General features: G+C 64.9%; 56 protein-coding genes and 3 tRNA genes (2 of these 59 running past the window's edge). 24 read left to right on the forward strand and 35 right to left on the reverse strand.

The window, feature by feature from the left end:
• From ACZ7GB_RS03310 to ACZ7GB_RS03340, 7 genes are all read left to right on the forward strand, one after another.
• On the forward strand, nt 1–170 hold the 3' end of the coding sequence (locus ACZ7GB_RS03310) for a thioredoxin domain-containing protein (RefSeq protein WP_472157639.1). The gene continues 283 nt to the left of window position 1, outside the view; 170 of the gene's 453 nt are visible here — the last part of the coding sequence; its start codon lies beyond the left edge, outside the window; the stop codon is at nt 168–170.
• A gap of 87 nt (nt 171–257) precedes the next feature.
• Nucleotides 258–333: transfer RNA gene (locus tag ACZ7GB_RS03315), tRNA-Ala, on the forward strand.
• A 284-nt stretch (nt 334–617) separates the two neighbouring features.
• A complete protein-coding gene (locus tag ACZ7GB_RS03320; protein ID WP_078519694.1) occupies nt 618–1,121 on the forward strand; it encodes a type III secretion system chaperone family protein in 504 nt (167 codons plus the stop codon).
• Between the two features lie 27 nt (nt 1,122–1,148).
• Nucleotides 1,149–1,961 carry a pyrroline-5-carboxylate reductase gene (gene proC, locus ACZ7GB_RS03325; RefSeq protein ID WP_347430650.1) on the forward strand — a complete coding sequence of 271 codons (813 nt, stop codon included), beginning with the start codon at nt 1,149–1,151 and terminating at the stop codon, nt 1,959–1,961.
• The gene (locus ACZ7GB_RS03330; protein WP_078546182.1) at nt 1,958–2,293 is read left to right on the forward strand and encodes a tRNA-binding protein; all 336 of its coding nucleotides are present in this window, start codon (nt 1,958–1,960) and stop codon (nt 2,291–2,293) included. The genes proC and ACZ7GB_RS03330 overlap by 4 nt, the downstream gene beginning before the upstream one ends.
• The gene (locus tag ACZ7GB_RS03335) at nt 2,293–3,240 is read left to right on the forward strand and encodes a 2-hydroxyacid dehydrogenase (RefSeq protein ID WP_472157640.1); all 948 of its coding nucleotides are present in this window, start codon (nt 2,293–2,295) and stop codon (nt 3,238–3,240) included. Before ACZ7GB_RS03330 ends, ACZ7GB_RS03335 begins: the two co-directional genes overlap by 1 nt.
• 42 nt (nt 3,241–3,282) lie before the next feature.
• Nucleotides 3,283–4,401, forward strand: a complete 1,119-nt coding sequence (locus ACZ7GB_RS03340) for a beta-ketoacyl-ACP synthase III (RefSeq protein ID WP_078519698.1) — start codon at nt 3,283–3,285, stop codon at nt 4,399–4,401.
• Between the two features lie 3 nt (nt 4,402–4,404).
• Here the strand turns inward: ACZ7GB_RS03340 and ACZ7GB_RS03345 are convergent, their stop codons facing one another.
• The 7 genes from ACZ7GB_RS03345 to ACZ7GB_RS03375 all read right to left on the reverse strand — a co-directional run bounded on the left by ACZ7GB_RS03345 (nt 4,405) and on the right by ACZ7GB_RS03375 (nt 13,300).
• The gene (locus ACZ7GB_RS03345; RefSeq protein ID WP_078539757.1) at nt 4,405–4,986 is read right to left on the reverse strand and encodes a thymidine kinase; all 582 of its coding nucleotides are present in this window, start codon (nt 4,984–4,986) and stop codon (nt 4,405–4,407) included.
• Between the two features lie 51 nt (nt 4,987–5,037).
• Entirely contained in the window at nt 5,038–5,487 is a 450-nt protein-coding gene (gene dtd, locus ACZ7GB_RS03350) for a D-aminoacyl-tRNA deacylase (RefSeq protein WP_472157641.1), read from the reverse strand.
• The gene (locus tag ACZ7GB_RS03355) at nt 5,484–6,407 is read right to left on the reverse strand and encodes a carbohydrate kinase family protein (protein WP_472157642.1); all 924 of its coding nucleotides are present in this window, start codon (nt 6,405–6,407) and stop codon (nt 5,484–5,486) included. The genes dtd and ACZ7GB_RS03355 overlap by 4 nt, the downstream gene beginning before the upstream one ends.
• A gap of 83 nt (nt 6,408–6,490) precedes the next feature.
• Nucleotides 6,491–8,629 carry a hypothetical protein gene (locus ACZ7GB_RS03360; protein WP_472157643.1) on the reverse strand — a complete coding sequence of 713 codons (2,139 nt, stop codon included), beginning with the start codon at nt 8,627–8,629 and terminating at the stop codon, nt 6,491–6,493.
• Complete coding sequence (locus ACZ7GB_RS03365; RefSeq protein WP_472157644.1) at nt 8,626–11,367, reverse strand: DUF4159 domain-containing protein; 2,742 nt, start codon at nt 11,365–11,367, stop codon at nt 8,626–8,628. The genes ACZ7GB_RS03360 and ACZ7GB_RS03365 overlap by 4 nt, the downstream gene beginning before the upstream one ends.
• A complete protein-coding gene (locus ACZ7GB_RS03370) occupies nt 11,367–12,287 on the reverse strand; it encodes a DUF58 domain-containing protein (RefSeq protein WP_472157645.1) in 921 nt (306 codons plus the stop codon). The genes ACZ7GB_RS03365 and ACZ7GB_RS03370 overlap by 1 nt, the downstream gene beginning before the upstream one ends.
• Entirely contained in the window at nt 12,284–13,300 is a 1,017-nt protein-coding gene (locus tag ACZ7GB_RS03375) for an AAA family ATPase (RefSeq protein ID WP_472157646.1), read from the reverse strand. The genes ACZ7GB_RS03370 and ACZ7GB_RS03375 overlap by 4 nt, the downstream gene beginning before the upstream one ends.
• A gap of 73 nt (nt 13,301–13,373) precedes the next feature.
• Between ACZ7GB_RS03375 and ACZ7GB_RS03380 the strand changes: the two genes are divergently transcribed.
• Both ACZ7GB_RS03380 and ACZ7GB_RS03385 read left to right on the forward strand, forming a co-directional pair.
• A complete protein-coding gene (locus ACZ7GB_RS03380) occupies nt 13,374–13,967 on the forward strand; it encodes a DUF1285 domain-containing protein (protein WP_472157647.1) in 594 nt (197 codons plus the stop codon).
• A gap of 1 nt (nt 13,968) precedes the next feature.
• On the forward strand, nt 13,969–14,721 hold the full coding sequence (locus ACZ7GB_RS03385; RefSeq protein ID WP_472157648.1) for a hydroxypyruvate isomerase family protein: 753 nt from the start codon (nt 13,969–13,971) through the stop codon (nt 14,719–14,721).
• A 1-nt stretch (nt 14,722) separates the two neighbouring features.
• Here the strand turns inward: ACZ7GB_RS03385 and ACZ7GB_RS03390 are convergent, their stop codons facing one another.
• A complete protein-coding gene (locus ACZ7GB_RS03390; protein ID WP_078599499.1) occupies nt 14,723–15,694 on the reverse strand; it encodes a cation diffusion facilitator family transporter in 972 nt (323 codons plus the stop codon).
• Nucleotides 15,695–15,959: 265 nt separating this feature from the next.
• Between ACZ7GB_RS03390 and ACZ7GB_RS03395 the strand changes: the two genes are divergently transcribed.
• Entirely contained in the window at nt 15,960–16,196 is a 237-nt protein-coding gene (locus ACZ7GB_RS03395; protein ID WP_078519707.1) for a DUF2798 domain-containing protein, read from the forward strand.
• On the opposite strand, the gene polA is transcribed toward ACZ7GB_RS03395, so the two are convergent.
• The gene (gene polA / locus ACZ7GB_RS03400; RefSeq protein ID WP_472157649.1) at nt 16,190–19,015 is read right to left on the reverse strand and encodes a DNA polymerase I; all 2,826 of its coding nucleotides are present in this window, start codon (nt 19,013–19,015) and stop codon (nt 16,190–16,192) included. The genes ACZ7GB_RS03395 and polA overlap by 7 nt on opposite strands.
• 396 nt (nt 19,016–19,411) lie before the next feature.
• On the opposite strand from polA, the gene ACZ7GB_RS03405 reads away from it, so the two are divergent.
• Entirely contained in the window at nt 19,412–19,570 is a 159-nt protein-coding gene (locus tag ACZ7GB_RS03405) for a hypothetical protein (RefSeq protein ID WP_165757027.1), read from the forward strand.
• A 22-nt stretch (nt 19,571–19,592) separates the two neighbouring features.
• On the opposite strand, the gene ACZ7GB_RS03410 is transcribed toward ACZ7GB_RS03405, so the two are convergent.
• Together ACZ7GB_RS03410 and ACZ7GB_RS03415 are read right to left on the reverse strand one after the other, a co-directional pair.
• Complete coding sequence (locus ACZ7GB_RS03410) at nt 19,593–20,036, reverse strand: globin domain-containing protein (protein WP_472157650.1); 444 nt, start codon at nt 20,034–20,036, stop codon at nt 19,593–19,595.
• Nucleotides 20,023–20,229 carry a zinc-finger domain-containing protein gene (locus ACZ7GB_RS03415; protein ID WP_078519710.1) on the reverse strand — a complete coding sequence of 69 codons (207 nt, stop codon included), beginning with the start codon at nt 20,227–20,229 and terminating at the stop codon, nt 20,023–20,025. Before ACZ7GB_RS03415 ends, ACZ7GB_RS03410 begins: the two co-directional genes overlap by 14 nt.
• Nucleotides 20,230–20,309: 80 nt before the next feature.
• On the opposite strand from ACZ7GB_RS03415, the gene ACZ7GB_RS03420 reads away from it, so the two are divergent.
• Nucleotides 20,310–21,242 carry an ABC transporter ATP-binding protein gene (locus ACZ7GB_RS03420; protein ID WP_472157651.1) on the forward strand — a complete coding sequence of 311 codons (933 nt, stop codon included), beginning with the start codon at nt 20,310–20,312 and terminating at the stop codon, nt 21,240–21,242.
• Here the strand turns inward: ACZ7GB_RS03420 and ACZ7GB_RS03425 are convergent.
• The 11 genes from ACZ7GB_RS03425 to ACZ7GB_RS03475 form a co-directional block, all read right to left on the reverse strand.
• Nucleotides 21,239–22,096 carry an urea carboxylase-associated family protein gene (locus tag ACZ7GB_RS03425; protein WP_472157652.1) on the reverse strand — a complete coding sequence of 286 codons (858 nt, stop codon included), beginning with the start codon at nt 22,094–22,096 and terminating at the stop codon, nt 21,239–21,241. The two genes, ACZ7GB_RS03420 and ACZ7GB_RS03425, sit on opposite strands and share 4 nt — an antisense overlap.
• Before the next feature lie 118 nt (nt 22,097–22,214).
• On the reverse strand, nt 22,215–22,391 hold the full coding sequence (locus tag ACZ7GB_RS03430; RefSeq protein ID WP_158522076.1) for a hypothetical protein: 177 nt from the start codon (nt 22,389–22,391) through the stop codon (nt 22,215–22,217).
• 190 nt (nt 22,392–22,581) lie between these two features.
• Nucleotides 22,582–23,358: a succinate dehydrogenase iron-sulfur subunit gene (locus tag ACZ7GB_RS03435; RefSeq protein ID WP_472157653.1), complete on the reverse strand. Its 777-nt coding sequence runs from the start codon at nt 23,356–23,358 to the stop codon at nt 22,582–22,584.
• Nucleotides 23,359–23,375: 17 nt separating this feature from the next.
• Nucleotides 23,376–23,663 carry a hypothetical protein gene (locus ACZ7GB_RS03440; protein WP_078599504.1) on the reverse strand — a complete coding sequence of 96 codons (288 nt, stop codon included), beginning with the start codon at nt 23,661–23,663 and terminating at the stop codon, nt 23,376–23,378.
• Nucleotides 23,663–25,468 (reverse strand): succinate dehydrogenase flavoprotein subunit, encoded by a 1,806-nt coding sequence (gene sdhA, locus ACZ7GB_RS03445; RefSeq protein ID WP_472157654.1) that lies wholly within the window; start codon nt 25,466–25,468, stop codon nt 23,663–23,665. Before sdhA ends, ACZ7GB_RS03440 begins: the two co-directional genes overlap by 1 nt.
• Before the next feature lie 13 nt (nt 25,469–25,481).
• Nucleotides 25,482–25,874, reverse strand: coding sequence for a succinate dehydrogenase, hydrophobic membrane anchor protein (locus ACZ7GB_RS03450; protein WP_075776184.1), 393 nt, complete (start codon nt 25,872–25,874; stop codon nt 25,482–25,484).
• An 11-nt stretch (nt 25,875–25,885) separates the two neighbouring features.
• Nucleotides 25,886–26,275 carry a succinate dehydrogenase, cytochrome b556 subunit gene (gene sdhC / locus ACZ7GB_RS03455; RefSeq protein WP_472157655.1) on the reverse strand — a complete coding sequence of 130 codons (390 nt, stop codon included), beginning with the start codon at nt 26,273–26,275 and terminating at the stop codon, nt 25,886–25,888.
• Between the two features lie 255 nt (nt 26,276–26,530).
• Nucleotides 26,531–27,565, reverse strand: coding sequence for a MaoC family dehydratase (locus ACZ7GB_RS03460; protein WP_472157656.1), 1,035 nt, complete (start codon nt 27,563–27,565; stop codon nt 26,531–26,533).
• Nucleotides 27,565–27,768 (reverse strand): DUF1737 domain-containing protein, encoded by a 204-nt coding sequence (locus tag ACZ7GB_RS03465; protein WP_078546137.1) that lies wholly within the window; start codon nt 27,766–27,768, stop codon nt 27,565–27,567. The genes ACZ7GB_RS03460 and ACZ7GB_RS03465 overlap by 1 nt, the downstream gene beginning before the upstream one ends.
• A 1-nt stretch (nt 27,769) precedes the next feature.
• Nucleotides 27,770–28,321, reverse strand: a complete 552-nt coding sequence (locus ACZ7GB_RS03470; protein WP_078546135.1) for an NnrU family protein — start codon at nt 28,319–28,321, stop codon at nt 27,770–27,772.
• Nucleotides 28,322–28,333: 12 nt separating this feature from the next.
• Nucleotides 28,334–29,194 (reverse strand): HpcH/HpaI aldolase/citrate lyase family protein, encoded by an 861-nt coding sequence (locus ACZ7GB_RS03475; protein ID WP_472157657.1) that lies wholly within the window; start codon nt 29,192–29,194, stop codon nt 28,334–28,336.
• Nucleotides 29,195–29,370: 176 nt separating this feature from the next.
• Between ACZ7GB_RS03475 and ACZ7GB_RS03480 the strand changes: the two genes are divergently transcribed.
• A complete protein-coding gene (locus ACZ7GB_RS03480) occupies nt 29,371–29,703 on the forward strand; it encodes a hypothetical protein (protein ID WP_216644087.1) in 333 nt (110 codons plus the stop codon).
• Between the two features lie 9 nt (nt 29,704–29,712).
• On the opposite strand, the gene ACZ7GB_RS03485 is transcribed toward ACZ7GB_RS03480, so the two are convergent.
• Nucleotides 29,713–30,456 carry a sulfite exporter TauE/SafE family protein gene (locus tag ACZ7GB_RS03485; RefSeq protein ID WP_472157658.1) on the reverse strand — a complete coding sequence of 248 codons (744 nt, stop codon included), beginning with the start codon at nt 30,454–30,456 and terminating at the stop codon, nt 29,713–29,715.
• A gap of 225 nt (nt 30,457–30,681) precedes the next feature.
• On the opposite strand from ACZ7GB_RS03485, the gene mdh reads away from it, so the two are divergent.
• Both mdh and ACZ7GB_RS03495 read left to right on the forward strand, forming a co-directional pair.
• Nucleotides 30,682–31,644 carry a malate dehydrogenase gene (gene mdh, locus ACZ7GB_RS03490; protein ID WP_078539780.1) on the forward strand — a complete coding sequence of 321 codons (963 nt, stop codon included), beginning with the start codon at nt 30,682–30,684 and terminating at the stop codon, nt 31,642–31,644.
• A 69-nt stretch (nt 31,645–31,713) separates the two neighbouring features.
• Complete coding sequence (locus ACZ7GB_RS03495) at nt 31,714–32,973, forward strand: hypothetical protein (protein ID WP_472157659.1); 1,260 nt, start codon at nt 31,714–31,716, stop codon at nt 32,971–32,973.
• On the opposite strand, the gene ACZ7GB_RS03500 is transcribed toward ACZ7GB_RS03495, so the two are convergent.
• Entirely contained in the window at nt 32,960–34,024 is a 1,065-nt protein-coding gene (locus ACZ7GB_RS03500; RefSeq protein ID WP_078546117.1) for a glycosyltransferase family 2 protein, read from the reverse strand. The two genes, ACZ7GB_RS03495 and ACZ7GB_RS03500, sit on opposite strands and share 14 nt — an antisense overlap.
• Before the next feature lie 235 nt (nt 34,025–34,259).
• Here ACZ7GB_RS03500 and sucC point away from each other — a divergent pair, with 235 nt between their 5' ends.
• From sucC to lpdA, 6 genes are all read left to right on the forward strand, one after another.
• A complete protein-coding gene (sucC, locus tag ACZ7GB_RS03505) occupies nt 34,260–35,453 on the forward strand; it encodes an ADP-forming succinate--CoA ligase subunit beta (protein WP_078519722.1) in 1,194 nt (397 codons plus the stop codon).
• A 5-nt stretch (nt 35,454–35,458) separates the two neighbouring features.
• Nucleotides 35,459–36,346: a succinate--CoA ligase subunit alpha gene (sucD, locus tag ACZ7GB_RS03510; protein ID WP_075776193.1), complete on the forward strand. Its 888-nt coding sequence runs from the start codon at nt 35,459–35,461 to the stop codon at nt 36,344–36,346.
• 552 nt (nt 36,347–36,898) lie between these two features.
• Nucleotides 36,899–39,856 (forward strand): 2-oxoglutarate dehydrogenase E1 component, encoded by a 2,958-nt coding sequence (locus ACZ7GB_RS03515; RefSeq protein WP_078539784.1) that lies wholly within the window; start codon nt 36,899–36,901, stop codon nt 39,854–39,856.
• A 4-nt stretch (nt 39,857–39,860) separates the two neighbouring features.
• Entirely contained in the window at nt 39,861–41,396 is a 1,536-nt protein-coding gene (gene odhB, locus ACZ7GB_RS03520; protein WP_472157660.1) for a 2-oxoglutarate dehydrogenase complex dihydrolipoyllysine-residue succinyltransferase, read from the forward strand.
• Between the two features lie 110 nt (nt 41,397–41,506).
• Nucleotides 41,507–41,899 carry an MAPEG family protein gene (locus ACZ7GB_RS03525; RefSeq protein WP_078599511.1) on the forward strand — a complete coding sequence of 131 codons (393 nt, stop codon included), beginning with the start codon at nt 41,507–41,509 and terminating at the stop codon, nt 41,897–41,899.
• Between the two features lie 48 nt (nt 41,900–41,947).
• Nucleotides 41,948–43,336 (forward strand): dihydrolipoyl dehydrogenase, encoded by a 1,389-nt coding sequence (gene lpdA, locus ACZ7GB_RS03530; protein ID WP_472157661.1) that lies wholly within the window; start codon nt 41,948–41,950, stop codon nt 43,334–43,336.
• Between the two features lie 69 nt (nt 43,337–43,405).
• Here the strand turns inward: lpdA and ACZ7GB_RS03535 are convergent, their stop codons facing one another.
• The 4 genes from ACZ7GB_RS03535 to ACZ7GB_RS03550 all read right to left on the reverse strand — a co-directional run bounded on the left by ACZ7GB_RS03535 (nt 43,406) and on the right by ACZ7GB_RS03550 (nt 48,133).
• Nucleotides 43,406–44,278 carry an intradiol ring-cleavage dioxygenase gene (locus ACZ7GB_RS03535; protein ID WP_472157662.1) on the reverse strand — a complete coding sequence of 291 codons (873 nt, stop codon included), beginning with the start codon at nt 44,276–44,278 and terminating at the stop codon, nt 43,406–43,408.
• A 68-nt stretch (nt 44,279–44,346) separates the two neighbouring features.
• Nucleotides 44,347–44,850: an acyl-CoA thioesterase gene (locus ACZ7GB_RS03540; protein ID WP_078519729.1), complete on the reverse strand. Its 504-nt coding sequence runs from the start codon at nt 44,848–44,850 to the stop codon at nt 44,347–44,349.
• A gap of 72 nt (nt 44,851–44,922) precedes the next feature.
• On the reverse strand, nt 44,923–47,373 hold the full coding sequence (gene hrpB, locus ACZ7GB_RS03545) for an ATP-dependent helicase HrpB (protein WP_472157663.1): 2,451 nt from the start codon (nt 47,371–47,373) through the stop codon (nt 44,923–44,925).
• Nucleotides 47,374–47,380: 7 nt separating this feature from the next.
• A complete protein-coding gene (locus ACZ7GB_RS03550) occupies nt 47,381–48,133 on the reverse strand; it encodes a DUF3108 domain-containing protein (RefSeq protein WP_472157664.1) in 753 nt (250 codons plus the stop codon).
• A gap of 130 nt (nt 48,134–48,263) precedes the next feature.
• On the opposite strand from ACZ7GB_RS03550, the gene meaB reads away from it, so the two are divergent.
• Nucleotides 48,264–49,250 carry a methylmalonyl Co-A mutase-associated GTPase MeaB gene (gene meaB / locus ACZ7GB_RS03555; protein WP_078539792.1) on the forward strand — a complete coding sequence of 329 codons (987 nt, stop codon included), beginning with the start codon at nt 48,264–48,266 and terminating at the stop codon, nt 49,248–49,250.
• 22 nt (nt 49,251–49,272) lie between these two features.
• Here the strand turns inward: meaB and ACZ7GB_RS03560 are convergent, their stop codons facing one another.
• The 5 genes from ACZ7GB_RS03560 to ACZ7GB_RS03580 all read right to left on the reverse strand — a co-directional run bounded on the left by ACZ7GB_RS03560 (nt 49,273) and on the right by ACZ7GB_RS03580 (nt 52,192).
• A complete protein-coding gene (locus ACZ7GB_RS03560; RefSeq protein ID WP_078546104.1) occupies nt 49,273–49,833 on the reverse strand; it encodes a copper chaperone PCu(A)C in 561 nt (186 codons plus the stop codon).
• A gap of 39 nt (nt 49,834–49,872) precedes the next feature.
• Nucleotides 49,873–50,226 (reverse strand): hypothetical protein, encoded by a 354-nt coding sequence (locus ACZ7GB_RS03565; protein WP_083079208.1) that lies wholly within the window; start codon nt 50,224–50,226, stop codon nt 49,873–49,875.
• Between the two features lie 112 nt (nt 50,227–50,338).
• Complete coding sequence (gene rpmB, locus ACZ7GB_RS03570; RefSeq protein ID WP_078519735.1) at nt 50,339–50,626, reverse strand: 50S ribosomal protein L28; 288 nt, start codon at nt 50,624–50,626, stop codon at nt 50,339–50,341.
• Between the two features lie 182 nt (nt 50,627–50,808).
• On the reverse strand, nt 50,809–51,465 hold the full coding sequence (locus tag ACZ7GB_RS03575) for a GntR family transcriptional regulator (RefSeq protein ID WP_078519736.1): 657 nt from the start codon (nt 51,463–51,465) through the stop codon (nt 50,809–50,811).
• 31 nt (nt 51,466–51,496) lie between these two features.
• Nucleotides 51,497–52,192 carry a M48 family metallopeptidase gene (locus tag ACZ7GB_RS03580; RefSeq protein WP_274962761.1) on the reverse strand — a complete coding sequence of 232 codons (696 nt, stop codon included), beginning with the start codon at nt 52,190–52,192 and terminating at the stop codon, nt 51,497–51,499.
• A 143-nt stretch (nt 52,193–52,335) separates the two neighbouring features.
• On the opposite strand from ACZ7GB_RS03580, the gene ACZ7GB_RS03585 reads away from it, so the two are divergent.
• Nucleotides 52,336–52,662, forward strand: coding sequence for a TIGR02300 family protein (locus ACZ7GB_RS03585; protein WP_078519738.1), 327 nt, complete (start codon nt 52,336–52,338; stop codon nt 52,660–52,662).
• Between the two features lie 248 nt (nt 52,663–52,910).
• Nucleotides 52,911–52,986, forward strand: a tRNA-Ala gene (locus ACZ7GB_RS03590).
• A gap of 399 nt (nt 52,987–53,385) precedes the next feature.
• Here ACZ7GB_RS03590 and ACZ7GB_RS03595 read toward each other — a convergent pair.
• Nucleotides 53,386–53,462, reverse strand: a tRNA-Arg gene (locus tag ACZ7GB_RS03595).
• A gap of 146 nt (nt 53,463–53,608) precedes the next feature.
• Nucleotides 53,609–54,217, reverse strand: the final stretch of a protein-coding gene (locus ACZ7GB_RS03600; protein WP_078539797.1) for a sensor histidine kinase. Its footprint extends 816 nt past the window's final position; 609 of the gene's 1,425 nt are visible here — the last part of the coding sequence; its start codon lies off the right edge, out of view — the gene reads right to left on this strand; its stop codon occupies nt 53,609–53,611.

Here is a 54,217-nt window from a genome sequence, read left to right on the forward strand (position 1 = left end):
CGAAGATCAACACGCAGGTGAACCCCACCGCGACCCAACGCTACCGGATTCAGGGCATTCCCGCCTTCATCCTGTTCGCCAAGGGCCGCGAGGTCGCCCGCGCCGCAGGGGCCCGCCCGGCAGGCGATCTGGTCAATTTCGTGAAGTCGAAAATCTCGGTGCCCGCATAACACGGATCATGCGGAAATTTTCGTGCGCGGCGCGGGCGGGTCGCTTGACAAAGCCCGCGCCTTGCGCGAAATACCACGCCACGGTTCGGGGCCTTAGCTCAGCTGGGAGAGCGCGTCGTTCGCAATGACGAGGTCAGGGGTTCGATCCCCCTAGGCTCCACCAAACCGCTTCAAAAAGCGCCCGATCTTCGGGCGCTTTTTGCGTTTCCAAACAATCTCAAATGCTTAGCGTGTAGCAATCCGCAATCCGCCCCGCGTTGTGGATGAACTATCCCCAGATTTCGTGGGGGCCACCCGGCTTATCCACCAGAAATTGCTTTACACAATAGCAACCTGCCTACACGATATCTTGTAGGGACAGGCGGCTGCTACCGCCGTTCCTTGTAAAGCCGACAAGCCCTAGGGGAGCTGCACCCCGGGCATCTAAAAAGGCAGGGGGATACGAGCATGGCACTGAGCGAAGACTATCTGTACGCCGAAGAACTCCACCCGATCGACATCGTCGAGACGCTGGCCGAAGCCCATGAATGGGAATTCGACCGGGTCACCGATGACCAGATCGCAATGGCGGTCGAGGGTCAGTGGCGGACCTACTCGATCACCCTCGCCTGGTCGCCGATGGACGAAACCCTGCGGCTGATCTGCACCTTCGAGATGGACCCGCCGCCGGCCCGCGAAGGCGCGCTTTACGAGCTTCTCAACCGCATCAACGACCGGGTCTGGACCGGCGCCTTCACCTTCTGGCCCGATCAGCGGTTGATGGTCTGGCGGCACGGGCTGGTGCTCTCGGGCGGGCAGCTGCCCGGGCCGGAGCAGATCGACCGTCTGATCGGCGCGGCTGTCGTGTCCTCCGAGCGGTTCTACCCGGCCTTCCAGCTGGCGACCTGGGGCGAGCGCGATCCCGAAGACGCGATGCAGGTGGCCATTGCGGAGGCCTACGGGCGCGCCTAATCTCCCCCCGAACCAAAAGGGGGAAGCATGAGCTTTGACAAGATTTCCGACCGCGGCCTCGTCATTCTGGGCTGCGGACGCATGGGCGGCGCGATCCTTCAGGGGCTGTTGAAGGGCGGTCTGCCCGCAGCCTCGGTCTGGGTGGTCGATCCGAATCCGTCCGACTGGCTGAAAGAGTCCGGCGTGAATCTCAACGCCGATCTGCCCGCGAATCCGGCTGTCGTTCTGGTCGCGGTGAAGCCGCAGATGATGGCCGACGCGCTGCCGCAACTCTCGGCCATGGCCGAGGGCGATACGCTGTTTGTCACCGTCGCCGCCGGGATCACCATCGAGGGCTACGAGAAGATGCTGGGCACGCAGGCCCGGCTGGTGCGCGCGATGCCCAACACGCCTGCCGCGATCGGCCGTGGCGTGACCGCGATCGTCGGCAATCCGAACGCGACTGGGGACGATCTGGACACAGCGGATGCGCTGATGACCGGCGTCGGTCAGGTCGTGCGGCTCGACGATGAGGAACAGATGAACGCCGTGATCGGCGTCTCCGGCTCAGGCCCGGCTTACGTCTTCCACCTGATCGAGGTGATGGCGGCGGCGGGCGAGGCCGAGGGGCTCGACCCCGATCTGGCGCTACGGCTTGCCAAGGCGACCGTCGGCGGCGCGGGGCAACTGGCCGAGGATAGCGACGAGAGCCCTTCGAAACTGCGCGAGAACGTGACCTCTCCCGGCGGGACGACGGCGGCGGCGCTGGAGGTTCTGATGGACCCCGAGACCGGCATGCCACCCCTGATGCGCAAAGCGGTCGCCGCGAATATCGCGCGCAACCGGGAGCTGGGGAAATGACCATCTCCTTCGACGACTTCATGAAGGTCGACATTCGCTGTGGGCGGATCACGCAGGCCGAGCCCTTCCCCGAGGCGCGCAAGCCCGCGATCAAGCTCTGGGTCGATTACGGCCCGGAGATCGGCGTGAAGAAAAGTTCCGCCCAGATCACGGTGCATTACGCTCCCGAGGAGCTGGTCGGCAAGCTGGTCTTCGGCGTGGTCAACTTCCCGCCGCGCCAGATCGGGCCATTCATGTCCGAGGCGCTCGTGCTGGGCGTGCCGGACGCGGCTGGCGAGGTCGTGCTGCTGACGCCCGACAAGGACGTGCCGATCGGCGGGAGGATGTTCTGATGAAGCTCCTCGTGACCCGCAAGCTGACCGACGAAGTCGAGGCCCGTGTGGCGAAGGAATTCGACGTGACCTTCCGCAACGGGGCCGCGCCGATGACCGAAGATGAGACGCGCGCGGCGCTGGCCGAATACGATGCGCTTCTTGTGACCTTGGGCGACAAGGTGACGGCAGCGGCCTTCGAGGGCAGCCCGCGCGCGAAGATCGTGGCCAACTTCGGGGTCGGCTATAACCATATCGACGTGGGTGCCGCCGAGGCGAAGGGCATCACGGTGACGAACACGCCGGGCGCCGTGACCGATGCCACCGCCGATATCGCGACGATGCTGATCCTGATGAGCGCGCGACGTGCCTCGGCGGGCGAGCGCTTCGTGCGGCGCGGCGAGTGGACCGGCTGGACGCCGACGCAATTCCTTGGTCAGCATGTCTCGGGCAAGAAGGTCGGCATCATCGGTCTGGGCCGCATCGGCACCGCGATCGCGAAACGCTGCCATTTCGGCTTCGGTATGGAGGTGGCTTACACCAAGCGCACCCCCGTCGATCCGGGCTTCCCCGCGACGCATCTAAGCCAGGACGAGCTGCTCGCGACTTCGGATTTCGTCGTGATCGCGGTGCCCGCAAGCCCGGCCACGCATCACCTGATCGGCGCGGCGGAGATCGCGAAGATGCAGCCGCACGCGCATCTGATCAACATCGCGCGCGGCGATATCGTCGACGAGGCGGCACTGGTGGCCGCAATGCAGGGCAATGCGATCGCGGGCGCGGGTCTCGACGTCTATGAGCGCGAGCCTTATGTGCCGGAAGCCCTGCGCGAGATGGATAACGTTACGTTGCTTCCGCATCTCGGCACCGCCGCTCTTGAGGTGCGTGACGACATGGGCCACATGGCGGTCGACAATCTCATCGCCTTTCGTGACGGCAACACGCCGCCCAATCGCGTGTCGTCTTGACCTTTCACCTCCTTGGCGGGAGGCTCTGCCAAGGAGGATCCGATGCATCAAGCCGTCATTACCGGGACCGGGGTCTATACGCCGGAACACGTCATCACGAATGCCGAACTGGTCGAGGCATTCAACGCCTATGCCGATCTGTTCAACGCCGAGAACGCAGAGGCCATCGCCGCGGGCGAGATCGAGGCCAAGCCGCATAGCTCGGTCGAGTTCATACTTAAAGCCTCCGGGATCGAGCAGCGCTACGTGATGGACAAGGAAGGCGTGCTGGATCCGACGCGCATGTATCCGCGCCTGCGCCAGCGCTCGGATGACGAGCCGGGCATCATGGCGGAAATCGCGCTCGATGCCTGCAACAAGGCGCTGGCGCAGGCCGGGCGTAAAGGCGAGGACATAGACCTCGTGATCTGCGCGGCCTCGAATATGGAGCGCGCCTACCCGGCCGTCGCGATCGAAATCCAGAAGCTTCTCGGCGCGGGCGGGTTCGCTTTCGATATGAACGTCGCCTGTTCCTCGGCCACTTTCGGCATTCAGGCCGCCGCCGACATGATCCGCACGGGCTCCGTGCGGCGCGCGCTGGTCGTGAACCCCGAGATCACCTCGGGCCACCTCGAATGGCGCGACCGCGACTGCCATTTCATCTTCGGCGATGTGGCCACCGCGACGCTGATCGAACGGCGCGAGGATGCGCCGCATGGCTTCCTGATCCGCTCCACCCGTTGCGCGACGGAGTTTTCCAATAACATCCGCAATAACAATGGCTTCCTGCGCCGCACCCGCCCCGATGGCGTGGCCGATCGCCGCGACATGCAGTTCATGCAAGAGGGTCGGAAGGTCTTCAAGGAAGTGATGCCGATGGTCGCGCAGCACATCCTCGGCCATCTCGCCGACGCGGAGGTGAAGCCCGAGGATCTGCACCGCCTCTGGCTGCATCAGGCCAACAAGACGATGAACGACTTCGTGGGGAAAAAGGTCTTGGGCCGCGATCCCGAGCCGGGCGAGCAGCCCAATATCCTGCAGGATTACGCCAACACGTCCTCCGCCGGGTCGATCATCGCGTTTTCGAAATATTCGGACGATTTCAAACCGGGCGAGATCGGGCTGATCTGTTCCTTCGGGGCGGGCTATTCGGTGGGCTCGGTCGTTCTCGAGAAGATCTGAGGCTTACGCCTCGCCCATCGCTTTGCGCCAGTGGCGGCGGCAGAGGCTGACATAGGTCTCGTTGCCGCCGATCTGCACCTGATCGCCATCACGCAGCGCCTGTCCGTCCGGGCCCATCCGCACCACCATCGTGGCCTTCTTGCCGCAATGGCAGATCGTGCGGACTTCGCGCATCTCGTCGGCCAGCGCCAGCAGCGCCGCCGAGCCGGGGAACAGCTTGCCCTGAAAATCCACCCGCAGCCCGTAGCACATCACCGGCACGCGCAGGTCATCGACCGCGCGGGCGATCTGCCAGACCTGAGTCTCGGTCAGGAACTGCGCCTCGTCCACGAAGATGCAGGCGCAGGGACCCTCGGCCAGCCGCGCCTCGATCAGCGCGAACATGTCGGTCTCTTCGGAGAAACAGGCCGCCTCCGCACCGATTCCGATCCGGCTCGCGATGCGCCCGTCGCCCGCACGATTGTCGAGCCGCGCGGTCACGAGGAAGGTCTCCATGCCGCGTTCGATATAGTTGTGGGAGGCTTGCAAGAGGATCGTGCTCTTGCCCGCGTTCATCGTGGAATAATGGAAGTAGAGCTTGGCCATGGCCTGCAATAGCCCGCGATTTTCAGGGGAGCAAGACTGCCCACGCGACGCTCAGGGACGGTCGGCGCTGTCCATCCAGATCGTGACCGGCCCGTCATTCAGAAGCGCCACTTTCATATCCGCGCCGAACACGCCGGTCTGGACCGGCAGGCCCAGAGATTCGAGGTGACGGGCGAAATGCTGATACAGCCGATCGCCCTCTTGGGGCGGGGCGGCTGCAGAGAAACCGGGGCGGTTGCCGCGCGAGGTGTCAGCCGCCAGCGTGAACTGGCTGACCACAAGACAGGCGCCGCCGATGTCACCCACCGCGCGGTTCATCTTGCCCGCCTCGTCCTTGAAGATGCGCAGCTTCGAGACCCGCTCGGCCAGTTTCTCGGCCACTTTCTCGTCATCGCCCTGCATCGCGCAGCACAGGATCAGGAGGCCTGGCCCGATCTCGGAGATGCGCTTGCCGTCGACGGTGACCGAGGCCTCGGAGACCCGCTGGATCAGCGCCCTCATGCCAGTTCGTCCGCCCAGGGCGGGTTGGCCCCTGCCCGGCTGACGACCACCGCAGCGGCGGCCACGCCCAGTTTCAGGCAGTCGGAGATCAGCTCTTCCTCCGCCCCTGCGAGCCTGCGCTTGTCGAGAGCATCCGCGCGGTCCAGCGCGGCCAGAACGCCCGAGTTGAACGTGTCGCCCGCGCCGACCGTGTCAATGACCTCGACCTTGCGCGCCGGAACGAAGACCTCGCAGTGGCTCGAGAAGCCATGGGCGCCGGTCGCGCCTTCGGTGACAAAGACCAGCTTAGGCCCTTTCGCCAGCAGCCCACGCGCCAGATCTGCGATGGTGCCCGGCCCTTCGATCCAGCGCAGATCCTCGTCCGAGACCTTGACGATATCGGCGACAGTGAACATCCGTTCCAGCCGCGCGCGATAGGCCGCCTCGTCGCCGATGAAACCGGGGCGGATATTCGGGTCGATCATGGTCACGCGGTTCTCTGCCTCGCGTAGCATCAGCGCCTCATAGGCCGCACCGCAAGGCTCGACCGGCAGGGAGATGCCGCCGAAGAACATCGCCTTCACCTCTGCCGGGATCTCGGGCATGTCCTCGATCTTCAGCATCCGGCCAGCCGTATTCTCGTCGTAGAAAGCGTAGCTCGCATGGCCGTCGGTTAGCGTCACGAAGGCGAGCGTCGTCGGCCGGTCCGAGCGCACCGCAAGCCCCGCATCGACGCCGCTATCGGACAGCGAGTGGATCAGCATCTTGCCGAACAGGTCTTCGGACAGCCCCGACAGAAACCCCGAGCGCGCACCGAGCCGCCCCAGCGCGATCGCAGTGTTGAACACCGCACCCCCCGGATAGGGCGCAAAGGCCGCCTCGCCTTGCGCGCTCTCGCGCGGGAGCATGTCGATCAGTGCTTCACCACAGCTCAGGATCATCGGGTTTTCTCCTCCGTCATCGCGTTCCGATACCGCTAACACCTGCTACACGCGAAGCGGTGTCCGGGCAATCCCCGCAGGGATCACGCTGCGGTCGGCCCGCCCTTATCGCCGCCACTGCCGCGCCGGTTGCGCCCTTCGATTAGCCACGCGCCCACGGTCAGCAGGGCCGCCAGGATCAGCCAGGCCCAGGCAGGCAGCAGCGGCTGCACCCGGATATCGGTGGTGGCCGTGGCACCACGCGGCGTGATGCCGATCCAGCCGCGCCCCGATGTCGGGCGACCCGCGCGCACTTCGCGGATGGAGGGCACCCCGTCCTCAAGCCGCGTCACGCCGCCATTCGACGCCTCGACCACGGCGGAGAGGGGATCGCCGCTGGCGATCGTCTGCTCGAACTCGCGCGGGCTTGCAGGCCCCATCGCCACGACCCGCTCCAGATCGCCGTCCTTGAGGCGGTAGAGCCCCGCCTCGGGCGCGGTCCAACGCGCGGTGAAGCGGCCGGGTGCTGTCTCGGTCAGCGGCACCTCTTGCGTCGAGCCATCGGGTAGCGTCACGGTCACCGGCGGCGCGGTGTCTTCCATCGTGCGGCGGATGATCCGCATCGAGAGCGCGCCGGGATCGATCTCGGCATAGAGCGCCTCTTCCTCCAGCTCCGGCTCTTTCATCTCCCAATGCGCGATCCGGCGCAGCAATTCGAGCTGCGGCCCGCCGCCGTCATAGCCGCGATCCCAGAGCCACGCCTGATCCGAGGCCAGCAGCGCCACGCGCCCCTCGCCTTCGCGCGACAGCACCAGAAGCGGCTTACCCTCGGCGCCGGACATCACGACCTCGCCGGTGGGGTTCGTCAGCTCGATCTGGCGCAACCAGTGGCCCCAATGCGGGCCGTCTTTTTCGGCGGCCGTATCCTCGCCCTCGGGCGCGGGCGCCCCTTCCAGTCCGGCGGTCACCGGATGGCGCAGACCCAGATCGGTCGGGCGCGGCAGGAAGCTTTCCGACATCACCCGGCCCGTCGGACGCGCGGGCATGATATCGCCGAGGCTGGTCTGATAGAGGCTTTCGACGGTCGCGAATTCCGGACCGGCGGCTACGAGGATCGCGCCCCCGCGCTCGACGTAATCCTTGATATTGTCGAAATACGCGGACGGCAGAATGCCCCGCGCGCCGTAGCGGTCGAAAATGATCAGGTCGAACTCGTCGATCTTGTCGACGAACAGCTCCTGCGTCGGGAAGGCGATGAGCGACAGCTCCGTCACCGGCACACCGTCCTGTTTCTCGGGCGGGCGCAGGATGGTGAAATGCACGAGGTCCACGCCAGCGTCCGATTTCAGCAAGTTGCGCCATGTCCGCTCGCCCGCATGGGGCTGGCCGGAGACCAGCAGCACCCGCAGCCGGTCGCGCACGCCATTGATCTGGACGGTGGCGACGTTGTTGCGGTCGGTCAGCTCGCCCTCGGTCGGCGACAGCGTGAACTGCACCACGTTCTGCCCCCCATGGGTCAGCGTCAGCGGCAGTTCCAGATCGCGGTCGGTGCGCACCGTGTAGCTTTTCGGATCCTTGCCGTCGATCGAGATGGTCAGATCGGCGGTGCCGCCCGCGCTTACGGGCACGTTGCCCATATCCTCGACCTTGAGACGGATATCGGTCTCCTCGCCGATGATGCCGAAGGACGGCGCGGTCTCGATCAGGATACGCCGATCCCAGTCGCTGCGCTTGCCGGTCAGCAGCACCTGCAGCGGCGCGGGCAGATCGGGGGCGAGCTGCGCATCATGGGCCTGCCCGTCGGTGACCATCAGCGCGCCCGCAACCCGCGCGCGCGGCTCTGCGGCGAGCGCCTCGGCCAAGGTCGAGCCCAGTTCGGTGCCCGCATTGTCGGCTCCGTCCGGAACGGTGATCCGGCGCGTCTCGACATTGGGCATCGCGTCGAGCTGTACTTGCAGACGCGTCAGGGCGGTATCGGTCTGCGCGACACGATCCGAGAGCTTCTGCGAGGAGGACCGATCGTCGATCAGCAGCACGATATTCGACAGCGGCGCGGTCTGCTCGCGCTGCAAGGAGGGCTGCGCGATGGCGGCCAGCAGCACCAGCGCGGCCAAGGCCCGCAGCGCCCAGCCCTTCAGCCCGCGCCACAGCGCCAGCGCCAGCAGCACGACAGCCACCACGCCTGCCCCCGCGATCACAGGCCACGGCAGAAGCGGCGCGAAGATGATCGACATCCCGTTCATTGCCCCAGCCTTTCGAGAAGCGCAGGCACATGGACCTGATCGGATTTATAGTTGCCGGTCAGCACATGCATGATCAGGTTCACCCCGAAGCGATCCGCGATTTCGCGCTGACGCTCGCCGGTGCGGCCACGGCCCACCGGGAACATCGGCATCCCGCGATCGTCGACAGCCCAGGCCGAGGCCCAGTCATTGCCGCCGATCACCACCGGCGTCACCCCGTCATTGAGGTTGCGAAACGGCATCCCCTCGGCGCGTTCGGCATCGGCGGGCGGGGCCTCGACCCAGATCGTGCCATCATAGCGGCCGGGGAAATCCTGCAGTAGGTAAAAGGTGCGGGTCAGCACATGATCGTCCGGGATCGGCGCGAGCGGCGGGATGTCCAAGGGGGCTGCCAGCGCCTGCAGGCGTTTGCCCGCCGGGGTCGCCTCGCCGAAGCCCGCGATATCGGCGTCGCGGGTGTCGAACAGGATCATGCCGCCGCCGCGCAGGTAGCGGTTCAGCTTGGCATATTCCATCGGGCTCGGCGCAGGCTGATCGGCGGTGATCGGCCAGTAGATGAAGGTGAAGACGGCCAGATCGTCGTTCTTGAGATCGACCATCATCGGCGCGGAAGGCTCGACCGTGGTGCGGCGATTGAGAACCTGCGACAGCCCCTTCAGCCCCGCCATGGACACCCGGTCCACCTCGGCATCGCCGGTGGGCATCGCGGCCAGAACCACATTGGACGCAGCCTCGATCGCGCGCGCCGGATCCATATCCTCGGCATGGGCTTGCGGGGGCGCGAAGCTCGCGAGGATCAGGGCGGCCCCGAAGGCGGCGGCCTTCATCGCGCGCGGCCCCAAAAGCTTGCCCGAGAGCGCCAGCGTCGCGAGGATATCGATCAGCAGTGCCGCCAGCGCCGCGCCCAGAAGCCAGCCTTTCAGCGGCATTTCGCGTTGCTCGAAGGCCCCTTCTACGGGGACATTGGCAGGCCAGCTGGCCGGGGACAGCGTCGCGCCGCGTGGAAGGGCGTTCAGCGCGACCGAGCGATCCTCGGCAGTGTAGATGCCCGGGCGCAGCTTCGGCCCCGGCTCGGCCTTGGCCAGCTCCTCGCCCGGAACGCCGGCGGCAGCGCCTGCGTCCTGCAGCCGCCCGAACCCGTCGAGCAGCTTCTGCGGCACCCAGGTCTGGCCTGCGAGATCAGCCTCTTCCGGCGCGGCGGGCCGGGCCGAGACCGCGAGCCGCTCCAGCATCTGCGGGAACAGAAGCGACAGCGGCAGCGTCGACCATTCGGCATTCGCGGTGACATGGAACAGCACGACCGCCCCCTGCCCCATCTTGGCGCGGGTCACGAGCGGCGTGCCATCGGTCAGCGCGGCGATCGTGTGCTCGGAGAGGTCCGGCGTCGGCTCGGCCATGACCTGCGCCTTCACGGTCACATCGTCGGGCACTTGCAGCCCGGCGAAGGGCGAGTTCTCCGGGAAGGGCGCCAGCGCGCGCGGATCGCCCCAGCTCATCGTGCCGCCCAGCGAGCGGCCGCCCGCGCGCAGCTGCACCGGCAAAAGCGTATCGGCATCGAGATCGGCATTGGCCATGCGGGGCCCCGCGAAACGGATCAGCAGCCCGCCCTTCTCGACCCACTCCTGCAACTTCGACTGCTCGGGCAGATCGGCCATATCGGCGAGGATGATCACGTCCGGATCGGCGGTCAGCACATCGGCCAGCGTGCCCTCTATCAGGTCCGCCGTGGGGGCGAGCGCCTGATGCAGGTAATGGGTGGGCGAGAGCAGCTCGAGCCCCTCGCGGTCGCGCGCACCCGACAGGATCGCGACCTTGCGGCGCTTCACCGCGTCATCGGTCAGGCTGACGGCGCCTGCCGAGCGCATGCCCGTGATCTCGATCCGGGTGATGCGGTTGCGCAGCTCGGGCGGCAGATCGAAGCGCAGCTCGGTCTCGCGGCTGTCGGTGAACTGCAGCGGCTGGCTGGCCAGTTCGCGCTCGATCCCCGCCGGGTCGCGCCCCACGGCCGCGACATCGCGCGGGCTGGGCGGGATGGTTGAGGCGAGCGCAGGCACGACGAGCGCGCCGTCCTCGATCCGCGCCGCCCCTAGCGCCAAGACCGGCAGTTGCGGTTGCCAGACCTTGACCGGACCGCGCGCCTCCAGCGCATTCAGAACGCCCGCGCGGCTGTCGCGGGCCAAGCCGTCCGACAGCCAGAGCGTCTCGAAATTCCCCTCGGGCAAGTTTGCGGCATCGAAGCTCTGCGGGGCCCAGGGCTGCGGCTGGATGCCGGGCAGCGACTGGATCAGCGCGCCCGCATCCGTGAAACTCACCTGTGCGGGCGGCGGATCGGTCAGCGAGATCACTGCTGCGGGACGTCCCGCCTGTTGCGCATCCTTCAGCGCCGACGTCATCCGCTCCACCCGGCGCGGCCAGTCGCGCGCGGAGGCCCAGCTACCGTCGGCCACGATCAGGAGCGGTCCGGTGCCGGGAACGGCCCGCTGCGGGTTCAGGACCGGTCCGGCAAAACCGATGATCGCCGCAGCCAGCGCGAGCAGACGCAGCGCCAGCAGCCACCACGGCGTGCGCGCGGCCTGCACTTCCTCGTCCTTGAGACCCAAGAGCAGCGCGACGCCCGGAAAACGCCTGCGGATCGGCGCGGGCGGCACCGCGCGCAGGATCAGCCAGATGATCGGCAACGAGGCCAGCCCCAGCAGAAGCCAGGGCGCGGTGAAACCGATGGGGCCGAGCATCCACATCAGCGCCCCCTCTCGAGCGCGGAATAAAGCCACAGCAGCGCAGCCTGCGCCGGATCGCCCGTGTGATGGGTCGAGAATTGCCAGCCCGCGCTGCGCGCGAGCCGGGCGAGCTGATCGCGCCGCGCGGCCAGCCGGTCGAGATAGCGCGCGCGCAGATCGCCCGCCTTGCGGGTCTCATGGATCAGCCCGCCCGCCATCGACTGGAAGATCGTGCGCCCATCATAGGGGAAAGCCTCTTCGTCGGGGTCGAGCACCTGCATCATCACGCCCGACACACCACGATCGGCCAGACGCCCCAGCGCCGCCTCGATCGGGCCGAGATCGCCGAAGAAATCCGACAGCAGCACAACCCGCGACTGCGGCGTGACGCCTGCGATTTCGGGTGCGCCATAATCCTGCACGCCCGTCTCGCGCGACAGAAGGCCTGCAAGCTCCATCAGCTGCGCGCGGCCCGGACGTGGCGGCGCGAGCGGGCCGGTCAGCCCGACGCGTTCGCCGCCGCGCACCATCAGCACCGCAAGCGCGAGGCCCAACACCCGGGCGCGCTCTGATTTGGTGACGCGCGCCTTTCGCCCGCTCTCGGCCCCGGTGAAGCGCATCGAGGCCGCGTCATCGACCCAGAGATGGACCGATTGCGCCAGCTGCCATTCCCGCTGGCGAACATATTGGCTATCCGAGCGCGCCGAGCGCCGCCAATCGACGAAGCGCAACTCGTCGCCCGCATGGGCGGGACGGTATTGCCAGAATTCCTCGCCCGATCCCGCGCGCCTGCGGCCATGCGCGCCCATCTGGACGGTCGCCGCCAGATGCTCCGCCGCGACCAGCAGCGGGGGCAGCGCAGAGGCCGCCCCTTCCGCCTCGCGGCGCAGGCTCAGCGCGGGGGATTGCCCCGGCGCTGCGGTATCGGAGGTTACGCTCAAGCGGCAGCACCGGCGGCGCGCGGCCCGGTGACCTCTGCCACAGCGCGGTCGATCAGATCGCCCAGCGTCTCGCCTCGGGCGCGGGCCGCGAAGCTCAGCGCCATGCGGTGGATCAGCACCGGGCGGGCCATCGCCTGCACGTCGTCCAGCGTCGGCGCGAGGCGGCCATTGATCAGGGCACGTGCCCGCACGGTCAGCATCAGCGCCTGCGCGGCGCGCGGCCCCGGCCCCCAGGCCAGCGCATCGCGGATGAACTCGGGCGCCTCGGCCTCGCGCGGACGGCAGAGCCGCACCAGATCGAGGATCGCATCGACGACCTTCTCGCCCACCGGCATCTGCCGCACGATCCCCTGCGCCTCGATCAGCTCGGCCGGGGTGAAGACGGTATGCGCGCCCTCGGCGGCGACCCCGGTGGTCGCGAGCAGGATCGAGCGCTCGGTCTCGCGGTCCGGGTAATCGACGTCGACCTGCACGAGGAAACGGTCGAGCTGGGCTTCGGGCAGCGGATAGGTGCCCTCCTGCTCGATCGGGTTTTGCGTAGCGAGAACGTGGAAGGGCGGGCCAAGCGGACGATGCTCGCCCGCGATGGTGACCTCACGCTCCTGCATCGCCTGCAAGAGCGCCGATTGGGTCCGGGGCGAGGCGCGGTTGATCTCATCGGCCATCAGCAGCTGGCAGAAGACCGGACCTTCGAGGAAGCGGAACGCGCGGCTGCCATCGGGCGCGGTTTCCAGAACTTCGGAGCCCAGAATATCGGCAGGCATCAGGTCGGGCGTGAACTGGATGCGGTTCGATCCCAGCCCCATCACGGTCGACAGCGTCTCGACCAGAAGTGTCTTGCCGAGGCCCGGCAGACCCACCAGAAGCGCATGCCCCCCGGAGAGCATCGCGGCCAGAACCAGCTCCACCACCTGGTCCTGCCCGATGAAACGCCGGTCGATCGACGCGCGCGCCTGTGCGAGCTTGCCGCCAAGTCGTTCGATATCTTCCATCAGCTTTTCGGGCTCGGCCATGACATTCTCCCCGTTGATGCCTATCTTTCCCAGCAAAGCAGATATCCACGCTCCGACCAACGGCCAAATTTACATGACGGATCACAAACAGACAGTTTCGACCCCTTCCCCGACGGCAGACGGGCTTGCCGATGCCGCCAAGAAAGCCAGCAAAAAGGGCCCGCCGCCCGTGCATTTGTGGGATCCGCCCTTCTGTGGCGATCTCGATATGGAGATCCGCCGGGACGGGACTTGGTTCTATCTTGGCACGCCGATCGGGCGCGAGGCGCTGGTGCGACTGTTTTCATCGATTCTGAAACTGGAGGACGGGAAATACTACCTCGTCACCCCGGTCGAGAAGGTCGGCATCCGGGTCGAGGACGCGCCTTTCATCGCCGTCGATTTCACAACCGAGGACGAAGGCGACGACCAGTCGATTCGCTTCACGACCAATGTGGGCGACGTGGTTCTGGCCGATGCGGAGCACGCGATCCGCGTGGAGCATAGCGCGGATGGCGAGCCCCGCCCCTATCTGCACGTCCGGCGCGGGCTGGAGGCTTTGATCGACCGCAAGAGCTTCTACCGGCTCGTTGATCTCGCCGTGACGCGCGAGCATGAGGGCGAGGACTGGACCGGCGTGATCTCGGCGGGCAGCTTCTTCCCGATCCTGCGTGCCGCGGAGCTGTAACGTGCCGAAATTCGCCGCGAACCTGACCTTCCTGTTCACCGAACTGCCCTTCATGGAACGGTTCAATGCGGCGAAACAAGCCGGGTTCGATGCGGTCGAGGTGCTGTCTCCCTACGACGCCTCCGCGCAGGAGATGCGCCACGAGCTGATCCGTCACGACCTGAGCTTCGCGCTGATGAACGTGCCGCCGCCGAATTATACGGGCGGCGATCGAGGCTTCGCCGCCGTGCCGGGGCTGGAAGACCGCTTCCGCCGCGATTTCGACCGCGCGATGCGCTTCGCCGACATCCTGAAACCGCGTGTCATCCATATCATGGCGGGCAAGGCCGAGGGCGCGGAGGCCCGTGCGACCTATATCGAAAACCTGAAATGGGCGGCGGCGCGCGCACCGAAACGGCGCCTGACGATCGAGCCGATCAACCCGATCGACATGCCGGGCTATTTCCTGAACGGTTTCGATCTCGCGGCGGATATCCTCGATGCGGTCGCCGCCCCGAACCTGCATCTGCAATTCGACGCCTATCACGCGCAGATGTTGACCGGCGATGTGGCGGGAGCTTGGGCGAAGCATGGTCACCGTGCGGCCCATGTGCAATTTGCCGATGCCCCGGGGCGCGGCGGCCCCGGTTCGGGCAAGATCGATCTGGAAGGTTTCTTCGCGACGCTCGATGCCGATGGCTACGACGGCTACGCGTCAGCGGAATACACCCCGCAGGCGGAGACGCGCGAAACGCTGGGCTGGCTTCCGCGCTAGCTCAATGCGCCGGGTGGCCCGCGTGGGCATGATCTGAGTGCCCGTGATCTGCGTGCCCATGATCTTCGTGGTCGTCATGGTCCGCGTGATCGGCACAGCCCAGGCTCGCGCTTTCCGGCTCCAGCGTCGCGTGGTGGATGCCGAACTGATGCGCCAGCATATCCTTCGCCCGCGCGATGACCGTGGCGTAATCCCGTCCCTCGTCCAGCACCAGATGCGCCTCGACGGAGACACGCTTCTCGTCGATCTGCCACAGGTGGACGTGGTGGACGCTCTCGACGCCCTCGACATCGCCCAGCGCGCCCCGCACCTCCGTACAATCCTTTTCGGGCGGCGCGCCCAGCATCAGGATGCGCAGCACCGGTTTCAGATCGGTCGCGACATGCCACAGGATGAAGACCGAGATGCCAATGGTCAGGATCGGATCGACCAGCCGCCAATCGTAAAGCAGGATCACGATACCGCCGACGATCACCGCGACCGAGGCCCCGGCATCGGCGAGGTTATGCAGAAAGGCCGCGCGGATGTTCAGGCTGTGCTTGGAAAGCGCATAGGTCAGCGCCGCCGTCGCCAGATCGATGATCAGCGCCAGCGTCGCCAGCCAGACCACGATCCAGCCATCGACCTGCGGCGGATGGATCATGCGCCCCACGGCCTCGACGACCAGCCAGACCGAAATCAGGATCAGCGCGATGTAATTGACGAAAGCCGCGATGACCTCGGCGCGCGACCAGCCGAAGCTCATCGCCGCATCCGCCCCGCGCTTGGCCAGTTTGCGCGCCCCGAAGGCCAGCACCAGCGCGGCGGCGTCGGAGAAGTTATGCACCCCGTCCGCGATCAGCGCCATCGAGCCCGCGATCGCCCCGCCGAAGACCTGCGCAAAGGTAAGCACGACATTGACGACCACCGCCCAGAGCACACGGTTGTCACTGGCATCGTCCAGATTGTGGTGGTGGTGATGATCGTGGGGCATGGGCGCTCTTCTCGGTTCTCGGCGCCTGAGGCGCGGTTGGGACGCTCCGCGGGGGATATTTGGACCAAGCCGAAGACCAAGCGTGCAATTCGGCTTGGCGCAAATATCCCCGCCGGAGGCATGCGCAGTCTCAACATTGCCGGACGGCAGGGTCAATGCGGGACGGTGTCTCTGCGCGAATGAACACACAGGTTTGTGCGTTGCGTGCTCACGTCCAATCACCAAAATGCGAGCGACTGACTTTCCGGCCCAAGGAGGAGACCCGATGATCCCCGCCCGCTACGCGCATTTCATTTTCAGCCTGATCCTGTCGGGGATCATGTCGTTTCTGGTCTCGGGCATCGCGACCTACCGCGCGACGGGGATGGTGGAAGACTTTACGGCGCTGTGGGTGGCAAGCTGGGTGTCCAGTTGGATGCTCTCCTACCCGTCAGTGCTGATCGTCGCGCCGTTTGCACGGCGCGTGACCAATCTGTTGGTGCGTCAGCCCGCGGCTCAGTGAGCGGCAGCCCAGCTATCGCCCTGCCCCGCATCGACGACGAGCGGCACCGTGAGTTTCATCACAGGCTCCGCCGCGCCTTCCATCGTGGCCCGGGCGGTCTTGATCAGATCGTCGATCGCAGCCTCCTCGACTTCGAAGATCAATTCATCATGCACCTGTAGCAGCATCCGCGCGGGAATCCCCTCGATCGCCTCGGGCATCCGCACCATCGCACGGCGGATGATATCGGCGGCCGCGCCTTGGATCGGCGCGTTGATCGCCGCGCGCTTGGCGAAGCCCGCCGACGGCCCTTTCGCCCCGATATCGGGCGTGTGGATCTTGCGCCCGAACAGGGTCTGGACGAATTTGTGCTCCTTCGCGAAGGCCACGGTGTCGTCCATGTATTTGCGGATACCGGGGAAGCGCTCGAAATAGCGGTCGATGAAGCCCTGCGCCTCGGCGCGTGGGATGCGCAGGTTGCGCGCGAGACCGAAGCCGGAAATCCCGTAGATCACCCCGAAATTGATCGCTTTCGCCTGACGGCGGATTTCGGGCGTCATCTGATCCAGCGGCACGTCGAACATCTCGGACGCGGTGGCGGCGTGAATATCCAAGCCCTCCTTGAAGGCCTCGCGCATCTCGGGAAGGTCGGCGACATGGGCAAGGATGCGCAGCTCGATCTGGGAATAGTCGAGCGAGACGATCTTGCAGCCGTCGCGCGCGACAAACGCCTCACGGATGCGGCGGCCTTCCTCGGAGCGCACGGGGATGTTCTGCAGGTTCGGATCGGTCGAGGCGAGACGCCCGGTATTCGCGCCCGCGATGGAATAGGAGGTGTGAACGCGGCCCGTATCCGGGTTCACATGCGTTTGCAGCGCATCCGTATAGGTCGATTTCAGTTTCGAGATTTGCCGCCAGTCGAGCACCCGTGCCGCCAGCTTCGCAGCCTGCGGGTTGGTGTCTTCCATCGTCGTCACGTCTTCGAGCACGTCCGCCCCGGTGCCATAGGCTCCGGTCTTGCCCTTCTTGCCGCCCTCGACGCCCATCGTGTCGAACAGGATCTCGCCCAGCTGTTTCGGCGAGCCGACATTGAAGGGCTGGCCCGCGATCTCGGCGATCTCGTCTTCGAGCTGCGCCATCTTTTGTGCGAAGGCATTGGACATGCGCGAGAGCACCGAGGCGTCGACCTTCACGCCGGCCATTTCCATATCGGCGAGCACCGGGACCATCGGGCGCTCCAGCGTCTCGTAGACGGTAGTGACCTGTTCGCGATGGAGGCGCGGCTTGAACTGCTGCCAGAGGCGCAGCGTGATATCGGCATCCTCGGCGGCGTAGCGGGTGGCCTTGTCGATCTCGACCTTGTCGAAGGTGATCTGGCTCTTGCCAGAGCCGATCAACTCCTTGATCGGGATCGGCTGGTGATTGAGGTAGCGATCCGAGAGCGCATCCATCCCATGGCCATGCAGCCCCGAGAACATCGCGTAGGACATCAGCATCGTGTCGTCGATGGGCGCAACGCGGATGCCGTGGCGGGCGAAGATCTTGAAGTCGTACTTCATGTTCTGGCCGATCTTGAGGATCGCCGGATCCTCGAGCACCGGCTTGAGCAGCGCGAGCGCCTCTTTGAGGTCCATCTGACCCTCGGCGCGCTCGGCTCCGCCGAAGAGATCGCCTTCGCCTTTGCTATGCCCGAGCGGCAGATAAGCCGCCTTCCCCGCCTCGATGGCAAGCGACACACCGACCAGTTCGGCCTGCATCTCGTTGAGCGAGGTGGTCTCGGTATCGACCGCAACCCAGCCCTTCGCGCGGGCCTCATCGAGCCATTGCGTCAGCGTCTCGGCATCGCGGATGCAGACATAGCTGTCAGGATCGAAGGGCGGCTGCTCGACCTCGGGCGTAGCGTTGTCATGGCTGGCGGGCACGTCAGAGACTTCCGGCGCGGCCGGCGGCTCGGCGCCGAATTTCTCCGCCACGCGGCGGGTCAGCGTGCGGAATTCCATCTCGTTGAGGAAGCCCATCAGCGTGTCGACATCCGGCTCGCGGATTTCCAGATCGTCGAGCGTGAACTCGATGGGCGTCTGATCGTCGAGCGTCACGAGCTGTTTCGAGAGGCGAATCTGGTCGGCCTTCTCGATCAGCGTCTCGCGGCGCTTGGGTTGCTTGATCTCGGAGGCGCGCTCCAGCAGCGTGTCCAGATCGCCATATTCGTTGATCAGGAGCGCTGCCGTTTTCACGCCGATGCCGGGCGCGCCGGGGATGTTGTCGACCGAGTCGCCGGCCAGCGCCTGCACGTCGATCACGCGCTCGGGGCCGACGCCGAACTTGGCCTCGACCTCCTCGACGCCGATGGCGCGGTTCTTCATCGCGTCGAACATCTCGACGCCGCCGCCGACGAGCTGCATCAGGTCCTTGTCCGAGGAAATGATCGTCACACGCCCGCCCGCTTCGCGGCCCTGCCGCGCCAGCGTCGCGATGATGTCGTCGGCCTCGTAGCCGGCCAGTTCCTCGCAGGCGATGTTGAACGCCTTGGTCGCGTCGCGGGTAAGCGGGATCTGCGGGCGCAGCTCCTCGGGCATCTCGTCGCGATTGGCCTTGTATTGATCGTAGAGGTCGTTGCGGAAGGTGTGGCTGCCCTTGTCGAAGATCACCGCCGCATGGGTCGGCGCGTCCGAGCCCTTGGCGTCTTCGATGTATTTCCACAGCATGTTGCAAAAGCCCGCGACCGCCCCGATCGGCAGCCCGTCGGACTTGCGCGTCAGCGGCGGCAGCGCGTGATAGGCGCGGAAAATGAAGGCCGAACCGTCGATAAGATGCAGGTGACAGCCTTTGCCGAATGCCATTGCGAGAGCCCTCCTTCGCGCGTTGGCCCCGGTTGTGCCACAGGGGGGTGCGGAGGGGAAGAGGATCGGGGGGTAAGCCGCGTCTCGGAAGGATTCCAGTGGAAGCCTTCAGCGGCGAACGCGCCGCGCGTCGCGGCGCAGGGGTGGCGATCGTGTTTCGCGACAAGGGTCGCGCCCGAGCCTTGGGTGGGCGCTTCGCTGTCGTCTGGTTTGGGCAGTTTATCTCGCAAGCCCGAAAGACCGCCGGGCCCGCGCGCCATCGCCAATGCGCCCTCCCGGGGGGAGGGTCGGGCGCGGCCCGGGCTGGTCGCCCGTGCCCAAGGATATGCGAAGCTCCCTCTTGCCAGCCCCCCTGAAATCCCCCATCTCAAACGGCAACCGCAAAGGATCGAACCGATGGATTATTCCAAAATGGGTGGCGCAAGGCCGCCGAAGAACACGCCCAAACATGCCGAGCACAACGCCTATGGCAGTGACAAGACGCCGTACGGGAAGAAAGACCCGAAGGCTGCGCTGCTCGAACGGATGAAGGCGGCGGCGAAGAAGGATAAGTGAGGCTCGGCAGGCAGACCGGTGCCTAGAGTTGATCTTCCAGCGCCGCGGCCCCGGCCATCATCTGCGCCGAGACCTTGCTGAACAACTCGGCCCAGTCGGCGGCCAGTTCGGGCGTCCAGTGATCGCCCAGCTTGGCCGCGAGGCCTGCGATCACCGCCTCTGACAGCCACGTGTAATAGTCCGGCTCGGCTCCGAACAGCACATGCATCTGGCCGAGGCCGGGCAGTTCCAGCTCCTGTTCCTCGGGCGGATCGAGCGTGGACAGGATCACCTCCATCATCGCGGCATATTTCAGCTGCTGCCCGCCTTCGCTGTTGGGCAACACCTGATCAAGCTCGGGATGGACCGCGAAGAGCCGCGCGAAGGCGTCGCGAAACAGCGACGGATCCTCGAAATCGAGACGCGCCGCGCTGGCCTTCACCCGCGCCGCACGCTCGGCTGGCAAAAGTGGTTCAGTGATCGTCATGCGCGTGATCGCGGTCGATCACATATTTCTTGTCGCAATAGCCGCATTCGACGAAACCGGTGTCACGCGGGATCGACAGCCAGACGCGCGGATGACCCAACGCCCCCTCGCCGCCATCGCAGGCGACCTTCCAGGTGGTGACGACCTCGGTCTCGGGTGCCTCGGGGGCATTAGGCGAATGGGTGGCAGTCATGGATGCTCCGTCTATATAAGGCACGAAAACCGCGCCCTGAATTTGGGCTTCATTCTAGCAATCGCGAAAGGCGGGGCAAGTTGGAACAGCAGGCAATCGAAGTTACCGGGCTGCGCAAGACCTATGCAGGCGGCAAGAAGCAGGAACCGAAGGAAGCGCTGAAGGGGCTCGACCTGTCGATCCCGGAAGGCTCGATCTTCGGACTGCTGGGGCCGAACGGGGCCGGAAAGTCGACGCTGATCAATATTCTTGCGGGTCTGGTGAAGAAAACCGACGGGCGCGTCGTGATCTGGGGCTTCGATCAGGACGTGAACCCGCGCCAGTCGCGCGCCGCGATCGGGGTGATGCCGCAGGAACTGAACATGGACCCGTTCTTCACGCCGCGCGCGGCGCTGGAGATGCAGGCGGGCCTCTACGGCGTGCCGAAATCCGAGCGCTGGACCGACGAGATTCTCGAACTGGTGGGGCTGTCGGACAAGGCCGAGGCCTATGCGCGCAACCTCTCGGGCGGGATGAAGCGGCGGCTATTGCTGGCCAAGGCGCTGGTGCATCGGCCGCAGATCCTCGTGCTGGACGAACCGACCGCAGGCGTCGATATCGAGCTGCGCGCGATGCTGTGGCGCAATGTCCGCAAGCTCAACGAGCAGGGCATGACGATCATCTTGACCACCCACTACCTCGAGGAAGCCGAGGAGATGTGCGACGAGATCGCGATCATCAACAATGGCGAGCTGATCGTGCGCGACACCACACCGAACCTTCTCAAGCGGATGGACCGCAAGGCGCTGGTGGTCGAGCCGCGCAATGAGGTTAGCCAAGAGATTCGCCTGCCCGAAGGCGTCACCATGGAGACCCGCGCGGGCGGCCAGATGGCGTTTTCCTATTCGCGCGAGCAGACCTCGGCGGAAGATATCCTCGATGCGCTGCGCGCCGCTGATGTCGAGATTCGCGACATCGCGAGCGAACAGCCGGGGCTGGAGGAAGTCTTCGTCTCGCTGACCTCGAGCCGTTAAAGCCCGTGGCTGCGGTCGTAGGCGTTGGGCGCAGGCGGCGCCCAGCCTTCGGGCGCTGATTTCGGGCGGTAGATTTCGACGCCCAGCGGGTAGCAGGCGGCCATGTCCGAGCTGTGCTCGGACGAGCAATCCCCGCCCGGACAGGCCGAGAGCACGCCCAGTAGGTCGGTCTCCGCGAAGAATTCGAGATAATCGCCGGGGCGCACCGGGCTCGCCTTCATGAAATACTGCCCGGTGTCGCGGGTGAAGCCGGTGCACATGAAGACGTTGAGCACGTCATGCACCAGCGCCTCCGCCTCGCGCAGCGGCAGAGCGCGGGCCTCGGCCAGCGCACGGGTCAGGTTCGAATGGCAGCAATGGTGATACTGCCCGCCATCGGACAGCAGGCAATGCGTGTAGGGATCGCAGCGCGTGCCGATCACGTCATGGACCGCGCCGCCGAAGGCGTCGATGCCATACCAGTCGAGCGTATCCTCGGTGATCGACGCCAGCGGGCGCATCGTCGGAAAGCCCGACCACATCCGGTCGCCGCGGCTCAGATGCGTGCCATGCAGCGCGCGGGTCTTGCCGGAATAGAACCGCTCCGACAGATCCGCCGAGAACAGGTTCAGATCGCCCACCTGCGGCCCCTCGACCGAAGTAATGCGGAAGAAATGGCCGCCGGGCACGTCGAAAGCCAGCGCCTCGCGCGGGGGCACGCGCAGATCGGCGATCTTCTCCCAGCCCTCACGCGCGGCGCGATAGGCGGACAGGTCCGGTGCGGGCAGCGCATCGTTCGGATAGCAGATCACCGGCGCGATATCGCGGCGGGCTTGGGCGTCTTCGGGCGCGGCGTGCTCGGGCGTCGGATGCATGGGGGCTCCCTCCTTGTCGCCGCCACTCTGCCCTGCCCCGACCAAGAGCGAAAGGCGCAAAGAAAAACCCCGACCGAAGCCGGGGTAGTCACGACAGAACTATTCGGGAGGTCACCGCTCAAGCCGCGGTGTAATACTCGTACATCAGCTCGACCGCTTCGAGACCGTCGGTATTTTCGGTCTTCGCGGTCGGGATGAATACGGGCGTGGACTTCTCAGGGGTGTAGTAAGCCAGATGCTCTTCGGCCACCTGGATCGGTTGCGCCCCTTTGGGGAATTTGACGATGTCGACCATGGAACTCTCTCCAGTCACGTTTCGAGTTCCTCCCTGACACCCGATTTAGGGATTTTTCCGCGGATTCAAACCCAAAATGCTGCATGTGCGATATGCATTTGCCGCAACGCAGCAAAAAGGGCGGCTCGCGCCGCCCCTTCCACAAATCGTTGAGGGTGAACCATAGACTCACCCCAAAATATGCATCGGATCAGACGACCCGGTTGACCTGCATCCGCTTGATCTCGGCAACCGCTTTCGCCGGGTTCAGACCTTTCGGGCAGGTCTTGGTGCAGTTCATGATCGTGTGGCAACGATAGAGCTTGAAGGGGTCTTCGAGCTGATCGAGACGCTCTGCCGTCGCTTCGTCGCGGCTGTCAATGATCCAGCGATAGGCGTGCAGCAGCGCTGCCGGGCCGAGATATTTGTCGCCGTTCCACCAGTAGCTCGGGCAGGAGGTCGAGCACGAGGCGCACATGACGCACTCATACAGACCGTCGAGCTTTTTGCGGTCTTCGATCGACTGACGCCATTCCTTTTCGGGACGGTTCGTCTTGGTCTCGAGCCACGGCATGATCGACGCGTGCTGGGCGTAGAACATGGTCAGGTCGGGGATCAGGTCTTTCACCACCGGCATGTGCGGCAGCGGGTAGATCTTCACGTCGCCCTTGACCTCGTCGAGGCCGTAGATACAGGCCAGCGTGTTGATCCCGTCGATGTTCATCGCGCAGGAGCCACAGATGCCTTCGCGGCAGGAGCGGCGGAAGGTCAGCGTCGGGTCGATCTCGTTCTTGATCTTCAAGAGCGCGTCGAGAACCATCGGCCCGCACTTATCCATGTCGATGAAATAAGTGTCGAGACGCGGGTTCTCCCCGGTATCCGGGTCCCAGCGATAGATCTGGAACTTGCGGATATTCTTGCCATCCGGCTTCGGCCAGGTCTTGCCGACGCGGATCTTGGAATTCTTCGGAAGCGTGAACTGAACCATGGTTGGTCCCCTTTCCGTCAGTACGAATAGAGCGGCCGCGTGGGCATTCGGCCGGATTTTCTGAAAACGCAGGAGTCGTAGGCCGCAGAGGGATCGCCCTGCACATAGGCCCCGACATTGAGCTCGACCTTCAGGTTCGAGCGGAAGCCGTCATTGGTCACCCCCATGCCCGCCTCGCCCGAGATGGGCGGTTTGGGCGCGAACTGGGCGTAGCACTGGCGCTCGGCCTGCTCGACCGGAATAGGGCCGCAGGCGGCAAGGCCAAGCCCTGCCGCGAGAAGCCCATATGCCGGTGCGTGACGCATCAGTAGACCCGCTTCTTCGGCGCGATCTTCTTGATCTCGATCCCGCCCTGATCCTCGGGGGTCAGCGGGTCCATGTGGACCGGGCGGAAGGTCAGATCGACGTTCGCGCCTTCCACATGCATGATCGAGTGCTTGCGCCATTCGGTGTCGTCGCGATCGGGATAGTCCTCGTGGGCGTGCGCCCCGCGGCTTTCCTTGCGCGCCTCTGCCCCGACGATGGTCGCCAGCGCGTTCGGCATCAGGTTCTCGAGTTCCAGCGTTTCCATCAGGTCCGAGTTCCAGATCAGCGAGCGGTCGGTGACCTTGAGATCGTCGAGCTTGGCGGCGACCGCCTTCATCTTCTCGACACCCTCGGCCAGCGTCTTGTCGGTGCGGAACACCGCCGCATCCGCCTGCATCGTGCGCTGCATCTCGTCGCGCAGTTGAGCAGTCGGCGTGCCGCCATCGGCGTAGCGCACCTTGTCGAAGCGCTCGAAGATCGCGTCGATCTTGGCTTTCGGGATGACCGGGTTGGACGCATCCGCGTCGACGACCTTGCCAGCGCGGATCGCGGCGGCGCGGCCGAAGACCACGAGGTCGATCAGCGAGTTGGAGCCCAGACGGTTCGCACCGTGCACGGACGCCGAGCCCGCCTCGCCCACGGCCATCAGGCCGGGCACGATAGCATCGGGATCGCCCTCTTTCGGGTTGATGACCTCGCCGTGGTAGTTCGTCGGAATGCCACCCATGTTGTAGTGCACGGTCGGCAGAACCGGGATCGGCTCTTTGGTGACGTCGACGCCGGCGAAGATCTTCGCCGATTCCGAGATACCCGGCAGACGCTCGGCCAGGGCTTCCGGCGGAAGGTGGCTGAGGTTGAGGAAGATGTGGTCCTTGTGCTCGCCCACGCCGCGGCCTTCGCGGATCTCCATCGTCATGCAGCGAGACACCACGTCGCGCGACGCCAGATCCTTATAGGTCGGCGCGTAACGCTCCATGAAGCGCTCGCCTTCGGAGTTGGTCAGGTAACCACCCTCGCCGCGTGCGCCCTCGGTGATCAGGCAGCCCGAGCCATAGATGCCGGTCGGGTGGAACTGCACGAATTCCATGTCCTGCAGCGCGAGACCGGCCCGCGCGACCATGCCGCCACCGTCGCCGGTGCAGGTATGGGCCGAGGTGGCCGAGAAGTAGGCTCGGCCGTAACCGCCGGTCGCCAGCACAACCATCTTCGCATTGAAGACGTGCATCGTGCCGTCGTCGAGCTTCCAGCAGACGACGCCCTGACACTGCCCGTCATCGGACATGATCAGGTCGATTGCGAAATACTCGATGTAGAACTCGGCGTTGTTCTTCAGCGACTGACCGTAGAGCGTGTGCAGGATCGCGTGACCGGTGCGGTCCGCGGCGGCACAGGTACGCTGCACGGGCGGGCCTTCACCGTATTCGGTGGTGTGGCCGCCGAAGGGACGCTGGTAGATCTTGCCCTCTTCCGTGCGCGAGAACGGCACGCCGTAATGCTCGAGCTCATAGACGGCCTTGGGGGCGTGACGCGCGAGATATTCCATCGCGTCGTTATCGCCGAGCCAGTCCGAGCCCTTGATCGTGTCGTACATGTGCCACTGCCAGCTGTCCGGGCCCATGTTGCCCAAGGACGCGGCGATGCCGCCCTGTGCGGCGACCGTGTGCGAGCGGGTCGGGAAGACCTTGGTCACGCAGGCGGTGCGCAGGCCCTGTTCGGCCATGCCGAGCGTGGCGCGCAGCCCCGAGCCACCGGCGCCGACCACGACCACGTCGTAATTATGCGTTTCGTATTCGTAAGCAGCCATTATCTCGTCCCGTTCAGTTGCCCAGCAGAAGGCCGATGAAGACCATCTTGCCGAGTGCATAGAGTGCGGTCGCCATGATCACGTAAGCCAGCGAATGCATCGCGATCTTGGTCGCCTTTGCGGCGGTGCCGTGGATGTAGTCCTCGATCCAGATCTCGGTGCCCTTCGCGAAGTGGCGCATGCCGACGATCACGACCAGCGCGGTCAGGATGGCCGGGAAGGGCTTCGAGAAGGTCGTGATCACGGTCTGCTGATCGGCGCCGAGCGTAGTGCCGACGATATAGAGCCAGGTCGGGATCATGAAGGCGAGAGCGACGGCCGAGGCCGACATCCACCAGTGATGCTCGGGGCCGGTGCCCGAGGCGCCCTTGCCCACGGCGCGCTTGCGGTCGGTGAGGTAACGCATGAGGGCCTCCGTCAGAATTGGATGATGATGAGGGTCAGCACGGTCAGCACGACCGAACCGATGGAGCAGATCCAGCCGAGCATCTCGGCGGATTTGATGTCCATGTATTTACCCGCATCGAAGATGAGGTGCCGGATGCCGGCGAGGTAGTGATACCAGACGCCCAGCAGCGACAGGGTGAAGACGAGATCGCCGAACCACGAGGTCGCGATCGCGTTCACGAAGTTGAAGTAGTCGGGGCTGGTCGCGGCGGCGAGAAGCCACCAGACGAGCAGCAGCACGCCGACGATGATGCCGTTGCCGGTGATCCGCGTCATGATCGACGAGAAAGACGTCATCTGCGGGCGGTAAATTTGAAGGTGCGGGGAAAGCGGACGCTCAACCTGTTTCGCTTCAGCCATGATCGGTCCCTTTTCGCTGGGCTCGGCGCTCTCGTCGGCCTCTATCGGAGGCACGCGCTGGCGCGGAGCTGGCCGGAATTGGCTCTTTTAGTAGCGTAAATTTCTCCCAAGTCACGGGGGGCAAGCTTGAAAACCTGTCATTTACGCATAAAGAGCGGCGAAAAATTCGCTTTGTGATCACATAAATTCTGTGCGTGATCACATGTTAACGCTCGCGGGCGCCCTGCCCCCGCGAGTGAGTCTCTCGAGCCGGGATCAGATCGGCATCAACGCCCAGTAGTCGAGATCGAGCAGGACCTCGGGCAGGTATTTGCCGTCTTCTCCCTTATAGGCGAACTCGGGCGCGCCCTGCTTCACGGCGATCAGACGCAGACGGATCGCGCCCACACCGGGCGCGCCGGTCTCGGCCTTGTCGAGCACTTCCGACCATGCCTTCACCGTATCGCCCGAGAAGCAGGGATTGGCATGCGCCCCGCCATTGAGCGCCACGATCATCTGCGCATTCGCAAGACCGTTGAAGGACAGCGCGCGGGCCATCGAGATCACATGACCGCCATAGATCAGGCGCTGGCCGTCCTCGCGGAATGTCGCGTCGAAATGCACCTTGGCGGTGTTCTGCCACAGGCGCGTGGCGATCATGTGCTCGGCTTCCTCGATGGTGACGCCGTCCACATGGTCGATCTTCTCGCCAATCTCGTAATCGCCCCAGCGATGCGGCTCGCCTGCCAGATCGAAATCGTAGCCCTCGAAGCTCAGCCCCTCCGGGATCATCAGATCCGCAGGCGCCACGACCGATGCCAGATCGGGCAGCACGGTCTCGGGCGCAGGCGCATCCAGATTACCTTTGCGCACCATCACCCAGCGGACATATTCCAGCACGGTCTCGCCCACCTGGTTCAGCCCGCGGGTGCGGACATAGACCACGCCGGACTTGCCGTTGGAGTTCTGCTTGACCCCGATCACCTCGGATTCCGAGCGCAGCGTGTCGCCCGGATAAACCGGCTTCAGCCAGCGCCCTTCCGCATAGCCGAGATTGGCCACCGCATTGAGCGAGACATCCGGCACGGTCTTGCCGAACACCACGTGGAAGGCGATCAGATCGTCGAGGGGCGAGCCCTCCAATCCGCAGGCCGCCGCGAATTCGTCCGAGGAATAGAGCGCGTGGCGCGCCGGGTAGAGCGCGTGATAGAGCGCGCGCTCCCCTTCCGCCACGGTGCGCGGGACGGCGTGACGGATCACGTCGCCCAGCTTGTAATCCTCGAAGAAACGGCCCGGATTGGTCTTGCCCATCATTGCTCTCCCAGCTTCATGTCGGGGTGATACTCACCCTCGATCTCTTTGGTCACGGCCTGGGCACAGCGCATCACGCCATTCGCCTGATCGTAGGCATATTGCGGATCGCCATAGAGCACCCAGCCCTTGGACAGCGCGAGGCTGACCTTGTGACAGAAGGCCGAGGTGTCTTCCTCGGTCAGAAGGCGGTAGATCTGCATATCAGGCTCCGAACGGGTTGTGGCCGAACCAGATGTGGATCGAGGCGATCAGGCCGTAGAGGACCAGCGTCCCGACGATCCCGCCGATCTCCTTGCCCATCTTCACCTCGGGGGTGACCTTTGCGGGCTTCGACTTCTTGTTGATCAGGATGACCTCGACCACCGCCCAGGCGAGCAGACCGCCGAACAGGATGATCCCCGGCAGGGTCGGATTGACCAGAAGGTGCGCGAAGGCCCAAGTCTTCACGCCGGTCAGCTGCGGGTGACGAATCTTGCCGCTGAGCCAGAGCTTCATGCCCGAGACCGCGAACAGATAGACCGCGAAGATCATCAGCAGGTTGTTGATGCCCTTGAGCGCCGCGTTCGGCGTCCAGAGGTAGAAGACCGGATCGGCGGCGCGCCAGCCGACGAACATCAGAACGAGGCTGATCAGGAGGAGCGCGGCGACCATCGGACGCTCGGCCCCTTTGAGCGCGCGCCGGAAGCCCGGAAAGATCCGTTTTGCCAGATGTGCGAGCGACCAGATCAGGACGCCGAGGATGAGTAGTGCCATTGCGATTGCCTCTTAGCTGCCAAGCGCGGCAATCGCCTCCGCCTTGGCGAGGACTTGCCGCGCCGTGACGATATGCAGATTTTCGACGATCTTTCCATCCACGACCGCGACACCCTGCCCCGCTTTCTCGGCTTCCTCGAAGGCAGCGATCTGACGTCGGGCGAGGTCGATCTCGGCCTCGGAGGGCGCGAAGGCCGCATTGCAGACCTCGAGTTGCGCCGGGTGGATCAGGGTCTTGCCATCAAAGCCCATGTCGCGGCCCTGTTCGCATTCGGCCTTAAGACCTTCGTCATCCTTGAAGGCATTATAGACGCCGTCGACGATGATCTTTCCATGCGCTTTCGCGGCCAGCAGGCACAGGCCCAGCCCCGGCAGCATCGGCAGACGATCGGCGCGGAAACGGCTCCCGAGCTCCTTCGCGAGATCGTTGGTGCCCATCACCATGCCTTCGAGCCGCGGATATGCCGCGATATCGCCCGCGTTGAGCATCCCCAGCGCGGTCTCCATCATCGCCCAGAGCGGCACGCCCTGAATCAGATCGGCCACCTCCACGAGATCGGCGGGGGTCGAAACCTTTGGGATCAGGATCGCATCGACCTTGGCGCCGTTGCGGATCGCGTCGGCGAAGGCCAGCACATCCTCGCGCCCCCATTCGGTGTCGAGACCGTTGATCCGCACGATCTTCATGCGCGGACCGTAATCGACCTCGGTCAGCGTCTTTGCGAGTAGCGCGCGCGCGTTGGCCTTCTCGTCGATCGCCACGGCGTCTTCGAGATCGAAGATGATCGCGTCGCAGGCAAGCCCGGTGGCCTTCTCCAGCGCACGCTCTTTCGAGCCGGGAATGTAGAGCACGGAACGGGTCGGGCAGGCCATTTGATTCTCCATCTCGCAATTTTCTTTCGCCAAATCGCACGAATGAGACAGAATCGGCAAGCCCCGATTTGCCGCAACGCAGAAAAATCACAGCGTCCAGCGTTCCTGCGCCCCGACGTAAAGCTTTCTTGACAGCTGACCGGTCACTCTTTGATGATGCTCTCAGAGGGATCAAAATGCTGAACAAAACTTATGTGCTAACGCTCGGCCTGGCCGCAGCGATCGGCTTCGCACAGGCTTCTTACGGAGAGACGCGGGACCCGTCTGATCCGTCGCGCGCCTGCGGCAAACGAGATGAGATCGTGGCCAATCTCGAAGCGAAATATCACGAGAGCCGCCGCATGGTGGCGCTCTCCGCGAACAACTCCGTGCTTGAGATCTTCGCAGCCGAGGCCGGCAACTGGACGATCATCGTCACACCGGCGGATGGCGTGAGTTGCCTGATCGCCTCGGGCGAGGCGTTCGAGGAGCTCGACGGGACGCTCAAGGAAAAGGACGCGGCGCTCTAGGCGCCGCCCTCACCCGGTGATCGCTTGCTGGATCAGCTTCAGCGAGATCAGCAGAAGTGCCCAGATCACCACCTTGAAGAAGATCTCCGTGGGCATGCGCTTCACAAGCCAGACACCAAGGAATACCGAGGCCGAGGCAGGAACCGCTAGGATCAACGCGGTGCCGAGGCTGTCCCAGTTCACCTCGCCCAACGCGATGAAGGGGCCGAGTTTCGCAAGGTTCACATAGGTAAAGAGAACCGTCGCCGTGCCCGCAAAGACCTGTTTCGGCAGGTTCAGCGGGATTGTGTAGGCCTGAAAGGGCGGCGCGCCCGAATGGCTGACGAAGCTGGTGAAGCCCGCGATGGTGCCCCAGAACAGACCCGGTGCGACTTTCGCCTCCTGCCGCGCGCCATGCCGATGCCGGAACAGCGCGTTCAACGCGAAAAGCGCGCCGATCACCCCGATCATCAGCGTCACCCAGCGTTCTGACACGACCTCGGCTGTGGCCCAGCCAACGCCGATCCCGATCGTCGTGGCCGGGATCATGATCGCGAGCACCCGCTTGTCGAAATGCTTGCGATAGGCCCAGAGGCCGAACATGTCCGCGACGATATAGACGGGTAGCAACAGGCCCGCCGCCGCGACTGGGTCCATCACGATCGTCAGGACCGGGACCGAGATCGAGGCCGCCATCGGGATACCGCCTTTCGACAGCCCCACCATCACCGCGGCGAGCAGCGCCAGCGCCCAACCGAGCAGGCTCAACTCCATTCGGATGCTCCCTTCCCTGCGGGTCACAGAATCGCTCTGCCCCGTCTTGCCCCCTTGCTGACACGGCGCGTGACGAAACGGAACCGCGCGTCAGTGCGCGGAACCAGTTTCGGCATACGAGTGCATACAAACAGTGTCGCCGCAGCGCAGCGCCCTTGCCCTTTGCGAGCCAAAGGGCTACTCCACCTGCGATCTATTTTCCAATCCATCCACCCGGAGGACCAAATGGCCAGACCCAAGATCGCCCTTATCGGCGCCGGCCAGATCGGCGGTACGCTCGCCCATCTCGCCGCCATCAAGGAACTCGGTGACGTCGTTCTGTTCGATATCGCCGAAGGTACGCCGCAGGGCAAAGCGCTCGACATCGCGGAATCGGGCCCGTCCGAGGGCTTCGACGGCTCCTTCAAGGGGACCAACGATTACGCCGGTATCGCGGGCGCGGATGTCTGCATCGTGACGGCTGGCGTTCCGCGCAAGCCGGGCATGAGCCGCGACGATCTGCTGGGCATCAACCTCAAGGTCATGAAATCGGTCGGCGAAGGCATCGCAGCCCACGCACCGGACGCGTTCGTGATCTGCATCACCAACCCGCTCGACGCGATGGTCTGGGCGCTGCAGCAATTCTCCGGCCTGCCGGCCGAGAAAGTCGTCGGCATGGCTGGCGTTCTGGACTCGGCACGCTTCCGTCACTTCCTGTCGCTGGAATTCGGCGTCTCGATGCGCGACGTGAACGCCTTCGTGCTCGGCGGCCACGGCGACACCATGGTGCCGCTCGCGCGCTACTCGACCGTTGGTGGTATCCCGCTGCCCGACCTCGTGCAGATGGGCTGGACCACGCAGGAAAAGCTCGACGCGATCATCCAGCGCACCCGTGACGGTGGCGCAGAGATCGTGGGCCTGCTGAAGACCGGTTCGGCCTTCTACGCTCCGGCCACCTCGGCGATCGAGATGGCGGAAGCCTACCTGAAAGACCAGAAGCGCGTTCTGCCCTGCGCGGCTTACGTCAAAGGTGCGCTCGGCCTCGACGGCCTCTATGTCGGCGTGCCGACCGTGATCGGCGCCAAAGGCATCGAGAAGGTCATCGACATCAAGCTCAACAAGGACGAGCAGGCGATGTTCGACAAGTCGGTCGACGCAGTCAAAGGCCTCGTGGCCGCCTGCAAGGGCATCGACAGCACGCTCGCTTGATCGAAAGCCAGGACTGATCCAATCTTGGGGCGCGCCTTTACTGGCGCGCCCTTTGTTTTGGAGAGTGCCATGTGTTCCGCCCGTCTCGCCCCGTGCCTTGCCGTTCTTCTCGCCCTTTCACCGATCACCACGCATGCGCAAGACGGGCCGGTGACCGCCAAGATCGCGCGAAGCGAGGCACCTGCCGCCGATCCAATCTCGGCGCGGATCGGGGCAGAGGGGATCGCGCCGGTGCTCGCCGATCTGCAATCGCAGGACGCGCTTGACCCGAAGGACCGTTTCGCGCTCGGCGGGCTGGAATTCCTCGCGAGCCTCGAGGCGACGATGCGCTGGCAGCTGGAAGCAGGCGGCGCTCGTGTGCTGATGCCCTTCGTGGGCAACCTTCCCGGCAGGCGCGACGCGCCGCGCGAAACCTTCACCGCCGACGCGGTCCCGCGCGAAAGCGAGGCGCTGATCGCCGGCATGGATCGCGCCAAGACCGCGCTCGACGGGCTGGCCGATGGACCGGAGTTCGGTCTTGCGATCGACCTGAACGATCTCTGGTTTGACCTGAACGGCAATGGCACGCGTGACGACGGCGAGGACGCGGTGACGCTGTTGCGCGGCGCCTTCATGCCCCGCGCACCGGAGGCCGAAGCCGGTGCTTCGCGGATCGTGCGCTTCGACAATGCGGATGCGGCCTGGCTTTCGGCCTATACGCATCTGGTCTCGGGCGTGGGCGAGCTAATCTTGGCCTTCGACCCTGAACCGGCCATCGCCCGCGTGATGGCCACCTATGCGAAACTCGTGGACGCGCGCGACAAGGCGATGGGGACCGGGCAAGCCACGTCGCTGGACGGTCTGATGATGTTCAGCTTCATCGACCCGGCGGCGACGGTGCTCGATATGCTCCACCAGCAGCCCGATCCGACGCGCACCCGTGCCGCGCGGGATCATTGGCTGGCGATGATTGCGGATAACCGGCAGTTCTGGGATCTGGCTGAGGCCGAGACCGACAATCAGGCGGAATGGATTCCGAGCGACGCGCAGGATCAGGCGCTTGGCGTGGAATTTCCCGACGGTCTGGGAGAAACATGGCGGGGCGTGCTGAGCGATGGCGAGGCGCTGCTGACGAGCGAGAAGTCCTTCCCCTTCTGGCGTGTGCCGGTCGGGGTCGATCTGGGCGCGTGGCTGGAAAATCCCGCGCCGCTGCCGCTGACCGGAGTGGTTCAGGGTTGGGCCCTCGATCCCTATTTCACCGACACGCCGATGCTGACGCCCGAGAACTGGACGCGCTTTTCGCGGTTGGTTGGCGGACGCACCGGCATGATGATGTTCACGCTGAACTGACGAGCGGCTCCGGGTCGAAGCCGAATTCCTCGCGCAGCCGCGCGATCAGCTCGGCCTCATGGAGAAGCAGCGCGCGATCGAAGGCGGCTGGCGAAAGATCGACCTCGTCGCCGAACAACGCGCGGGTCTCAGTCGCGATCTTCACTTCGGGTCGGATCAGCAGCTCGTGGGTTTCCAGCTCATCGGCCTCGTAATCGCGCATCCCCTGCACCTCCCACCAGAGGCTCATCAGCTCGGCGGGATCGGCGGCGCGCTCGGCGGCCGCAGCGAATTGCGCCTTGCGGGACCCGACATAGGGCACTGGCTGCCCCTGCACCTTGGTCGTGGCGCGGCGCAGCATCTTGAGGAGGAAATGCAACGGCGTCAGCCCGTCGAAATGCATCAGCCGCCCGTTATAGCTGGGCCGATAGGGAAGATCGTTTTCCTTGCTGTCCCAGTCTTTCAGCGGGAAGTGCACCCCGATCGCATAGCCGCGCCTAGCCCGCACGATGGGTTTCCCGGCGACATGGCCCGCGAGACCCTTCTTCAGAAAGCGCGACCGGAGGCCGTAGAACATCAGCCCGTCCTCCTGAAATCCGTCCCAGCGTCGCCTAAAGACACCGCTGAAAATATCCGGGCCCAGAGTGCGGTCGAGATAGCAGCGTTCGTCGACCTCCAAGCGCAGCCACGCTTTCTGCTCCCCCGTCTTCGCCAGCTCCCATTCGAGCGGGCGCGCGAGGCTCACGAACTCGTCCGCGTCGCAATGGATCATCCAATCCAGGTTGGTCTCGTTCAGCGCGCGGGTCGCATTGTATTTCTGGCGGCCCTGATGGCGCGCGGGGCGTTTCTTGCGCCAGCTTCGCGCCCAGTCGTCATCGCCGGAATGGTGAATGAACGCTCCATCGACCGGGTCGAGCAGCGCCTCGGCTTCGGGGTTCGGGCGGTCAAAGAAGACGTGGACCTCGCTCGCGCCGATGCTCAGATGATGCGCGACATAGGCGGCCACCAGCGCCGCGGGCTCGTCCACCGTCGCCACCACGCCCCAGCGCGGCATATCTTGCCCTTGCGTCATCTAAATCCGGTTCCTGCCGATGCCCTCTGCGCAGATAGGTTCAATTAACCGAGTCGTGCCAGTGCTCCCATGCCACAGCGCAGCATTTTCCGATTTGTGATCACACCTTTCCGTGCTGTGATCACGTATGTCGCTTTTTCCGGGCGAGTGGGGCAGAATGTCGCGATTTCGGTTTGTCCGCCCCGCTTAACAGCCTAGAACCCCCTCAAATCGCACCAGCATGGGGTATCCAAGGATGAATATCCACGAATATCAGGCCAAACAGCTTCTCAAGAGCTATGGCGCACCGGTCTCGGACGGCCGCGTCGTCCTCAAGGCCGAAGAAGCGAAGACCGCAGCCAGCGAACTCGATGGTCCGCTCTGGGTCGTCAAGGCGCAGATCCACGCAGGTGGTCGCGGCAAGGGCCACTTCAAGGAAGCCGAAGCCGGCGAAAAGGGCGGTGTCCGCCTCGCCAAATCGGTCGAAGAGGCTGAAACGCTCGCCAAGCAGATGCTCGGCAAGACGCTCGTGACGCACCAGACCGGCCCGGCGGGCAAGCAGGTCAACCGCATCTACATCGAAGACGGTTCGGACATCGAGCGCGAACTGTATCTCGCTCTGCTCGTCGACCGCGTGACCTCGCGCGTCTCGATCGTCTCCTCGACCGAAGGCGGCATGGACATCGAGGAAGTCGCGGCGAACACGCCCGAGAAAATCCTCAGCTTCTCGATCGACCCGGCCACCGGCTACCAGCCGTTCCACGGTCGCCGCGTCGCCTTCTCGCTCGGCCTCGAAGGCCCGCAGGTGAAGCAGATGGTCGGCCTTCTCGGCAAGCTCTACCAAGCCTTCGTCGAGAAGGACATGGAGATGCTCGAGATCAACCCGCTGATCGTCATGACCGACGGCAACCTCAAGGTTCTCGACGCCAAGCTCGGCTTCGACGGCAACGCCGTCTACCGTCACTCGGACATCGCCGCGCTGCGCGACGAAACCGAAGAAGACAGCAAAGAGCTCGAAGCGTCGAAATACGACCTCAACTACATCGCGCTCGACGGTGAGATCGGCTGCATGGTGAACGGCGCTGGCCTCGCAATGGCCACGATGGACATCATCAAGCTCTACGGTGCGGAGCCGGCAAACTTCCTCGACGTTGGCGGTGGCGCCACGAAAGAGAAAGTGACCGAAGCGTTCAAGATCATCACCTCGGACAAAAACGTCAAAGGTATCCTCGTGAACATCTTCGGCGGCATCATGCGCTGCGACATCATCGCCGAAGGCGTGATCGCCGCGGTGAAGGAAGTCGGCCTCGAAGTGCCGCTGGTCGTCCGCCTCGAGGGCACCAACGTCGAAAAAGGCAAGGAAATTATCGCGAATTCCGGCCTGAACGTCATCGCCGCCGACAACCTGTCGGATGGCGCAGAAAAAATCGTCAAAGCGGTGAAAGGCTAAGAATCATGGCAGTTCTCGTCAACGAAAACACCAAGGTCATCTGCCAGGGCTTCACCGGCTCGCAGGGCACCTTCCACTCCGAGCAGGCAATCGCATACGGCACCAAGATGGTCGGCGGCGTGACCCCCGGCAAAGGCGGCCAAGAGCATCTCGGCCTGCCGGTCTTCAACTCGGTCCACGAGGCGAAAGCCAAGACCGAAGCGAACGCCTCGGTTATCTACGTTCCGCCGCCCTTCGCGGCTGACTCGATCCTCGAAGCGATCGACGCGGAAATGGAGCTGATCGTCTGCATCACCGAGGGCATCCCGGTCCTCGACATGATGAAGGTCAAGCGCGCGCTGATCGACTCCAAGTCGCGCCTGATCGGCCCGAACTGCCCCGGTGTCATCACGCCGGATGCCTGCAAGATCGGCATCATGCCCGGCCACATCCACAAGCGTGGCTCGGTCGGCGTCGTGTCGCGTTCGGGCACGCTGACCTATGAGGCGGTCAAGCAGACCACCGATATGGGTCTGGGCCAGTCCTCGGCCGTCGGCATCGGCGGTGACCCGATCAAGGGCACCGAGCATATCGACGTGCTCGACATGTTCCTCGACGACCCGGAAACGGAATCGATCATCATGATCGGTGAGATCGGTGGTTCGGCGGAAGAAGAAGCCGCGGAATTCCTCGCCGAGCAGAAGAAGAAAGGTCGCTGGAAGCCGACCGCTGGCTTCATCGCCGGCCGCACGGCCCCTCCCGGCCGCCGCATGGGCCACGCCGGCGCGATTGTCGCGGGCGGCAAAGGTGATGCGGAATCCAAGATCGAAGCCATGAAATCGGCTGGTATCGTCGTCGCAGACAGCCCCGCCACGCTGGGCGAAGCTGTGATGAAAGCGATCAAGGGCGAATAAGCCCTATTGAGACAGGCGGGGTCGCGGCGCACGCGGCCCTGCATCCCGACCAAGGAAAGGACCGGACCCATGTCGCTGCGGATCGCACGGCGCGCCTCCCTCCCCGTTTCGGGGACGGTCGCATGCGCCCTGCTTGAAAGCAGCGACGGGGGCCGGTCTTTTTCTGCGGCTGAGCGCGTCGCCAAACGCACCGGAAAGCCCGCCCCTGGCGGCCTCGCTCCGGTCGCGGGCGTCCGCTCACCGGTCGCAGTTCAGACTGCGCGCATCCCTGCCCTGCATGGAAGTCCTGACATCAGCACCTACATCATTGACCCAGAAGGCAATATGCCCGGGACGACAGGTGCCGGTTTCGGAGTATCCGTGATGACCCCGCGCGCGAAGGAAAGGACCCTACATCATGTCCCGTTCCACCTCTGTATCCGTCGCGGGGGCGTTCGCGCGCTGCGTGACCCCGCCACCACACGCGCCCAGCGTTTAGCCAACCGTTCAATGGGCCGCTGATAGACGTTCGAGTTCCACAGATCCCTGTTTCACCGACCGAAGGTGAGGAAAATGACCGACCAATCCCCCAACGACCAGTTCAATGCCTCGCAGTTCCTGCAAGGCGCGAATGCCGAGTATGTCGAGCAGCTCTACGCCAAGTTCGCCGAAGATCCGTCTTCGGTCGATACCGCCTGGGCTGCCTTCTTCGCCTCGCTCGGTGATCCCGATCAGGACGTGAAGAAATCCGCCGAAGGCGCAAGCTGGGAGCGTCGCGACTGGCCGCCGGTGGTCGCCGACGACCTGACCGCCGCGCTGACCGGCGAATGGCCCGCCGCCCCTGCCGAGGGAAAGGCCGCTGGCGACAAGATCAAGAAGAAAGCCGCCGAGGCTGGCGTTCCGGTCGATGAAGCCGCCGTTAAGCGTGCCGTGCTGGACTCGATCCGCGCGCTGATGATCATCCGCGCCTACCGTATCCGGGGCCACCTCGCCGCCGATCTCGATCCGCTGAACATGCGCGAAACCGGTCAGCATCCGGAGCTCGATCCGAAGAGCTACGGCTTCACCGATGCCGACATGGATCGCCCGATCTTCATCGACAACGTGCTCGGCCTCGAGATCGCCTCGATGCGCCAGATCATGGATATCGTGAAGCGCACCTATTGTGGCACTTTCGCGCTACAATACATGCACATCTCCGATCCCGAGCAATCGGCCTGGCTGAAAGAGCGTATCGAAGGCTACGGCAAGGAGATCACTTTCACCAAGACCGGCCGCCGCGCGATCCTCAACAAGCTCGTCGAGGCGGAAGGGTTCGAGAAGTTCCTGCACGTCAAATACATGGGCACCAAGCGGTTCGGCCTTGATGGTGGCGAAGCGCTGATCCCCGCGATGGAGCAGATCATCAAGCGGGGCGGTCAGCTCGGCCTGCAAGAGGTCGTGGTCGGCATGCCCCACCGCGGTCGCCTCTCGGTCCTCGCCAACGTGCTGCAAAAGCCCTATCGCGCGATCTTCCACGAATTCCAGGGCGGCTCGTTCAAGCCCGAGGACGTGGACGGCTCCGGCGATGTGAAATACCACCTCGGCGCTTCCGCCGACCGTGAGTTCGACGGCAACAAGGTCCACCTGTCGCTGACCGCGAACCCCTCGCACCTCGAGGCGGTGAACCCGGTCGCGCTCGGCAAGGTCCGCGCCAAGCAGGACCAGCTGGCCGACCGTTCGGACCGCTCCAAGGTGGTCTCGGTGCTGCTGCACGGGGATGCGGCCTTCGCCGGTCAGGGCGTCGTGGCCGAGTGCTTCCAGCTCTCGGGCATTCGCGGCCACCGCACGGGCGGCACGATCCACCTCGTCGTGAACAACCAGATCGGTTTCACGACCGCGCCGCACTTCTCGCGCACCTCGCCCTACCCGACCGATCTCGCACTGATGGTGGAAGCTCCGATCTTCCACGTGAACGGCGACGATCCGGAGGCAGTCGTGCACGCAGCCCGCGTCGCGACCGAGTTCCGCCAGAAGTTCCACAAGGACGTGGTCATCGACATCTTCTGCTACCGCCGCTTCGGTCACAACGAGGGCGACGAGCCGATGTTCACCAACCCCGTGATGTACAAGTCGATCAAGACCCACAAGACCACGCTGCAGCTCTACACCGAGCGTCTCGTGGCGGACGGCCTGATCCCCGAGGGCGAGATCGAGGATATGAAAGCCTCGTTCCAGTCGCACCTCAACGAGGAATTCGAAGCCGGCAAGGTCTTCAAGCCGAACAAGGCCGACTGGCTCGACGGTCGCTGGTCCGGCATGGAGCAGGAAAAGAGCGAATACGAACGCGGCACCACCGCGATCGCGCCCGAGACCTTCGAAGAGGTCGGCAAGGCGCTCGTGACCGCGCCCGAAAAATTCGCGCTGCACAAGACGGTCGGGCGTCTGCTCGACAACAAAAAGCAGATGCTAGAGACCGGCAAGGGCTTCGACTGGGCGACCGCCGAGGCACTGGCCTTCGGCTCGCTTCTGACCGAGGGCTACCCGGTCCGTCTGTCGGGTCAGGATGCCACGCGCGGCACCTTCTCGCAGCGCCACTCGGCACTGGTCAATCAGGACAACGAAGACCGCTACTATCCGCTGAACAACATCCGTGAGGGTCAGGCCCGCTACGAGGTGATCGACTCGATGCTCAGCGAATACGCGGTGCTCGGGTTCGAATACGGCTACTCGCTGGCGGAACCGAAGGCGCTGACGCTCTGGGAAGCCCAGTTCGGCGATTTCGCCAACGGCGCGCAGATCATGTTCGACCAGTTCATCAACTCGGGCGAGCGGAAATGGCTGCGCATGTCGGGCCTCGTCTGCCTGCTGCCGCACGGCTTCGAAGGTCAGGGCCCCGAGCACAGCTCGGCCCGTCTGGAGCGTTTCCTGCAGCTGTCGGCGGAAGATAACTGGATCGTTGCGAACTGCACGACGCCGGCGAACTACTTCCACATCCTGCGCCGCCAGATCCACCGCGACTTCCGCAAGCCGCTGATCCTGATGACGCCGAAATCGCTTCTGCGTCACCCCAAGGCGGTCTCGACCACGGAAGACTTCACCACCGGGTCCAGCTTCCACCGCGTGCTGTGGGACGACGCCCAGCGCGGCAACTCGGAAATGGAGCTGAAGTCCGACGACAAGATCAAGCGCGTCGTTATGTGCTCGGGCAAGGTCTATTACGACCTGCTCGCACAGCGCGACGAACGCGGGCTGGACGATGTCTACCTGCTGCGTCTGGAACAGTTCTACCCGTTCCCCGCGCAGGCCGTCACCAAAGAGCTGACCCGCTTCAAGAATGCCGAGATCGTCTGGTGCCAAGAGGAGCCGAAGAACCAGGGCGCTTGGTTCTTCGTCGAGCCCTATATCGAATGGGTCCTCGCCAAGATCGACGCGAAACATGCCCGTGCGCGCTATGCAGGCCGTGCAGCTTCCGCCTCGCCCGCGACGGGTTTGGCAAGCCGCCACAAGGCCGAGCAAGACGCGCTCGTCAACGATGCACTGGAGGGTTGAATAGATGTCCACTGAAGTCCGCGTTCCCACGCTCGGAGAGAGCGTCACGGAAGCTACCGTCGCCACCTGGTTCAAGAAGCCCGGCGACACGGTGGCCGCAGATGAGATGCTCTGCGAGCTCGAAACCGACAAGGTGACCGTCGAAGTGCCGAGCCCCGCGGCCGGTACGCTTGGCGAGATCGTGGCCGCTGAGGGCGAGACCGTCGGCGTCGATGCGCTTCTCGCGACGATCGAAGAGGCCGGCGCCAGCCCCGCGCCGAAGAAAGAAGACAAACCGGCGGAAAAACCCGCCCAACAGCCCCAATCGAATGAGGGAAAAATGACCGACGTGATGGTGCCCAGCCTTGGTGAATCGGTCACCGAGGCAACTGTGTCGACGTGGTTCAAGAAGGTCGGCGACACGGTCGCGGCCGACGAGATGCTCTGCGAGCTGGAAACCGACAAGGTCTCCGTCGAAGTGCCGTCTCCCGCGGCTGGCGTTCTCAAGGAGATCGTCGCCGAAGAAGGCGCGACCGTCGATGCCTCGGCCAAGCTCGCAGTGATCGCCGAAGGCGAATCCGGTGGCGCCTCCGACAGTGCCCCCGCGAAGGAAGAGGCCAAATCCGAAGCCCCCGCCGAGAGCGGCAGCAAGGGCGGCAAGGATGTCGAAGACGCGCCCTCCGCCAAGAAGCTGATGGCCGAGAAGGGTATCGACCCGGCCTCCGTTCAGGGGTCTGGCAAGGACGGCCGGATCATGAAGGAAGACGTGGCCAAGGCCGAAAGCGCGCCGAAGCAGGCATCGGTCAACGTCGCCTCGACGCCCTCGCAGGCGCCGCGTGGCCCGGTCAATGCCGATGACGCGTCGCGCGAAGAGCGCGTGAAGATGACCCGCCTGCGTGCGACGATCGCCAAGCGCCTCAAGGACTCGCAGAACACCGCCGCGATGCTGACCACCTATAACGAGGTGGACATGTCGGGCGTGATGAACCTGCGCAACGAGTACAAGGACCTGTTCAACAAGAAGCACGGCGTGAAGCTCGGCTTCATGTCCTTCTTCGTGAAGGCCTGCTGCCACGCGCTCAAAGAGGTCCCGGAAGTCAACGCCGAGATTGACGGCAACGAGGTGGTCTACAAGAACTACGTCCACATGGGCGTGGCCGTGGGCACCCCGAACGGGCTCGTCGTTCCGGTCGTGCGCGATGCCGATCAGATGAGCTTCGCTTCGATCGAGAAGACGATCGCCGAGATGGGCACCCGCGCCCGTGACGGCAAACTCTCGATGGCCGAGATGCAGGGCGGTTCGTTCACCATCTCGAACGGCGGCGTCTACGGCTCGCTGATGTCCTCGCCGATCCTCAACCCGCCGCAATCGGGTATCCTCGGCATGCACAAGATCCAGGAACGTCCGATGGTCGAGAACGGCCAGATCGTCATCAAGCCGATGATGTATCTCGCGCTGAGCTACGACCACCGTATCGTCGACGGCAAAGGCGCCGTGACCTTCCTCGTGCGCGTCAAGGAAGCGCTGGAAGACCCGCGCCGCCTGCTGATGGACCTGTAAGACCGGGACGAAGGCGGCAGCCCCCTGCCCCTTCCTCTTGATCCAAATATCCTCGGGGGGTCCGGGGGGCAGACAGCCCTCCGGTCCGCCCTCTCCACCGGGAGCGACCCATGACCCCCGAACTCACCGTGCTCATCCTCGCGATCCTGCTCCATCTGGGGCTGATGATCGCCTATTCGGTCAAAGCGAATACGGAACTCGGCACGAAATACCCCGTCTCTCCGCGCGACAAGACGCCGCCACCGATCTCGACCCTGCTCGGTCGGATTCAGCGCGCGATGAACAACTCCTTCGAGGGGCTTATCCTCTTTGCCCCCGTCGCGCTGGTCATCGGCCTGACCGGGCAGTCGAGCGCCGCCACTGCGGCCTTTGCCTGGATCTTTCTGATCGCGCGGGTTCTCTACATTCCGTCCTATCTGCTGGGCTGGGTGCCGTGGCGCTCGCTCATCTGGGGCTTTTCCTTCTTCGCAATTCTGGCGCTGGCGATTGCCGCGCTGATCTGACCTCCCGGCGCGAGGCCCCCTCGCGCCCCAATCCAAGGAGCAAGAACAATGGCTGACTATGATGTGATCGTGATCGGCGGCGGCCCGGGCGGCTATGTCTGCGCCATCCGCTGCGCCCAGCTGGGCCTGAAAACCGCCTGTGTCGAAGGCCGTGACAGCCTCGGTGGCACCTGCCTCAACGTGGGCTGCATCCCCTCCAAGGCGCTGCTGCATGCCACGCATCAGCTGCACGAAGCCGAGCATAACTTCGCCAAGATGGGCCTGAAGGGTAAATCGCCTTCGGTCGATTGGAAGCAGATGCTGACCTACAAGCAGGAAGTCATCGACGGCAACACCAAGGGCATCGAGTTCCTGTTCAAGAAGAACAAGATCGACTGGCTCAAAGGCTGGGGCTCGATCCCGGAAGCCGGCAAGGTGAAAGTGGGCGAGGACGTCCACAACGCCAAGAGCATCGTGATCGCGACCGGCTCCGAACCCTCTTCGCTGCCGGGCATCGAGATCGACGAGAAAACCGTCGTGACCTCGACCGGCGCGCTGTCGCTGAACAAGATCCCGAAGTCGATGGTCGTCATCGGTGCGGGCGTCATCGGTCTGGAAATGGGGTCGGTCTATGCCCGTCTCGGCGCGGATGTGACCGTCGTGGAATATCTCGACGCGATCACCCCCGGCATGGACGGCGAGGTCTCCAAGAACTTCCAGAAGATCCTGTCCAAGCAGGGCCTGAAATTCGTCATGGGCGCCGCCGTTCAGGGCGTCGACGTGAAGAACGGCAAGGCCACGGTGAACTACCAGCTGCGCAAGGATGAGAGCAACGCCTCGATCGAAGCCGAGACCGTCCTCGTCGCGACCGGCCGCAAGCCCTACACCGATGGTCTGGGCCTCGAAGGCGTAGGCGTCGAGATGCTGCCGCGCGGTCAGGTGAAAACTGACGCGCATTGGCAGACCTCCGCGAAGGGCATCTACGCCATCGGCGACGCGGTCACCGGTCCGATGCTCGCCCACAAGGCCGAAGACGAAGGCATGGCGGTCGCCGAAGTCATCGCGGGCAAGCATGGCCACGTGAACTACGACGTGATCCCGAGCGTGATCTACACCACCCCGGAAGTCGCCTCGGTGGGCCAGACCGAAGAGGCGCTCAAGCAGGACGGCCGCACCTACAAGGTCGGCAAGTTCTCCTTCATGGGCAATGGCCGCGCCAAGGCGGTGTTCCAGTCGGACGGCTTCGTGAAGCTGATCGCGGATAAGGAAACCGACCGCATCCTCGGCTGCCACATCATCGGCCCCGGCGCGGGCGACCTGATCCACGAGATCTGCGTGGCGATGGAGTTCGGCGCCTCGGCGCAAGACGTGGCGCTGACCTGCCACGCCCACCCGACCTTCTCCGAAGCCGTGCGCGAAGCCGCGCTCGCCTGCGGCGACGGCGCGATCCACGCCTGATAGGCCAAGGGTCGTGAGAAATGCGAAAGGGCGCCCCGCGGGGCGCCCTTTTTTTGGCCGTCGAAAGGCTCAGCTGTCCTTCTCGGGCACCAGATCGTCCGGCGTCCAATCGCCAGACCCGGAGGGGCCCATGCCACCCGCATCGCCCGGCGGCGGGCCGGGAGGGGCTCCGTTCGGGCCGCCTGCGCCGCCCGGACCACCATTGCCTGCCTCGCTCACCGCATCCGGGTTCACGCCCACCAGGAGCTGCGCCACATACCCCTCGCTCTGCTCGCGCAGCGCTGCATAGGCACCATCGCCTGCCTGTTGCGCCATCCCGTCACTTGCGTTGATCGTGTCGCGGGTGCTTTCGCGCGTATAGGGCGCGATATTGTCATAGAGATACTGGCTCAGCGCATCGGGGAAAAAGATTTGCGAGGTCAGCACGGTCACCTCGTCGAGGAAAACCTTGTAATGGATGTGAGTCGTGCGCCCGCGATACCAGCCCGGATAGATCGTCTGGAATTGCACAAGCCCGCCCGCTTCCGTCATCTGCGTGCCGCGCAGGAAGGTTTGGCCGGTGGTGTCGAGCGTGGCCTCGGAGCCTTGGTTCGCATAGCCTGAATAATTGCCCTCGGCGTCGCAATGCCAAACATCGACGCGCGCGCCTTCGATCGGGGTGCAATCGGAATTGACGACCTGCATCTGCAATACCAGCGGAATGCCCGTCCGGTCCTCGGTAATGTCGGCGCGCACCAGATTTGGGTCGATATAATAGGGGCCTTCGGTGACTTCCGGCATCACCAGACAGACATTGGGCGCAATCAACCCGGCGGCCGTTGCGGCAGAACTGGCTTCGGCGCGCGCGGCCAGCGGAAACGTCGCAGCACCAGCAGCGACCGGAGAGGCCGCGAGCGCGCGCAGAAGGTTTCGTCGGGAAAGATTGGGGGAGGTTTGTCTCATGCGTGAATTCCTTTCGCAGGTTCAACGCATCGGACCACCCGTTTCCGTCTTTCACCGTTGCGTGAGGCCTACCCCTCGCCGTGATCCGCCGCCGCGTCCATCTTGGCGGCGAATTCACGGCGCAGTTCGCGGCGCAGTTCGGCGGCGCGCCAGCGGTGGCGCTCCTCTGCGGTCTCCGCCTCCAGCTTCGGCACCGCGGCGGGTTTGCCGTCCTCGTCCACCGCGACCATGGTGAAATAGCAGCTATTGGTGTGCCGCCGCGTGCCTGCGGTGATGTTCTCGGCCTCGACGCGGATGCCGATCTCCATCGAGGTGCGGCCCGTGTGGTTCACGCTGGCGCGGAACGTCACCAGCTCGCCCACGTTGATCGGCTGCTGGAAGGTCACCTGATCGACCGACAGCGTCACCGCGTAGCGCTGCGAGTAGCGCGAGGCGAGCGAGAACGCGACCCGGTCGAGCCAGTTCAGCAGCGCGCCGCCATGCACCTTGCCGGAGAAATTCGCCTGATCGGGCGTCATCAGCACGGTCATCACGAGGCGCTTGCGGTCCTCGAAGCTCAGCGTTTCGGTCATGTTTTTTCCTCGTTGCCCCGGGCCATATGCGCGAAAGCCTCCCGTCGGGTCAATCCGCACGGTGCGCATAGCTTACTTGCGCGGCTTGGCCCGCAAGGTCGGATCGGCCTCGCGCGGGTCTTCGGGCCACGGGTGCTTGGGGTAACGCCCGCGCATATCCTTGCGCACATCGGCGTAGGACCCCTCCCAGAAACCCGGCAGGTCCATCGTCACCTGAATGGGTTTCTGGCCGGGCGACAGCAGCGTGATCCTGAGCGGCAGGCGTTTCGGGCCGACCGTGGGATGGGCGGTGACGCCGAACATCTCCTGCAGGCGGATTTCGATCCCCGGCGCCTCGCCCGCGTAGTCGATTGGCACGCGACGGCCCAGAGGGGTCACGAAATGCGCAGGAGCCAAGCGATCCACCAGCTGCATCTGCTCCCAGTCGAGCGCAGCGCGCAGCGGATCGGTGAGGTCCAGCTTGCGCAGATCGGCCTCGGTCCGGGCCTTGCCAAGATAGGGCAGCAGCCAGTCCTCGGCCCTCTCCAACAGCCCCTCATCCGAGAAATCCGGCAGGTCGGCCCCCTGCCCGCGCAACAGCTCCACCCGCGCCTGAAGGCGGCGCGCGGCGGGCGTCATCGGCAGCCCGATCTGGCGCAGCCCCGCCAGCGCGCCGCGCGCCAATGCCTCGCGCGGGGCGTCCTTCCAGACGCGATCGTCGAGCACCAGCGCGCCGAACCGTTCGTGCTTTCGCGCGATCACCCGGCCCTCGCGTCTGGACCAGTCGCAGACATCGTGCCATGCGATCTGATCGGCGAAGAGGCGGCGGACCTCGGCCTCGGAGATCGCGATGCCTTGGCGCACCTTCGCCTCGCGCGGATCGCCGTCGAGATCGCTCACCACGATCAGGCGTTGCGCGCCCAGCGGGTCCCCCTCGGCCACCACTGCGCCCTTGCCGCCTGACAGGACGTAGCGCGGCGCATCGCCCTTGCGGCGCAGCCCCACACGGTCTGGATAGGCGAGCGCGAGTTGCTCGGCGGGCGAATAGGTCTCGGGCGTCTCGCGGGCGAGGCGGGCCAACCGCTTCGCCTCGGAGCGGATACGCTCGATCGTGGCGCGATGGGGCGTGTAGGGGTGGTTCGCTCCGAAGCGCTTAGGGTCGCGGATGGCGCTGAGGCGCAGGGTCAGATCGGCGGGCGCGCCCCGCAGCGGATCGCGCTCGGCCAGAAGGGCTGCAAGGGAGGCGGCCTCGGGTCCAGCGGTCAACAGCATATGGCCGAGGCGCGGATGCAGCGGCAGTTTGGCGAGCCTGCGGCCGTGTTCGGTGATCAGCCCCGATTTCAGCGCGCCGAGCTCTTCCAGCAAGGCGCGCGCCTCCGCCATCGCGTGCGCGGGCGGCGGGGTCAGGAAGGCCAGATCGCCGCCCTCGGTGCCCCAGAGCGCAAGCTCCAGTGCGAGGCCGGTGAGGTCGGCCACCTCGATCTCGGGCGGGGCGAAGGCGGGCAGAGCGCCTTCCGCGCCCTTGGTCCAGAGCCTGTAACAGATGCCTTCCGCCACGCGGCCTGCGCGGCCCCGGCGCTGCTCGGCCTCGGCGCGGGAGACGGGTTCGGTCACCAGCCGCGCCATGCCCGAGCGCGGGTCGAAGCGCGCGCGGCGGGCCCGGCCGCCATCGATGACGACGCGGATGTCTTCGATGGTCAGCGAGGTCTCGGCGATAGCGGTGGCCAGCACCAGTTTCCGGCCCGAAGGCGCGGGCGCAATGGCCGCGCGTTGGGCTGCAAATTCCATCGCGCCGAAGAGCGGGCGGATCGCGATGTCGGCGGGCAAGCGGCCCTTCAGCAGCCCTTCGACGCGGCGAATCTCTCCCTCGCCCGGCAGGAAGGCCAGCAGGCTGCCCTCGGTGGCCTCGGCGGCCTCGGCAATCAGCCCGGCCATCGCGGCCTCGAACCGCATCGAACTGTCGACCGGACGGTCCAGCCAGCGCGTCTCCACCGGATAGGCCCGGCCCTCGGAGACCACGATCGGGGCATCCTCCAGCAGTTGCGCCACCGGCTCGGCATCGAGCGTCGCCGACATCACCACCAGCGCCAGATCGGGGCGCAGCGCGCCGCGCACCTCCCATGCCAGCGCCAGCCCCAGATCGGCGTTGAGCGAGCGTTCGTGGAATTCGTCGAAGATCACGCAGCCGATGCCGGTCAGTTCCGGGTCGGATTGCAGCACGCGGGTCAGGATGCCTTCGGTCACGACCTCGATCCGGGTGGATTTCGAGACCTTCGCCTCGCCCCGGATGCGGTAGCCGACCGTCTCGCCGACCTTTTCGCCCAAGGTGTCCGCCATCCGCTCGGCGGCGGCGCGCGCGGCCAGACGACGCGGCTCGAGCATGACGATCCGGCCCTCGATCTGATCCAGCAACGCCAGCGGCACGCGGGTCGTCTTGCCCGCGCCCGGCGGCGCCATCAGCACCGCGCGGCCATGCGCTGACAGCGCCGCCCGCAGATCGGGCAGCACCACGTCAATCGGAAGAGAAAAGCGGTCTGTGTTCACCCGCCCCTTATTGCCGAGTGAGACGACCTTTTCCATAGAGCGTGTCGGTCTCGATCTTGTCGACCTGCAAACCGCCCTTCGGGCTCGGCTCGTAATAGAGGGTGAAGGCGAAGCGGCTCTTTTCCTTCATGTCCTTTTCCGAGAACCCTTCGAGCCTGCGATATTCGCCCGAACAGACGAGGTTCTTGCCATCGGGCTTCGGATCGAACAGGCGCACCTGCGAGCGCCGCGCGCCGTCATACATCTTCACGTCGAGCTTGCAGGCCTCGTCGCGCGGCACATCGCGCAGAACCGCATAGAGCGCGGTCAGCGGATCGACCGTGCCGCCCTGTTTCGCGGGATCGACATCGCGGGGCTTGGGCTTGCGCGGCGGCTGCTGACTGACGGAAACGGGCGTGCCGTTATTATAGACGATCTGGTGCTTGGATTTGCGCCCCGGCGCGTCATCCACCTCGGAATACTTGAGCGGGGTGAATTTCTGGCCGTCGTGAAGCCCCGAGACGCTGGCCGAGAACTTGATCTTGCGCAGCAGCCCCACGAGGCCCGCCGTCTGCAGCACGCCGTTCGCGCCATACGCTCCGTCGGTGATCTTGCCGTTGATCGCCAGCTCGCCCGCGCGGATGCCTTTCAGCACCACGTCGAAGACGATCTTGTCGCTTTGCTCGGCGCGTGCGGGCGCTGCGCCAAGGGGCGCGATCACCAGCGCCGCTATCAGCGCAGCGGTCAAGGCGCGGGGCAAACGGTTCGAAAGAGATGTCATTGGCATCCTCGTGTCAGGAATTTCCCATTGGGTCTGGACATAGGTCGCAGGGTGCAGGCAAGTAACCGATAAGTCTTCACGTCTGATGTCATTTTTGACACGAATACCCAAAATCAGCGAAAGCCTGCCGATGACCAAACAAAGCCCCGCCGACCTCGCTCCGCGCATTCTGGCCTCCGATCGCCGCGCCTTGGCCCGCGCGATCACGCTGGTGGAATCGGGCCGGGCGGAGCATCGCGCGCAGGCGGTCGAACTCTTGGATACGTTGGCAGGCGAAGGGCGTCAGGCGCTGCGCATTGGGCTTTCGGGCACGCCGGGCGTGGGCAAATCCACCTTCATCGAAGCCTTCGGGATGATGCTGACCGCGAAGGGGCTGAAGGTCGCCGTGCTGGCGGTCGATCCCTCCTCGGCCCGCTCGGGCGGCTCGATCTTGGGCGACAAGACCCGGATGGAGCGCCTGTCGCGCGATCCCAATGCTTTCATCCGTCCCTCGCCTAGCCAAGCGCATCTCGGCGGCGTCGCTCGGCGTACCCGCGAGGCGGTGTCTCTGTGCGAGGCGGCGGGCTTCGACGTGGTGCTGATCGAGACCGTGGGCGTCGGCCAGTCCGAGACGCTCGTGGCCGAGATGGTGGATCTGTTCGTGCTGCTGATGGCCCCGGCTGGCGGCGACGAGCTGCAGGGCGTCAAGCGCGGCATCATGGAGATGGCCGACCTGATCTTGGTGAACAAGGCGGATGGCGATCTGAAACCGGCGGCGATGCGGACGGTCTCGGATTACGCGGGCGCGCTGCGGCTGCTGCGCAAGCGGCCTCAGGACCCCGAAGGGTTCCCCAAGGCGCTGCCGGTCTCGGCGATGGAAGAGAACGGGCTGGAGAAGGCCTGGGACGAGATGACCGCGCTGGCCGAGTGGCGGCGCGCGAACGGGCATTTCGATCAGCGCCGGGCCGAGCAGGCGCGCCACTGGTTCGAGGCCGAAGTCCGCGAGGGGCTGCTTGCGCGGCTGCGTCAGGACCCGGAGATCCGGGCAAAGATGCGCGAGCTTGGCGATGCCGTGGCCAGCGGCGAAAGCGCGGCCTCGGCGGCCGCAGCCGAGATGCTGGAGCAGTTGGGCGGCTGAACGCCGCCCTACCCGGCCCGGCTCACATATCGCTTTCTTTCTTGTCCATCGTGGGCTCCGTATGCTCCGGCTCCCCGTGGGTCATGTCTTCATGTGAAATCTGCGGATCGGCGACCGGCGCGGTCTCCTGCGACGGTGCGGCAGGCTGATCGCGGTTGAGATCGACCGGGATGTCCACGACCATCAGACCCGTCTTCTCGAAGCGCAGGTTGAGCGTGACCATGTCGCCCTGATGGAGCGGCTGGTTCAGCCCCATGAACATGACGTGATCGCCGCCACGCTGCAGGACATGCTCGCCCTTGGCGGGGATCTCGAAGCCTTCCTTGACCTCAAGCATCTGCATCTCGCCATTCGGTCCTTGCTTGTGGGTGTGCAACTCGACGCGCGCGGCGACGTTCGAGCTGACCGAAAGAAGGCGATCGTCGAGATCGGAGATGTTCTTGATCTCCATAAACGCTGCCGCCGATTTCGACATCGGGGTCGAGACCCGGACGTAAGGATCGAGGATCTGGATCGGTTCGGCGGCGAAGGCGGGGAGAGCTGCGGCGATCAGCGCCGCGCTCATCAGGTATTTGCGGATCATTTGCGTCTCCTGTGGGTGTGTTCGTCTGAAAGCTTGGGGTCAGACGGGCATGGGCGGTCCGCGGGCGCGCGGCACCACGACGGCCTGCGCCTGCGCGGTCTCGGGCTCGACCGTCTCGACGCTGCGCCCCTCGCCCTTCGGCGGTGTCGGTAGAGCCGGCGCGAGCGCGACGGCGGCCATCATCGCCAGAACCATGTCGGGGCAGATATGGGCGGGACCGGTCGGATTGCCCTCGGCATCGACGCTGACCGTGGTCACGCCGTAGCCGGTGCAGAGCACCACCTCGCCCGCGACGCGCGCCTGACCGCGTGCGACCGCCATCGTCATGCTGGTCATGGCCAGCATGAGCGCCGCGGCGATCCCGATTGGCAGCTTGAAGCGCGTCCTCCACATGGCGCTCACACTAGCGTGACGACGCAGGGAGGGAAATATGGCAGATCGCTCCGCACAAGCAAAAACCCCGCGCCGAAGCGCGGGGTTTTCGTAACTTTGGATCCGGAAAGGATCAGGCGGCTGCCTGAGCTTTCGCGATCGCTTTCTTGATCTTCAGAGCATTCACCGACAGCTCTGCATCCTTCGCCTTGGCGAGGAACGCGTCGAGACCGCCGCGATGGTCAACCGAGCGCAGGCCGGCTGCGGAAACGCGCAGCTTGAAGCTCTGGCCCAGGGTGTCCGAGATCAGGGAGACATCGTTCAGGTTCGGCAGGAAGCGACGACGCGACTTGTTGTTCGCGTGGCTCACTTTGTTGCCCGTCGTGGGGCCCTTGCCGGTCAGTTCGCAAACGCGCGACATGGCATTCTTCCTTCGTTTCTTACCTGGCCGAAGTTACGCGAATCGCGCGCCCGGCCCCAACATGAGAAGGCGCCGCATGGCAGCGCCCGAAAATCTGTTGGCGCGGAATACGGGCAATGGCGTCTCGCGTCAAGTCGCCCAAGCCGTTTTTATGCCCCTCACGCATCGCTTCAGGGGCGGTTTTACCAGCCACGCTGGGCCAGATGGCGCAAACCCTGGGTCACATCGGTGCGCACGGCCAATCGAAGCGCCGGTTCGTCGCCCGCACGCAGAGCCGAGAGAATCATTCGGTGGTGGCGCGGCGGCTCGTTGCGCTGCAGCTTGGTGTAGACCGCGCGCATCGTCGGCCCCAGCTGCAGCCAGACGGTTTCGATCACCGCGAGCATCGCGGGCGCCTGCGCGCGCAGATAGAGCGTGCGGTGGAATTCGAGGTTCGTGCGGATGTAGCCGACCGCATCCTGCTTCGCGACGGCCTCGGCATTGGCGACGTTGATCGCGCCGAGACGGTCGATCAGCGCGAGGTGCGCCCGCGGCAGGGCGCGGGCCGACAGCTCCGGTTCGATCAGTGCACGCAGCGCCGCCAGCTCCTCGATCCGCTCGTTCGACAGCTCCGGCGTGGCGACGCGGCCCGAACTCGACAGCGTCAGCGCCCCTTCCGCCACCAGCCGCCGCAACGCCTCGCGCGCGGGGGTCATGGAGACACCGTATTGCTTGCCCAAGCCCCGCAGCGTCAGCGCGGTGCCCGGCAGCAATTCCCCCACCATGATCTGCTGACGCAATGCGCGGTAAAGCCGATCATGGGCGGCGGTCTCGATGGGGCGTGTAGAAATCGTGGTCATGCGCTTTTTGTGATCACGTTAGCAGCCGGGGTCAATCTCGAAACCGGATCGCATGCAGCGCAGAGCCTTCGCGCTTGAGCCAGGCGCGCTCTGACTTGAAGCTCGGACGCAGGGCTTCGACGACGCGCCAGAAGGCGGGCGAGTGATTCATCTCCTCGAGATGCGCGACCTCATGGGCCGCGACGTAGTCGAGCACCTCCGGCGGCGCCATGATCAGGCGCCAGCTATAGGACAGCGCCCCGGTCGAGCTGCACGAGCCCCAGCGCGAGCGCGTATCGCGAATCGTGATCTTGGCGAAGTCGCGCCCGATCTCGGAGGCATAGCGCGCGCTGGCCGCATGGAGCCGCATCCGGGCCGCGTGTTTGAAAAAGGTCTCGACCCGCACGCCCAGACGCGCTGGGTCTTCGGGCACCAAGAGCCGCGCGCCGTCGATCTTCGGGCTGCGCAATCGTGCGGGCTCCAATGTCAGCATCTGCCCCTCGAAGGGGATACCTTGCCCGAATCGTACCGCCTGCGCGGGCGGAATCGCACCGAGGGTCTTGCGCAGCCATTCGGTTTGCGAGCGCGCGAAGGCCAAAGCCTCGCGCTCGGACGCACCCCGCGGGATCGTGAGCGCCACCCGGCCGTCCACCCGCGACACCCGCAACGAGAACCTGCGCGCACGCCCGGAGCGGCGCAGAACCAACTCCACCTCAGGCAGTTCGGGAATGGGGGGCGTGCGGGACAGAAGCTTTCTCCGAAAGGTTCGACAGCGAGAGGTGGCCCGCGGGTCGCAGCCCGGCCAGAAAAGGCACGAAAAGGCTTTGACACCCTGCCCGGCATGTGGCAGGTGGCTGCGACTCTGCTGGATTAAGTGCGCAGGAGAATTCCATGCCGAAAGAGGAATGGGGCGTCAAGCGTCTGTGCCCGCATTGCGCGAGCCGCTTTTACGACCTGAACAACGACCCGATGACCTGCCCGGTCTGCAACAACACCTTTACCCTCGAGGCTCTGACCTCGGGCAGCGGTCGTACGCTTACGACCGACAAGACGTCGTCTCAGAAAGACGATGACGTCAGTCTCGGAGATGACGATCTCGACACCGATGACGGTGACGTGGATCTCGACGACGATCTGCTCGACGACGACGACGATGACGACAATGTCTCGCTCGATGACATCGCGGATGTCAGCACCGAGGATAAGGAAGACAACTGATCGGCTGGGCCGCTCTGGACCATTGATCAAGGCGCGACGGGAAACCGTGGCGCCTTTTTCTTTGGTGCCGCGCCCTGCCCGGGCACGCAGCCTCGCGCACCGTTTCCGGGTGCGGATGAAGACTGACGTTCGGGAAGGTAAGAGTGACGAAATTTTCGCGCGGTTCGGGGCGAAATTCCTCTTGCGCCGCCGCGGCGCTTTGCCTATACGCCTCCCCACACAGCGGGGCTACCCGCTGGACCTCCGGTGGGGCCATAGCTCAGTTGGGAGAGCGCTTGAATGGCATTCAAGAGGTCAGGGGTTCGACTCCCCTTGGCTCCACCAAACAAACTTCGATACGCCGAAAACCCCGCCCCTCGTGGCGGGGTTTCGCGTTTCCGAGGGTTTGTTTTTCTATAAACAGCTGAGCCGCACGCCGCTTCCGACAGACGACTGAGAGGGCTCTAAGAGGGCCTCTAGGCGACCTGCCTTTGGAACCAGTCCGGAGGAGGCGCAGAGCGTCGATCAGCGCCCGTAGCCACTCTTCGAACGCCTCCGCAGCACCCCACACCCATGCGCGGCACGGAGCCTCTCTCGCAGCGCAGCGAGGGCTTACCCAATGAGGCACGCCCAAGGACGACCGAGGGCCCACGGCTCAACATGCACGACCGACAGAGCGCGCAGACAACAACGCGAACGACAGGTATGGCCTGCGAGGCATTTGTTTTCAGCAGGAGGGGGAAATGGCGGACCCGGGACGATTCGAACGCCCGACCCCTTGATTCGTAGTCAAGTGCTCTATCCAGCTGAGCTACGGGTCCGCTTATGTGGGGCGATGTAACGGCCACGTCGGAGCGATGCAAGAGCAAATTCGAGGCAATTTTGGAAAACCGTCAAAATTCTTGGATGCCCTCGCGGAAGCCCTGAAGATCAGTACGCACGTCCCGGAACGTAACCCCGCGCAGGCTCAGGAAATTGCGCCCGCGCCCTTCTCGGAGGCGCAATCCAGCGCGATATCCGAGGGCAGAAAGATCCGGAACTCGGTGCCGTTGCCGTCGGTCCGCACCAGGTCCAGACGCCCGCCATGGCCACGAATCAACTCGGCCGCGATGGCGAGGCCAAGGCCGGTGCCGCCCGCGCGCGTGCCGCCCGTGAAAGGCTTGAAGAGGTGTTCGCGCGCAGTCTCCGGCAGGCCGGGGCCGCTATCTTGGACGCGAATCCACCAGCCATCGGCATTCTCGCCTGCGCCGATCTCCACCGTGCCGTTCTGGCCAGTCGCTTCGATCGCCTGACGAGCGTTGCGCACGAGGTTGTTGAGCACGCGATAGAGCTGCTCGCGGTCGGCGCGGATCACCAGATTCGGCGGCATGTCGGTGACGAAATCGACGAGCGGGCCTTCGCTCGGGTGCTCTTCGTTCTCCAGAACCTCCTGCGCCAGTTCGCCGAACATAAAGCGCGACAACGTCGGCGGCGGCTCCTTGGCCTTGCCGAAGGCGAGCGTCGTTTCGCACAGGTTGATCGCGCGCTCGATCGAGCCGGTCAGCTTCGGGGCGGCGCGTTTCACGCCGGGATCGTC

The sequence above is a fragment of the Thioclava sp. PTB-PU3-1 genome, from assembly GCF_055666785.1.

What these genes read in the sequence shown, in the direction of transcription:
- ACZ7GB_RS03320 (WP_078519694.1), top strand. Translation starts at nt 618, where the DNA reads ATGGCACTGAGCGAAGACTATCTGTACGCCGAAGAACTCCACCCGATC.
- proC (WP_347430650.1), top strand. Translation starts at nt 1,149, where the DNA reads ATGAGCTTTGACAAGATTTCCGACCGCGGCCTCGTCATTCTGGGCTGC.
- ACZ7GB_RS03330 (WP_078546182.1), top strand. Translation starts at nt 1,958, where the DNA reads ATGACCATCTCCTTCGACGACTTCATGAAGGTCGACATTCGCTGTGGG.
- ACZ7GB_RS03335 (WP_472157640.1), top strand. Translation starts at nt 2,293, where the DNA reads ATGAAGCTCCTCGTGACCCGCAAGCTGACCGACGAAGTCGAGGCCCGT.
- ACZ7GB_RS03340 (WP_078519698.1), top strand. Translation starts at nt 3,283, where the DNA reads ATGCATCAAGCCGTCATTACCGGGACCGGGGTCTATACGCCGGAACAC.
- ACZ7GB_RS03345 (WP_078539757.1), bottom strand. Translation starts at nt 4,986, where the DNA reads ATGGCCAAGCTCTACTTCCATTATTCCACGATGAACGCGGGCAAGAGC.
- dtd (WP_472157641.1), bottom strand. Translation starts at nt 5,487, where the DNA reads ATGAGGGCGCTGATCCAGCGGGTCTCCGAGGCCTCGGTCACCGTCGAC.
- ACZ7GB_RS03355 (WP_472157642.1), bottom strand. Translation starts at nt 6,407, where the DNA reads ATGATCCTGAGCTGTGGTGAAGCACTGATCGACATGCTCCCGCGCGAG.
- ACZ7GB_RS03360 (WP_472157643.1), bottom strand. Translation starts at nt 8,629, where the DNA reads ATGAACGGGATGTCGATCATCTTCGCGCCGCTTCTGCCGTGGCCTGTG.
- ACZ7GB_RS03365 (WP_472157644.1), bottom strand. Translation starts at nt 11,367, where the DNA reads ATGTGGATGCTCGGCCCCATCGGTTTCACCGCGCCCTGGCTTCTGCTG.
- ACZ7GB_RS03375 (WP_472157646.1), bottom strand. Translation starts at nt 13,300, where the DNA reads ATGGCCGAGCCCGAAAAGCTGATGGAAGATATCGAACGACTTGGCGGC.
- ACZ7GB_RS03380 (WP_472157647.1), top strand. Translation starts at nt 13,374, where the DNA reads ATGACGGATCACAAACAGACAGTTTCGACCCCTTCCCCGACGGCAGAC.
- ACZ7GB_RS03390 (WP_078599499.1), bottom strand. Translation starts at nt 15,694, where the DNA reads ATGCCCCACGATCATCACCACCACCACAATCTGGACGATGCCAGTGAC.
- ACZ7GB_RS03395 (WP_078519707.1), top strand. Translation starts at nt 15,960, where the DNA reads ATGATCCCCGCCCGCTACGCGCATTTCATTTTCAGCCTGATCCTGTCG.
- polA (WP_472157649.1), bottom strand. Translation starts at nt 19,015, where the DNA reads ATGGCATTCGGCAAAGGCTGTCACCTGCATCTTATCGACGGTTCGGCC.
- ACZ7GB_RS03405 (WP_165757027.1), top strand. Translation starts at nt 19,412, where the DNA reads ATGGATTATTCCAAAATGGGTGGCGCAAGGCCGCCGAAGAACACGCCC.
- ACZ7GB_RS03410 (WP_472157650.1), bottom strand. Translation starts at nt 20,036, where the DNA reads ATGACGATCACTGAACCACTTTTGCCAGCCGAGCGTGCGGCGCGGGTG.
- ACZ7GB_RS03415 (WP_078519710.1), bottom strand. Translation starts at nt 20,229, where the DNA reads ATGACTGCCACCCATTCGCCTAATGCCCCCGAGGCACCCGAGACCGAG.
- ACZ7GB_RS03425 (WP_472157652.1), bottom strand. Translation starts at nt 22,096, where the DNA reads ATGCATCCGACGCCCGAGCACGCCGCGCCCGAAGACGCCCAAGCCCGC.
- ACZ7GB_RS03430 (WP_158522076.1), bottom strand. Translation starts at nt 22,391, where the DNA reads ATGGTCGACATCGTCAAATTCCCCAAAGGGGCGCAACCGATCCAGGTG.
- ACZ7GB_RS03435 (WP_472157653.1), bottom strand. Translation starts at nt 23,358, where the DNA reads ATGGTTCAGTTCACGCTTCCGAAGAATTCCAAGATCCGCGTCGGCAAG.
- ACZ7GB_RS03440 (WP_078599504.1), bottom strand. Translation starts at nt 23,663, where the DNA reads ATGCGTCACGCACCGGCATATGGGCTTCTCGCGGCAGGGCTTGGCCTT.
- sdhA (WP_472157654.1), bottom strand. Translation starts at nt 25,468, where the DNA reads ATGGCTGCTTACGAATACGAAACGCATAATTACGACGTGGTCGTGGTC.
- ACZ7GB_RS03450 (WP_075776184.1), bottom strand. Translation starts at nt 25,874, where the DNA reads ATGCGTTACCTCACCGACCGCAAGCGCGCCGTGGGCAAGGGCGCCTCG.
- sdhC (WP_472157655.1), bottom strand. Translation starts at nt 26,275, where the DNA reads ATGGCTGAAGCGAAACAGGTTGAGCGTCCGCTTTCCCCGCACCTTCAA.
- ACZ7GB_RS03460 (WP_472157656.1), bottom strand. Translation starts at nt 27,565, where the DNA reads ATGGGCAAGACCAATCCGGGCCGTTTCTTCGAGGATTACAAGCTGGGC.
- ACZ7GB_RS03465 (WP_078546137.1), bottom strand. Translation starts at nt 27,768, where the DNA reads ATGCAGATCTACCGCCTTCTGACCGAGGAAGACACCTCGGCCTTCTGT.
- ACZ7GB_RS03470 (WP_078546135.1), bottom strand. Translation starts at nt 28,321, where the DNA reads ATGGCACTACTCATCCTCGGCGTCCTGATCTGGTCGCTCGCACATCTG.
- ACZ7GB_RS03475 (WP_472157657.1), bottom strand. Translation starts at nt 29,194, where the DNA reads ATGGCCTGCCCGACCCGTTCCGTGCTCTACATTCCCGGCTCGAAAGAG.
- ACZ7GB_RS03480 (WP_216644087.1), top strand. Translation starts at nt 29,371, where the DNA reads ATGCTGAACAAAACTTATGTGCTAACGCTCGGCCTGGCCGCAGCGATC.
- ACZ7GB_RS03485 (WP_472157658.1), bottom strand. Translation starts at nt 30,456, where the DNA reads ATGGAGTTGAGCCTGCTCGGTTGGGCGCTGGCGCTGCTCGCCGCGGTG.
- mdh (WP_078539780.1), top strand. Translation starts at nt 30,682, where the DNA reads ATGGCCAGACCCAAGATCGCCCTTATCGGCGCCGGCCAGATCGGCGGT.
- ACZ7GB_RS03495 (WP_472157659.1), top strand. Translation starts at nt 31,714, where the DNA reads ATGTGTTCCGCCCGTCTCGCCCCGTGCCTTGCCGTTCTTCTCGCCCTT.
- ACZ7GB_RS03500 (WP_078546117.1), bottom strand. Translation starts at nt 34,024, where the DNA reads ATGACGCAAGGGCAAGATATGCCGCGCTGGGGCGTGGTGGCGACGGTG.
- sucC (WP_078519722.1), top strand. Translation starts at nt 34,260, where the DNA reads ATGAATATCCACGAATATCAGGCCAAACAGCTTCTCAAGAGCTATGGC.
- sucD (WP_075776193.1), top strand. Translation starts at nt 35,459, where the DNA reads ATGGCAGTTCTCGTCAACGAAAACACCAAGGTCATCTGCCAGGGCTTC.
- ACZ7GB_RS03515 (WP_078539784.1), top strand. Translation starts at nt 36,899, where the DNA reads ATGACCGACCAATCCCCCAACGACCAGTTCAATGCCTCGCAGTTCCTG.
- odhB (WP_472157660.1), top strand. Translation starts at nt 39,861, where the DNA reads ATGTCCACTGAAGTCCGCGTTCCCACGCTCGGAGAGAGCGTCACGGAA.
- ACZ7GB_RS03525 (WP_078599511.1), top strand. Translation starts at nt 41,507, where the DNA reads ATGACCCCCGAACTCACCGTGCTCATCCTCGCGATCCTGCTCCATCTG.
- lpdA (WP_472157661.1), top strand. Translation starts at nt 41,948, where the DNA reads ATGGCTGACTATGATGTGATCGTGATCGGCGGCGGCCCGGGCGGCTAT.
- ACZ7GB_RS03535 (WP_472157662.1), bottom strand. Translation starts at nt 44,278, where the DNA reads ATGAGACAAACCTCCCCCAATCTTTCCCGACGAAACCTTCTGCGCGCG.
- ACZ7GB_RS03540 (WP_078519729.1), bottom strand. Translation starts at nt 44,850, where the DNA reads ATGACCGAAACGCTGAGCTTCGAGGACCGCAAGCGCCTCGTGATGACC.
- ACZ7GB_RS03550 (WP_472157664.1), bottom strand. Translation starts at nt 48,133, where the DNA reads ATGACATCTCTTTCGAACCGTTTGCCCCGCGCCTTGACCGCTGCGCTG.
- meaB (WP_078539792.1), top strand. Translation starts at nt 48,264, where the DNA reads ATGACCAAACAAAGCCCCGCCGACCTCGCTCCGCGCATTCTGGCCTCC.
- ACZ7GB_RS03560 (WP_078546104.1), bottom strand. Translation starts at nt 49,833, where the DNA reads ATGATCCGCAAATACCTGATGAGCGCGGCGCTGATCGCCGCAGCTCTC.
- ACZ7GB_RS03565 (WP_083079208.1), bottom strand. Translation starts at nt 50,226, where the DNA reads ATGTGGAGGACGCGCTTCAAGCTGCCAATCGGGATCGCCGCGGCGCTC.
- rpmB (WP_078519735.1), bottom strand. Translation starts at nt 50,626, where the DNA reads ATGTCGCGCGTTTGCGAACTGACCGGCAAGGGCCCCACGACGGGCAAC.
- ACZ7GB_RS03575 (WP_078519736.1), bottom strand. Translation starts at nt 51,465, where the DNA reads ATGACCACGATTTCTACACGCCCCATCGAGACCGCCGCCCATGATCGG.
- ACZ7GB_RS03585 (WP_078519738.1), top strand. Translation starts at nt 52,336, where the DNA reads ATGCCGAAAGAGGAATGGGGCGTCAAGCGTCTGTGCCCGCATTGCGCG.